The sequence below is a fragment of the Bacillus sp. NTK034 genome (genome assembly GCF_017303275.1).
Taxonomy (GTDB): Bacteria; Bacillota; Bacilli; order Bacillales; family Cytobacillaceae; genus Cytobacillus.
Window position 1 is genome coordinate 1 of sequence record NZ_JAFKOJ010000008.1, and the last position, 55,908, is coordinate 55,908.

The window sequence follows — 55,908 nt, forward strand, 5'->3', positions numbered from 1 at the left end:
TAGTAAGATCCCTGAAAGATGATCAGGTTGATAGGTCAGAGGTGGAAGCGTGGCGACATGTGGAGCTGACTGATACTAATCGATCGAGGACTTAACCAAAACGAAAAGCGGAGGCGACTGTTCAACTTCGAAAGACGTTGGAGAGCCGGCCATTCAAATCCTGGTTTTAGGATTTGGAGGGACGGATCGAAACGGCCGAGAAGTTAGGAGCCGAAGCTAGACAAGTCATTGGTGAATACTCGGCAATACTTCTTCATGCATTATCTAGTTTTGAGGGAACGAAGTTTCTTCAATCAAATAGTCCGGTGGCGATAGCGAGAAGGTCACACCCGTTCCCATACCGAACACGGAAGTTAAGCTTCTCAGCGCCGATGGTAGTTAGGGGCTGTCCCCTTGTGAGAGTAGGACGCTGCCGGGCATATGAAAGAGCACCTGATGGGTGCTCTTTTTTGTGTGCTTGGATGAGTTACGGTACCCAATAGCTTATTTGGACTCTTCTTTTTAATGGGAAAATAGATATATGCGTCACACCTGTGAACAAATGCCACTTTTTCATGTTATGCTTCACTTTGGCACATATATGCGTCACTTTCACACGTATATAAGCCTAAATCGAATTATTTGTGCCACTCCTTATTTCACCGTCTGTTTTAAGTGTTATAAGCTGTTCTCTACAAAAATAAATTGTGCCAAATGTGAGATAAACTTCAAAATATACTAGATAAAAAATAAAACCTGTTAGATAAGCTCCTAGACATGCTAGATAAACCCTAATAAGGTTTAGATAAATCCCCGAATTTGCCAGATTAACCAAATTAACTGCAACGCATACCATCATGCAAGCTCATATAGATATTTCAGCACATAATTATCTGTTTTTCTCCACCTGGTCCGAATGAATGGAATATGTATTAAAATAAAAGTTTATAAGCCTGCATTCCAAAATAAATCCCAAAGCCAATCAGTGATAAGCCAGATAATATGGAAATTAGAGCGAGAATCTTCCCGGTTAAAAATCTTCTGAAGCTGCTGGCAACAGCTGCCATCGTTATGTCCCAGACAAGAAGCCCTGTAAAAATTGCGCCGCTGTATAAAACAACATGTGCCTTGTCATACTCGGCTGCTGTTTTGGCCAGAATGGAACCATAGATGCCAAGCCAAAAAAGTATAGTTAAAGGATTTGACAATGACATGAGAAAGCCTGACATAAAAGATTTAACTTTAGATTCATTTTTGGTTCTATAGCTTGAAACTACTTTTCCCGCACTTATTAGGGTTTCAACACCTGTATAAACAAGGACGAAAAATCCAAAGCACCATAAGAAGGCTTTCATGAATGGAATCTCAAGAAAGTGTACAACGCCCAAATAAACGGCCGCCATATATATGGCATCTGCTGTCATAGCACCCAGCCCTACCAGCCAGGCATGGAAAAAGCCATTTTTTATTCCTTTATCCAACTGTGCAGCATTAATTGGACCGATTGGCGCTGCAAGCGACAGACCCAAGAAAACATAGCCTAGAAATATGCTCATAAATGTACAGCTCCTAACTGCCAAACCTGTTTGTACAAAGTCTATTCAGTGGATTGGAAGTATAGGACAACTTTTAATCCAGTGCAAGTTATGAACAGCCAATCAGCTGGCATAATCCATAAACCTTAAACCTCAAAAGTATTACATGGTTCACTTTTAAATAAAGTAAGCATAAATTTCTCATCCATGCAAAAAATAAAATGAAAAAAGCAGAGGAGAGTGTTTCTTATGGATGCAAAAAGAGTTAAGCAAATTCTTTCATCATCGGCAGATATCGAAGTAAAATATAATGGTGCTTCCGTGTGGATCGACAAGCTGAATGAGGACGGAAGGACAGCAACGGTACATTTGCGCGGTCCACTTGAAGAAAGATCCGAGGTAGAAATTGGAGAACTGACAGAATTGTAAATATGATCCTAAGCCGCCATTTTTGGCGGCTTTTACTCTATATTTCCTGATTGGATTCAATTTCTGTTCGTTCATTTAAATACTGATTCTCAGCAGAAGCAAAGTTTACTGACTGCAGGCTGATATCTTTATCGATCCCATATAGATCTTTGCCTGTGTCTTCCAGGTTTTCATGCTTTCTTTCCACATCAGCTGCCTCCTTTAATAAAGTGTTTCCGTTAGTATAAACAGAGATTTTCAATATCATGAAAGGGAAATTATACATAAAAATCCGTAATTTAATTCATCTTGAGTTCAGGGCTTTACATAGGGTACCGGGGTATAATATAATGGATATTAAGGAGGCTGATTAAATGGCGTTTGAATTGGAAGATGAGAATTTATCGTCTGAAAGCTGCTGTTCGATTGAATCGGAGCGAAAAAGTCATCATTCAGAAAAAGTTAAAAAGAATTTGACAACCCGCTTAAATCGGATTGAAGGTCAAATACGCGGAATAAAAGGACTTATTGATAGAGACGTGTATTGTGACGATATAATAACACAAATTTCTGCAACTCAGTCTGCTTTGAATAGCGTAGCAAAGCTTTTACTTGAAGGCCATTTGAAAAGCTGTGTGGTAGAAAGAATTCACGAAGGCGATGATGAGGTACTTGATGAATTTTTAGTAACTATTCAAAAGCTAATGAAAAAATAATAGGAGGTTTAATTATTATGGAAAGCGTTACTTTGAAAGTTAGCGGAATGTCATGCGGACATTGTGTAAAAGCGGTAGAAGGCAGTGTCGGCAAATTAAATGGTGTAGATAAAGTAGCAGTTGACCTTGATAATGGCCAGGTGCAGGTTCAATTTGACTCATCAGCAGTTACACTTGAACAAATCAAAGAAACAATTGACGATCAAGGATATGATGTAGAGTAATTATCGGGAAAGAACGTGTGAATAAAATGCACGTTCTCTTTTTTTAGTAAACGAGGAATTGAAAAATAAGTAAATTGTTTGGATTTATTTGATTGACATATAGGGTAGGGTGGTATAGTATATTAAGTATAAGAAACATTGTTTAATAAAGGAGTGGGAGCTATGGGTGATGTTGCCCTAAAGGAGGTTTACCTTCCAATATCAGGGATGACATGTGCAGCCTGTTCGTCTCGAATTGAGAAAGGGTTAAATAAGCTGGACGGCGTTCAGGAAGCGACTGTCAATCTTGCATTGGAAAAAGCAGTAATTAAATATAATCCTGAAGTCATTTCTGTTGTAGCTTTTGAGAAAAAAATTGAGGATCTAGGTTATACGGTAGTATCGGAGAGAGCTGAGTTCGAATTGCTGGGCATGACTTGCGCAGCTTGCTCTGGCAGGATTGAAAAGGGACTCAATAAGCTTCCAGGCGTCAAACAAGCTGTAGTCAATCTGGCACTTGAAACTGGTACTGTAGAATATAACCCTGAAGAAATCTCCATCCAGGACATGATAAAGAAAGTGGAGAATTTAGGGTATCAGGCAAAAATAAAAATGGATAGAGACGAAGATATCGAAGGATATCGGGAAAAGGAAATTGAAAAACAAAAAGGCAAGTTCATTTTCTCGTTGATTCTTTCTATACCTTTATTCTGGTCCATGGTTGGACATTTCGAGTTTACATCAATTGTTTATGTTCCAGATATGTTTATGAATCCTTGGGTGCAGCTGGCGCTTGCAGCTCCCGTTCAATTTTTCATAGGAAAGCAATTTTATGCCGGGGCATATAAGGCATTAAAAAATAAGAGCGCCAATATGGATGTGCTGGTTGCACTCGGTACTTCTGCTGCATTTTTCTATAGCTTGTACCAATCAATTTTATCAATTGGCACCAATGCACAAATGGTGGAACTCTATTACGAAACAAGTGCGATCCTTATAACATTAATAATCTTAGGCAAGCTGTTTGAAGCACGGGCTAAGGGACGTTCTTCTGAAGCGATTAAAAAGCTAATGGGTCTGCAGGCAAAAACAGCAACTGTCTTAAGAGAAGGGGAAGAAATTGAAATTCCTCTTGAAGAAGTTATTGCTGGGGACATCATATATGTAAAGCCAGGCGAAAAAATTCCAGTTGATGGTGAAATTATCGAAGGCCAGTCTGCTTTGGATGAATCCATGCTGACAGGGGAAAGTGTACCTGTTGATAAAGCAGCAGGCGACACAGTTATTGGATCGACCCTTAACAAAAATGGCTTTCTGAAAATTAAAGCCACAAAAGTTGGCAAAGATACAGCATTGTCACAGATTATAAAAGTGGTTGAAGAAGCGCAAGGTTCAAAAGCCCCCATACAGCGAATGGCAGACAGAATCTCCGGGATATTTGTTCCAATTGTTGTAACCATAGCTGCGGTTACATTCCTGGTGTGGTATATATGGGTAAGTCCTGGGGATTTTGCAGAAGCACTCGAAAAATTGATTGCCGTCCTGGTAATTGCCTGTCCATGTGCACTAGGTCTGGCGACGCCAACCTCTATAATGGCCGGCTCCGGCAGGGCTGCGGAATTTGGGGTTCTTTTTAAAGGCGGAGAGCACTTGGAACTCACACATGAAATCACTACAGTTGTTCTTGATAAAACTGGAACAGTTACACATGGCAAACCAGTTTTAACAGATGTGATTACGGAAGGCAACGTTGAAGAAACGACACTTCTCCGGCTGGTGGGTTCAGCAGAGAAACAGTCTGAGCATCCATTAGCTGAAGCGATCGTAAAGGGAATAAAGGATAAAGGGATCACGCTATTTAATCCAGTTGAATTTGAAGCTGTTCCCGGGTATGGAATTAAAGCGAAAGTAGATGGCATTGACCTTTTGATAGGCACAAGAAGATTAATGGACAAATACGGTGTTAATGTCCAATCAGCCAAACTTGAAATGGAAACACTTGAGGAAAACGGAAAAACGGCAATGCTTGTCGCAGTTGATGGCAAATATGCAGGTATCGTGGCAGTTGCGGATACAATAAAGGAAACTTCCAGAGATGCAATTAATCGCTTAAGGAAACTGGGCATTGAAGTCATTATGATTACGGGAGATAACAAACGTACGGCTGAGGCAATAGCTGAGGAAGTGGGCATAGATTCTGTAATTGCAGAGGTTTTACCTGAAGGCAAGGCAGAAGAAGTAAAAAAACTTCAGAAACAGGGGAAAAAAGTTGCCATGGTCGGCGATGGCATAAACGATGCACCTGCACTCGCTGTAGCTGATATTGGAATGGCGATCGGAACCGGTACAGACGTTGCGATGGAAGCAGCTGATATTACGCTGATGAGAGGGGATTTAAATAGTATTGCAGACGCCATCCTAATGAGTAAACAAACCATAAGGAATATAAAACAAAATCTTTTCTGGGCTTTTGCATACAATACACTTGGCATCCCGGTAGCTGCGTTAGGATTCCTTGCACCTTGGCTTGCCGGCGCTGCAATGGCGTTCAGCTCCGTATCTGTCGTTTTAAACGCGCTTAGATTACAAAGAGTAAAAATAAAGTGAAACAGTGTGGGCTTTTTCTCCACTGATTATTAGTTGATTCAATCGAGCCTATACGGACTCCTCTAGGCCTTGAAGTGGAATCTTACTGACCGCTAGACTAAGATAATTGAAAAAACGTTTAATTAAAAAGGAGCAGATAAAATGAAAAAATGGGCCGGTGCAGCGATTGCTTACCTCGTTCTTGTAATGGCAGGATATGCTGTATATGATTTTTTGGGGGCTACCCCAGAGCCGGTATCACATGATAATGAAATGGAAAATCATGAATGAGAAAAAGAACAGAGGAAATTCCCTCTGTTCTTTTTTGTGTACTAAGGATTAAAAGTTTGTAATCTATTTCTCTATATGATAGAATCATCTACAATATATAGTATATATTAAAAAGAATAAAAACTACATATAGATCGTGATTGGTGTCCTAAGAGGACTTAATAGGGAATTCGGTGTAAAACCGAAGCTGTCCCCGCAACTGTAAGTGCAGACGAAAAGAGCATGCCACTGTACAATACGCGTTAAGGCGATTGTATGGGAAGGGCTTTTAGTAGAGTGAAGCACAAGCCAGGAGACCTGCCAGGGCGATCGAAAGTTTCTTATCTTCGGGGATTGAGATGATGAAACGATCGCGTAATGGCCGTTTGTCATCTTCTTCCTGCTATTATTCTATCGTTTGATCCGCTCATTTTCCGGGCGGATTTTTATTTTGCCTTTAGGAGGAAGTAAGATGGTTCAAACCATACAACCGATCGAAATTTTAGAAGAACTTAAGACAGAATTTCCGCAGCTCGGCATTGGGCAGCTATTAAAAAGGTATGAAGAAATGAGCCAGCGGGGAGCAGAGGCGATGTATGACCAGCTTATTCTGGATTGTTTATCTTTTATCAGCATTGATGAGCCTGATTGGACTTTTGCCGCTTCACGTCTGCTTCTTAAGAAGCTCTATATTGAGTCAGGAAAAAATAGAAAATGCCAGCCGGATGATTGCTACAAACATTTTTATACGTTAATTGAACGGCTGACGGCTCTGGGAATTTATGAACAGGATTTATTAGATGAGTATTCAACAGATGAGATAAATGAACTTGCCCGCTTCATAAAGAAAGAAAATGATCGCTTATTTACATATTTGGGGCTGAAAATGCTGGCTGACCGATATCTTGCCAGGGACAAACAGAAAAATCTTTATGAACTTCCCCAGGAGCGGTTTATGATCATCAGCATGGTGCTGATGAAAAAGGAGCCGAAGGGTATGCGGCTTGAACTTGTTAAAGAGGCTTATTGGGCAATGAGCGGTTTGTATATGACTGTTGCCACTCCAACGCTCGCTAATGCAGGGAAGAACTGGGGACAGCTTTCAAGCTGTTTCATTGAGACCGTTGATGACAGTCTTGATTCTATTTATGACAGCAATACCGATATTGCATCACTGTCAAAAAATGGCGGCGGAATCGGAGTATATTTGGGGAAAATCCGCAGCAGAGGCAGTGATATTAAAGGATTTAAGGGTGCATCTTCAGGTGTGATTCCCTGGATGAAGCAGCTGAATAACACAGCCGTCAGTGTCGACCAGCTTGGACAAAGGCAGGGTGCTATAAGCGTCTATCTTGATGTCTGGCATAAAGATATATTTTCATTCCTTGATGCAAAGCTTAATAACGGAGATGAAAGGCAGCGAACACATGATTTATTCACTGGTGTCTGCATTCCGGATTTGTTTATGGAAAAAGTGGAAAGCCGGGGATATTGGTATTTATTTGATCCCCATGAAGTCCGCAAGGTTATGGGCTTTTCACTGGAGGATTTTTATGACGAAGGTGAAGGCGAAGGTTTATTCCGCCAGAAATATAAAGAGTGCATAGATAACCCGAATCTATCAAGGGAAAAAGTTCCTGCCATCGATATAATGAAATCCATCATGAGAAGCCAGCTTGAAACAGGGACACCATTTATGTTTTACCGGGATGAAGTAAATCGGAAAAATGCCAATTCACATTGCGGAATGATTTATTGTACAAATCTGTGCACGGAAATCGTACAAAACCAAAGTGTTACAAAGCGGGTTGAGGAATATACAAGGGATGGGAGAATTATTATCGAAAAACATCCAGGAGATTTCGTTGTCTGCAATCTTTCATCCATCAATCTTGCAAGAGCCGTTAATGAGGGAGTTCTTGAAAAGCTAGTGCCAATACAGGTGCGAATGCTTGATAATGTCATTGATATTAATAGTATTCCAGTGCCGCAGGGCCAGATCACAAACCAGAAATACCGTGCGATTGGACTGGGAACTTTTGGATGGCACCACCTTCTTGCACTGAAAAAAATCACATGGGAAAGCGAAGAAGCAGAAAAATTTGCTGACATTCTATATGAGCAAATTGCTTTTTTAGCGATAAAAAGTTCTATGAACCTGGCAAAAGAAAAAGGAAGCTATTCAGTCTTTAAAGGTTCTGATTGGGAAACGGGCGCTTACTTTGAAAAGCGGGGATATCTGGAGGCAGAGTCAGATATGGACTGGGCTGCATTAAGCAAAGAGGTAAGTGAAAACGGCGTTCGAAATGCCTATATGCTGGCGGTTGCCCCAAATGCATCAACTGCTTTAATTGCAGGAAGCACTCCAAGTATTGATCCTATTTTCAACAAGCAGTACTCGGAAGAGAAAAAGGATTATCGGATACCTGTAACAGCTCCTGATATTAACAGTGAGACCATTTGGTATTACAAATCTGGCTATCATATTAACCAGGAGTGGAGCATCAGGCAGAATGCAAACAGACAAAAACATATAGATCAAGCTATTTCATTTAATTTCTATATACCGAACCATATTAAAGCAATCGATCTTTTGAATCTGCATCTTTCAGCATGGCAGAAAAAATTAAAAACAACGTATTATATCCGATCAACTTCATCTGAGATTGAAGACTGTGAATCTTGCTCCAGCTAAGGAGGACCTTATGAATACTTTAAACAAACGGCCAATTATTAATCAATCGGCGCCTAACAAATCAACTTCAATCATTAACGGGGAATGCTCCAATATTCTTAATTGGGATGATGTCCGCTTCTCCTGGGCCTATCCAAAGTATAAAAAAATGCTCGCTAACTTTTGGACGCCTTTTGAAATAAACATGTCACAGGACATTAAGCAATTTCCGGAATTAACGAAAAGTGAACAGGATGCATTTTTGAAAATTATTGGGCTGCTTGCATTGCTCGACAGCATCCAGACGGATTATGCCGGAAAAGTTGCTGATTATATTACCGACTCAAGCATATCGGCACTCATGATTATACTCGCACAGCAGGAGGTGATTCATAATCACTCCTATTCATATGTTCTATCAAGCCTGGTTCCAAAACAAAAACAGGATGAGGTTTTTGAATTCTGGCGTACAGAACCTATATTAGCTGAAAGAAATGAATTTGTTGTGAACGGATATAAAGATTTTGCAGAGAATCCAAGCGCGGAGAACCTGCTGAAATCTATTGTGTATGATGTCGTTCTGGAAGGGCTTTTCTTTTATTCAGGCTTTGCATTCTTTTATCACCTGGCAAGAAATCAGAAAATGGTTGCCACCTCCACGATGATTAATTACATCAACCGGGATGAACAAATCCATGTTGACTTGTTTGTTAAAATTTTTAAAGAAATTCTGCAGGAAAATCCGGAACTTAATACTAATGAATTAAGTGAATTCGTCCAGGAGACTTTCAAAAGAGCAGCTGAACTGGAGATTGAATGGGCCCGCGAGGTGATCGGCAGCAAAACAGAAGGCATCCTGCTGTCCGATGTTGAAGCTTATATCAAATTTTATGCTAATGTCCGCTGCAATCAGCTAGGGTATGAACGGCCGTTTGAAGACTATCGGACTAATCCGCTCCGCTGGATTGTAGCTTATGAGCAGGTTGACCATGGGAAGTCTGATTTCTTTGAACAAAAATCGAGGCAATATACAAAAGTTCAAATTGATAATGGGTTTGATGAACTATAAAGGGTCATCAGGATATATATAATAAAAAAGATTCTGCTTTGGCGCAGAATCTTTTTTATTAGGAGCGTACAGGTTCTCCAGATACAAAATCAATCTTAAAACCAAGATCTTTCAGCATTTGGTGATCCGCGGTGCTTTCCTGCCCTGCAGTGGTTAAGTAATCTCCAACGAAAATAGAATTAGCCGGATAAAGTCCAAGCGGCTGAAGGCTCCGGAGATTCACTTCTCTGCCTCCGGATATTCTGATTTCCTTTGATGGGTTGATATATCGCATCAGGCAAAGCACCTTCAGACAATAGCGGGGATTCAATTCATCTGTCCCTTCTAATGGCGTCCCATCGATTGCATGCAGAAAGTTAACCGGTATTGAGTCGGCATCCAGGGCTTTTAGGCTTCTGGCCATTGTTATGACATCTTCCTGGGTTTCCTTCATACCAATAATTACCCCGGAACAAGGTGAAATGCCTGCTTCCTTTATTATTTGGACCGTATTGACTCTGTCCCGGTATGTATGGGAGGTAGTGATGCTCTCATGATGATTTTCCGAGGTGTTAATATTGTGATTATAGCGGTCCACTCCAGCTTCCTTGAGCTGCTCAGCCTGTTCAGGTTTTAGGAGCCCGAGACAGGCACAGACCTTCATTTTATAGGTATCCTTTATTTCTTTAACCGCTGAAACTACTTCATTTAGCTCCCTATTGCTCGGGCCTCTTCCGCTTGCAACGATGCAATAGGTTCCGACATTTAGCTGATGGGCCTGCTTAGCAGCTTGGATGATAGTTTCCTTATCCATCATCCGGTATTTTTCAATAGGTGCTGTTGAGATGCTCGATTGTGAGCAATAGCCGCAGTTTTCAGGACATAGGCCTGATTTCGTATTAATAATCATATTTAATTTAACATGATTCCCATAATGATGATGACGGATTTTATAGGCGCTGTACAATAAGCTCAGCAGTTCTTCATCTGGACAATTTAAAATACCCATTGCCTCCGAGTCTGTCAGTTCATGTCCTTTTAGTACGTCTAGGGCTAGCTCTTGGAAATTCATATGTATCCTCCTTAGTAAAATGGTTTATGCTGCTCGGTTCATTTTTCTGAACTGACTGCCGGCAAATACTCTTTGCTCCAGCCGATGGGCCATTAACCCGGCAAAAACAGAAAGAATAATGTCTTTTGGAAGGGGGACTGCCATCCACAGCCAAGCCATTTGATAGGTAAACCCCTCAGGTGCTGTAAACTAGAGTTTATAGGCCATATACATCCAATTCGTCCCAAAAACATAATTGATCACCATTCCGATTAAAGCTGCAGTAATATACACCGGAACAGACTTTTTCTTTTCAATCAATTTGCCGGTGACATAGGCTGTTAAAATAAACGATAGGATAAAACCGAAAGTGGGGCTTAATAAGGTAGCAAAACCGCCGCCGAATTTTGAAAATACAGGAGCGCCTGCAAGCCCGGCAAAAGCATAGACAGCCATAGTGATAGCCCCTAATCGGCTTCCTAAAATAGCACCTGCCAAAATGGCAAAAAAGGTCTGTAAAGTAATAGGGACTCCCCCAATAACCAAAAATGGGACAAATGAAGTGATATTTGCTCCAACAGCCATTAGGGCGACAAACATGCCAGCCAATGTTAAATCAATCGTTCTTAAACCTGTCTTCATAAAATGCCTCCTGAAAGAATTATATTTATACAATTTAGAATAATAGCAGAAAACGTTAATTGTCAACTTAATTTTATAATGGGTTAACATATAATATGTTTCTGTCCAGAAATGGAGGGTAAAGTGATACTGCACATTAATAGATGACGAAATAGAGGAGGTATAAACATGGCAAGTAGTAAAAACAATATTCACAGTGATAAACAGGAACAATATTTTAAGGACAGAGCAGGTACAGATGAAGCAAGATTCCATGTAGTACCGCATGATGAGGAAGGATGGGCAGTCAAGAAAGAGGGGCAAAACGAGCCTGAGTTTACGGCGGAATCACAGTCAGATGCAGTGGAGAAAGCGAAGAGCATGGCAGAGGAGGCTGGTACAATGGCAATCTTGCATAATGAAGATGGAAAAATAGATGATCTTGTTAATTATGAAGATAAATAAATAATTAATTAAGAAGAGCATTACCATTGAGTAGTGCTCTTTTTTTGTTTGGCTGGGATTGAACAAAAGAGACCTTATTTCTAAAACAAAAAAATTCCGCTTTCAAATAGAAAGCGGTTCAAAAAGAGACCTTGGAACGAGTGAATTCTAAAATTTGGAACAATATATAGTAGCATAATAGGTTTTAGAAACTATATATTGTTATTTCTGATTCTAGCATAATAAAACATAGAGAGCAAACTATTATTTTAATATATTTAAAATATTCTTTCATTTTACGAATCAGGGAGTAAACACTCTTGAAACAACCAAAAACAATCAAATTTTGATTGTTTTTGGTTTGTTTTGAATGAAAATGATTGATTTTTGCAATCGGTTTCAGTATGATGTAATCAAGAAGAACAACACACCCAGGGAGGTGATGTTTTGTTAACACCAGAGCGCCACAAATTGATTCTGCAGCTTTTAAAAGAAAAAGGTGTAGTGAAAATTCAGGATCTCGTTGACATGACAGAAACATCGGAATCAACAATAAGAAGGGACTTGACCCAGCTTGAAGAAGGGAAGTACTTAAAAAGAATACATGGAGGGGCAGCCAGGCTTCAGGGTAAGCTGCAGGAACCCAGCATGTCTGAGAAGTCATCCAGAAACCTTCAGCAAAAGCGTCAAATCGCCCAATACGCGGCAAGTCTAGTTGAGGAAGGTGATTCCATTTATCTGGATGCAGGCTCGACAGTAACTGAAATGATTCCCTTTTTGCCTGCGAAGGAAATTGTGGTTGTAACGAACGGACTAATGCATATCAACGCATTGCTCGAAAGGAATATAAAAACATTTTTAATCGGCGGTTTTGCCAAGGAACAGACAAAAGCCATCATCGGCAGGGGGGCATTGGCGAGCCTGGAAAATTACCGATTTGATAAATGCTTTATGGGGGTTAACGGTATCCATCCTCAATTCGGCTACACCACACCGGATCAGGATGAGGCAATGATTAAGCAAATGGCCATTTCGCTTTCAAGGGAGGCATTCGTACTTGCCGATGATACGAAGTTTTCAGAAATCGCATTTGCCAAGATTGCCGATTTGCATACAGCAGCAATTATTACAAATGAACTGAATGAGGATCAGCAAGAGCCTTATATCAGCAAAACTACAATAAAGGTCGTGACAGCATGATACACACATTGACGCTAAATCCGTCAGTGGACTACATCGTAGAATTGGATGAGATAATAGTCGGCGGTCTTAACCGCATGCAGCAGGATACAAAGTTCCCTGGAGGAAAAGGGATAAATGTTTCCAGAGTGCTGAACAGAATGGATGTGGAAAGCAAGGCCCTTGGCTTTGTAGGCGGATTTACTGGAGATTATATTGTTGATTACTTAAACAAAGAGAATATTCAAACTGACTTTGTCCAAGTTGCTGATGACACAAGAATCAATGTAAAGATCAAGACAGAGGCGGAAACGGAAATCAATGCCAAAGGGCCGGCCATTTCAGGAAGGCATTTCGAAGATCTTAAAAATAAAATCCGCAGCCTGTCAGAAGAAGATTTACTTGTCCTGGCTGGCAGCATTCCATCTGCATTGCCTGAATCAACTTATGAAGAGCTGGTTAGAATCTGTTCAGAAAACGGGACAGCTTTTGTGGTAGATGCAGAGGGAGAGTTACTGAAAAAGGTCCTTCCATACAAACCGTTTTTAATAAAGCCCAATCACCATGAATTAGGTGAAATATTCAATACAGAATTTACTTCCGCAAAAGAAGTGATCCCATATGGACAGAAACTTGTAGAAATGGGCGCACAGAATGTAATTGTTTCATTAGCAGGGGAGGGAGCAGTCCTGATTTCTGAAGATGCTGCGTATATTTCAAGCGTTCCAAAAGGGGAAGTGAAAAGTTCTGTAGGTGCAGGAGATTCCATGGTAGCCGGTTTTCTTGCAGCTTATGAAAAAAACAAAAATATAGAAAAGTCTTTTCAATACAGTGTTGCATCCGGAAGCGCAACGGCTTTTTCACTTGGTATTTGCACAAAGGAAAGAGCAGAGGAATTGCTTTCTCAGGTTTCGATTGAAAAGGTCAGCCTAAAAGGGGAGATTTAGGATGAGAATAACAGAATTACTTACAAGAGATACGATTCTGCTCTCGTTGAGCGGAACAGGCAAAATGGATGCCATAAATGGATTGGTAAACCAGCTTGATCAAGCAGGAAAGCTTCATGACAGTTCTGCCTTTAAAAATGCCATTTTAAAAAGGGAAGAACAAAGCACAACAGGCATCGGCGACGGAATAGCCATTCCTCATGCAAAAACTGGTGCGGTAAGGCAGCCTGCTATTGCATTCGGCAAATCAGAAGCAGGAGTGGATTATGAATCACTTGACGGTCAGCCAGCACATCTATTCTTTATGATTGCAGCACCGGAAGGAGCAAACAATACACATCTGGAAGCTCTTTCCAGGCTTTCATCGATACTAATGAACGAGGAAGCACGCATAAAACTCCAGAATGCTGCTTCTGCAGACGAAGTTATTGGAATTATAGACAGTTATGACGTGACAGAAGAAGAGGAAGTCCAAAATATTGCAGACAGTAAACGATTTGTTGTAGCAGTAACAGCCTGCCCAACAGGAATTGCCCATACTTATATGGCGGCTGATTCACTAAAAGCCAAGGCAGCTGAAATGGGCGTTGATATTAAAGTTGAAACAAATGGCTCAAGCGGCGCTAAAAATGTTCTGACACCGGAAGAAATTACAAATGCAGCAGCAGTTATAGTCGCAGCAGATACAAAGGTTGAAATGGAGCGATTCAGCGGCAAGCATGTTCTCCAAACCGCAGTTGCTGACGGCATCCGAAAACCTCAGGAGCTTATCGAAAAAGCGCTAAAGCAGGATGCACCGGTATACAAGGGCGGAAGCGCAGACAGCAGCAGAAATGCAGAGAATAATAAAGAACAAAAAGCAGGAATTTATAAGCATCTGATGAATGGCGTTTCCAACATGCTTCCATTTGTTGTTGGGGGCGGAATACTTATTGCCATTTCCTTTATGTTCGGATATAAAGCAGCAGATCCTAATGATCCGTCGTATCATCCTATCGCAGAAGCACTGATGACCATTGGCGGGGGAAATGCATTTGGATTAATCGTTCCAATCCTTGCAGCGTTCATTGCCATGAGTATTGCTGATCGCCCAGGATTTGCTGCAGGTGCAGTCGGGGGAATGATGGCAGCATCTGGAGGCGCAGGATTCCTTGGTGGCATCATCGCCGGCTTCCTTGCAGGTTATGTAGTAGTTGGTTTGAAAAAGGTCTTTGCTGGCCTGCCTTCATCACTTGAAGGAATTAAAACGATTTTGCTCTATCCGCTCTTTGGAATTGCTATCACAGGATTGCTGATGCTTTATGTTGTCAACAAACCAGTTGGCGCATTAAATACTGCTATCACCGAGTGGCTTTCAGGTCTTGGTACTGGAAATGCTGTCATGCTTGGAGTAGTGCTTGGGCTGATGATGGCATTTGATATGGGCGGCCCGGTTAATAAATCGGCATACGTATTTGGTACAGGGCTGCTTGCGAATGGAGTATATGAACCAATGGCAGCAATCATGGCAGCTGGTATGGTTCCGCCACTTGCCATCGCACTTGCCACCACTTTATTCAAAAATAGATTTACAAAACAGGAACAGGATGCAGGAAAAGCAAATTACATTATGGGATTTTCGTTTATTACAGAAGGTGCAATCCCATTCGCAGCTGCAGATCCACTGCGTGTCATCCCATCCATCATGGCAGGATCAGCCGTGGCAGGCGCCATTTCAATGATGGCTGGAATCGGATTAAGAGCGCCGCACGGAGGAGTCTTTGTCGTCCCTCTCGTCGATGGCCCATGGGGAATTTACCTTGCAGGAATAATAGCAGGAGCTCTTTTGTCTGCATTCCTTATAGGGTTCCTGAAAAAACCATTAAATAAATAGTGAATAAACTAAAGCCGATACTTAATGTATCGGCTTTAAATTTTAAAAAAAATACTTTTAGAAAAGATTGAAAAAACTGAAAATAAATGATTTAATTGAAATAAACTAACCGGTCTTTTTTTTATAAATAAATAAACTGCCAAGTCTATATAGTTGGAGGTGTGGAACCATGGCCATTATCATTGTTATTAAAAGAGGAAACAAGCATAAATAAATAACTATTAGATGCACCAAGTAAAATTTGAAGGAGAGCGTTTATGAAAATAAAAAAACTTTCTCAAGTTACCCTGGAGGAGGCGGTGACCGCCTGGAATAAAGGCTTTGAAGGTTATATAGTTCCAATAAAAATGGATATTCAGGCCTTTGTTAATCGTATGGCATCTGAGGGACTTTCGCCTGAAAAATCGATTGTCGCTTTTATGCACGGAGAACCCTGCGGAATCATAATGAATGGGTTCCGGGAGATTAACGGCAGAAAAATTGCCTGGAACGGAGGCACTGGGATTGCTCCACAATACAGGGGAAAAGGTCTTTCCGCAGCCATGATGTCGGAAGTGCTCAGCATATATAAAGCTGAAAATGCGCACACTGCTGTTCTTGAAGCAATTGAAGAAAATGAGAGAGCGATTAAGCTATACAAGAAAGCAGGCTATGCGATTACTGATCAATTGCTTTATCTAAACATGAAGCTAACACATAATGAAATAGGCTCATTGATGGAAAGACATTTATCATTAAAAAAGATATATCCCGAACAGCTGCAGTTACTCAGCTTTTATGACAGCGATGCTGCCTGGCAGTGCCAGTGGCAGAGTGCGAGACAAGGGGAAGCGGCTGTACTTATGAGTGAAGATGGGAAAGAGGAAGGCTACATTTTATACAAAAGAGTGCTGGATGCAGGAGGGCGTACAGACCGAATTATCATTTATCAGCTAAAATTCACGGTTGGCAGTGCATATGAGGCAATGACTGAAAGTATTCTGGGCCAGCTGTTCCTGGATCAGGATGAATCAATTGATTTCACTGCAGTTAATATTTCTGCTTCCAATCCCGCATCTCAAGCTTTGCTTAAAATGGGATTTGAAAAAAAGATTGGCCAGGTAATGATGAAAAAAGCGCTTTTGCCTGATGCCTAGTCAGGATTCCCCCTTTCTGCAAAAAACTAAGTGACCAATTAATTTTGAGATTCGTGCATATAGGCATAATTTCGGACGGTTCCTGATATGTTTTTATGAGTAAGGTTGAAAGGGGAGATATTTTGGCTGCTGGATTTGAAAGTGCTGCAAAATTTGAACACGGGTTTTGGCTTCAGATTTTGGGTGATCATGCACGCTTCATACATGATTCACTGTCACCAAAGGAAAAGGACAGCATTGAAAGGGCGAACTACTTTATACAAACCTTCGATCAGCTTTTAGGCAGGGTTGAAGTGGATAACCTGGAGCAATTGAGCCGGAGGGCAGAACAGGAAGCTAAAAAGCTAAGGGAATTTAAATTGAACCTACTCGAACGTCATCTGACAGGGAAAATTACCATTCATCTTGGTCCTGTTTTTATAAACCATATGGTCAATGAACTTGAAGAATATATGCTGGTCCTTCAATATTTAAAAAAGGGGGAAGTCCCGCCTGTACTTCATGAGCTCCATCACCATTTAATCTGGCTTCTGGATGCAGCTGGCCATGCTGGAGCCATATCAGATAATATGGAAAGTGTTGAGAAGAAAATAAAAAAAATCAGTGATGGCTATACCAAGGATTTTGAAGCATTTTATTTAAAGGCGGTTGAAATGTCCGGGTTCCTTCGGACAAATGTTGAGTCATTCCCGGCCCTTCAAAAGTTCAACAGCGATGTTGCACTTGAAATATCTTTGTTTATGAACTTTCTCAATGAAATTGAGGAGCTTGAATTGAGCAAAGAGGCATTGGGTACATTTGCAGCTTTAATGGCTGATCACATGTACCGTGAAGAATGCTACTACCTGTCAAAGCTTGCTGAGTCCACTCAGTCTGAAAAGCCGAAATGTGATCCGGCAAAGCCGAGACTTAAAGAATAAATTCAATGCTGCCTATTTGGCAGTTTTTTTGCATTAAGAACATGCGGCAGTGTTTTCTGGGTAAAAAGAGTATAAAAAGGCTGATATCATGAAACTGGTAAGATGGAGTTACATGCGGAGAAATCAGGTAAAAGGATTGTTTGATTGTTTTCCTGAAGCGGTCATCATTTTTAAACGAATAAAGAATTATTACTTTATCCACAGTGCTGAATGGACAGGCAGTCCACAGATAATTGCTAAGCAGCAGCTGGGGGAAATGGAGTATTTGCTTAATAAAGAAATGGGTTTTCTTCGCGGATATCTTCAAAGGAAATCTGCAGGCGATAAAGATAGTGAAACTTGAAAAAATAGGAAAGAAGAATCAATTTTCCTAAAACAGAACAGACGTTCGACTAAATGGACAAGGATGTGTTATAATAAAGAAGCAATGGGAGTTTCTCAAGGGTGGTCGGCTAGCCCCGTACGAAAGGGGGTGATGCCTTTTGACAGTTTTCGAATCGATCATGATGATGATTTCCTTCTCTAGTCTGATCATTGCTGTCATGACTTTTAACCATAAAAAATAGACCTCCCTTGATCTGATAATTGAGGGAGAGGTCTATGTCTTTGACAGGCCGATCCCCTAAGGGAACGACTATTGCGAATGACCGTGGGTGCGGCAACACCTGCGGTCGTTTTTTTTTCATATTCTTAATTCAAGAATATCATATACTGTTCAGAAAGTCACGGAAATAAGCATAATCACATGATTACATCTAGTATATGCAGATTCCAGCCGAAAATCCATAATGATTTGAAGACTAAGGTGTCATACTATGATGACGTACTGTAAAGGAGGATTAACATGACAAAACGCAATATTAAGACTAAATCAGGCTTGCAGAGCACAAACAAGAGCATTAACGATATGGAGTTCTCGAAAGAGCTTGATCAGAGAAGCAAAAAAGCTAAAAAGACAAGACCTAACTGATGTTGGTAATAAAGAATTGACCGAGATGGGGCAGACTAAAACTGTCCCATTTTTATATGGAACAGGAGGCTTTAGGGCCATCTATGTTTTGTGAATGGAAAGGACGATTTCTTGTGCCAGCATTTATTTATGAGGATACACAGATATTTTATGAAACGATGGGAAATGGTGTACCGATTATCTTTATACATCCGCCTGCCATGGGGAGAAAGGTATTTTATTATCAAGGCCTGCTGGCTGAGCATTTTCAGGTTATTTTTCCTGATTTAAGCGGGAATGGAGATACGATTGGTCCCGAGAAAACAGTAACCATCCAAGGGTATGCAGAAGAGATTAAAGCTGTATTAGACCACTTGGAAATTGAAAAAGCCGTTATCCTGGGTTATTCGTCCGGGGGCATAATTGCTCAGGAATTTGCTCTCTCTTTTCCTGAAAGGACGTTTGGTGTCATACTATCTGGCGGATTTCCAGAGGTTTTAACAGAAACTTTCAAATATGAGCATATAATGGGAATGTATTTCGTGAAACATTTTCCGGGTTTCCTGCGTTATGTCATAGCAGCAAGTCACACAAATGATCCAAAAGTCAGAAAAGATATTCTGGAACACATGAAAAAGGCGAATCATACCATGTGGTTTCAATTTTACGATAGGTCGCTCCACTATACATGCACGGATCGCCTGAGGAACTTAAGCGTCCCCCTTCTTCTGATATATGGATCAAGAGATTTTGTTAATCAGCATATTAGGAGCTATAGGAGATATGTCAGTTTTCAGGCGGCAATAATCAAAGGTGTTTCCCACCAGGCGCCAACCAAAAAGTGGCAGCTTTTCAATCAGGTTGTAACTGGTTTTGTACAGCAGCATTTTAAATAAAAAAATCCGTATCGTCATTGCACGATACGGATTTTTTTAGCCCTCATTTGCGTCAGGTTTGATTGCTATAATGGCTGCAAGGGCAGCAAGAATGGTTATTCCGCTTAATATATAAAAAAGCCCTTGATCAGAATGCTTCATCAGAATGGCAATGGCCGGCGGGCCGCCGGCAACGCCTATAAACCTCATTGAACTGTATAAAGAAGTAATGGTTCCACGTTCTTCTTTTGCAATTCCTTCCGTAATTAGTGCATCCAATGAAGGCAATGCAACTCCTATTCCAATTCCGGCAAACAGGAACATGCTGATCATAAACCACATATTGTTTGAAAAGCTTAAGATTGCAGTGGCAGCAGCCACTAGTACTGAGCCTAAAAAAATGATCCACTTCATCAGTATTTTATTTTCTTTTATTTTTTTTCCTGTCAGATAGGACGAAAGGCATAGTGCGCCAAGCGGTACAGCCAGGAGAAGCCCTTTTTTAACATCTTTAATATCATAAGTCTTTTCAAGCACATCAGATAAATAAAAAAGTATACCAAACAGCACAAACATGAGAATGGCACCTATTAAGAAAATAGCATAAAGCCATTTTCCGTTGTTTTTAAAGGTATCCTTGATATTGCTCCAAAATCTCTTTAGCGGAAGCGGCTCTTCTCTTTTATTTGGTGTTTTTACAAGGAAGAAAACCAGCAGGATTGAAATCGTACAAAAAACAGGAAAAGAAAAAAACGGTAAAAACCAAATAAACCCTGCCAGAAACGCTCCGAGAATAGGTGATAGAACTTTTCCAAAGGTATTGGAAGTTTCAATCAGGCCAAGGGAGCTGCTGACATCATCATCATTTTTAAACATATCTCCGACTAAAGGCATAACAATTGGTGCCGCACCTGCTGCCCCAACACCCTGCAATGCCCTCCCGGCTAATATGATCCAATAAGCATCAGCCATTTTCCATGCCGCCCATCCAGAGATCAGCCCCCCAATTCCTGCAATGAGAAGACTTGGTATAATGACTTTTTTACGGCCAATGTGATCTGATAAAAAGCCTGCGATTGGAATCAAAATAATAGCTACAATACTGTAAACGGTGATAATCATGCTGGATTGGAATGCAGAAATATTTAGTTTATTTTCCATCGCCGGCAGAACAGGAATCAGCATGGAATTCCCAAGAGTCATAACGAGAGGAATTGAAGAAAGTGAAAGAATGGCCCATTTTTGATTATGGACATCATCACCTGACTTCTTTTTAGCTTTTGAATTTACAGATTGTAAATTTTCAACATGCTCCATATTTCTGACCTTCCTTTTCGTTAATCAAACTAGTCTTAATATGGGCTAATTGCAGGAAAACTAACTAGAAAAACCTCTGTCTTTTTATGGGAAATTCAAATTCTGGAAAAATATGTTTCGATTTACTAAAAGGAAAGCGTTAAAATATAGAGAAAAGCGAATCTGGTGAGGGGATATTGTGAAAGAAATTATTGCGTTAAGCATAGGAAAGCCGAAAAAGCACAGCTGGAAAAACCGTGAGGAGATATCGGGAATCGGCAAAGAGAAAATTGAAAGTGCGTTCTTAACGAAGGATGGTTTCCAGGGGGATGGAGTGGCAAACACTGATTTTCATGGCGGACCCGACCGGGCAGTTTGCCTATACCCATTCGAACATTACGGGATGTGGGAAAAAGAATTTAAAAAGACATTCTGTCCACCGGCATTTGGTGAAAATATTTGTGCGGGTAATATGCTGGAAAAGGATGTTTTTATAGGTGATATCTTTTCGTTTGGTGAATCCGCTATCCAAATAACACAGGGCCGCATTCCATGTTCAACCATCTCAAATCATAACGAAGAAGATCGGCTTTTAAGCAGAATTGTTGAAACATGCTTTACAGGCTATTTTTTCAGGGTGCTGAAGGAAGGAACTGTAACAGCAGGCAGCGTACTTAAGCTCGAAGAAAGAAAGCAGGAAAAGGTATCGGTTCTGCAAGGAAATTTTATCATGTTCCATGACCGCAAAAATCGTAAAGCAATTCAAGAATTGCTGCAGATTGAAGCCCTTGCAGATGTCTGGCGAGAAAAGCTGGAAAAAGCTCTATAATAAAAAATTAATAAATACCCTTGACATTTTTCATTTATCGGAATAGTATAATAAACAATATATCGATCGGCAATGACAAAGAGTAGTAGCTGCAGTGGAAGCTAAAGAGAGCTGATGGTTGGTGCAAATCAGTGTGGAAACAGCAGTGAATGGACTTTCGAGCCTCCAAACCGAACCTTTTTAAGCAGTAGGCTTTGGCGAACAGTCTCATCGTTACAAGGGACAGATATTTTAACGTTTATTCGTTTTGATATCTGTTAAAGTGAGCTGATTTCTATCAGCTAATGAAGGTGGCACCACGGGTCTCTCGTCCTTTTTAGACGGGAGGCCCTTTTTTATTTTCAAATAGCTTTATTACTTTAAATCGCTGAGCAAGAGGAGTAGATTGATGGAGTCCGTTCAAGAGAGCCGGGGAAAGGTGAAAGCCCGGTACGGAAAATCATTCGAATGGACTTGCGAGAGGCTTCCTGAACGATAGTAGGGAAGCACGGGTTTCCACCGTTAAAAGGATAGGGTATCGATATGTTTCCGTACCCGAAAAAGGGAGCAGCATGTTGCTCTAAAAAGAGGTGGCACCACGTTCACAAGACACGTCCTCTATACCCGCAGATTCTGTCTGTGTGTATAGGGGACTTTTTTATTTAAAGTTAAGTATAAATTCTGAAGTTAGATAACTGTCTAGCACAAGTAGCCTACCCTCCTCGAGGTGTCGGGGGTGATCAAGGCGCTTACGCTTTTCTGAATCCAAAAGAACTGGAGGAGAAATATATTGAAAACGATATTGGAAGGTTCGTATATCATCGAAGAGCTTGAGGGGGACACATTAACACCTATTTTAATCTATCAGAGAATGAGCGGAAGAAAGAAATTTCTGTTTGAAAGCTCACTTAAGCATGAAAAGTCGGGAAGGTATTCCTTTATTGGTGCAGACCCTGTTATGGAACTAAAAGGGGATGGATCTCGAACGGCTGTTTCTGCAGACGGACAAATTGAAGTTTTCGATGAAAAGCCACTTGATGTAGTAAGAAGGCTGATGCCAGAGGAAATGCCTCACCCCTTAGAACAGTTCCCGTTTTGTGGAGGAGCTGTTGGATATGCAGGCTATGATGTGATCAGGCAATACGAAGATATTGGGGTGATTCCTCATGATGAGTTGAATGTTCCGGATGTTCATCTTATGTTTTTTGAGGAAGTGGCCGTTTTTGATCATCTCGAGCAAAAGGTATATCTGGTAGCCATGCCTATACTGTCAGCAACCGATGAATCCCAGCTTCGTGAAAGATTACAGAAAAGAAAGTCTGAAATACAAAAGGGGGCTGTGGCATCTGAATCGGAAGAAGCAACGCTGTCGGCATTCAAAGCATCCATATCTAAAGAAGACTTCGTTGAAAAAGTAAATAAAGCCAAGTCCTATATTGAAGAGGGAGACATTTTCCAGGTAGTGCTTTCTCAGCGGTTAAAAGCAGAATTGACTGGAGATCCTTTCGCATTTTACCGGAAGTTAAGAGTGCAAAATCCTTCCCCCTACATGTACTATCTTGATTTTGAAGAATATGCGGTTGCAGGGGCATCGCCTGAAAGTCTTATAAAAGCAACTGGAAATAAGGTAATTACTAACCCTATAGCAGGAACAAGGCCAAGAGGCAAGACAGAAGATGAAGATTTACAGGTTGAAAAGGAACTGATAGAAGATGAAAAGGAGCTTGCCGAACACAGGATGCTGCTCGACCTGGGCAGAAATGATCTCGGCCGTGTCTGCGAATTTGGATCTGTAACTATAGAAAAAAACATGGTAATTGAGAGATATAAGCATGTCATGCACCTTGTTTCCGAAGTTGGCGGGAGACTGAAAAATCCACACACAGCGATTGATGCCTTAATAGCGTGTCTGCCTGCCGGAACGGTTTCAGGTGCACCCAAAATTAGAGCAATGGAAATCATCAATGAACTTGAAACAGTGAAAAGAGGAATTTACTCAGGGGCAGTCGGCTATTTTTCCGGAAACGGCAATATGGATTTCGCCCTGGCAATCAGAACAATGGTGATAAAAGATGGATTCGCTTATATACAAGCTGGGGCAGGCATCGTGCATGATTCTATTCCTGAAAAAGAGTACGAAGAAACACTTCATAAATTAAAAGCATTTTTGGAGGACAAAAAATGATTCTGCTGATTGATAATTATGATTCATTCACATTTAACCTTTATCAGTATTTAGGTGAACTGGGACAAGAAATTAAAGTTGTAAGAAATGATCAGATCACAATCGAAGAAATTGAAAAATTAAATCCTGAAGCAATTATTCTTTCACCTGGACCCGGTCGGCCGGAACAAGCAGGGATCATTGTGGATGTTATTCAGGAGTTTTACAGGAAGCTTCCTATACTGGGCATTTGCCTTGGCCATCAGGCAATTGGCTATGCGTTTGGTGCAAAAATTGAAAAAGCAAAGAAAATTATGCATGGCAAGGTGTCTAATCTTAAGCATAACGGATCGCAGCTGTTTCAATACATGCCGCAGCCAATCAACATCATGCGTTACCACTCCTTAGTTATTCAGTCGGGAACGTTGCCTGGCAGCTTTAAGGTTATGGCCAGGTCAATGGATGACAATGAAATAATGGCAATCAAGCATGAGGACTATCCTTTATACGGTTTGCAATTCCATCCGGAGTCTGTAGGAACAGGCCTTGGAAAGAGAATTTTGGAAAACTTTTTACAAACTATCGGGAGGGAAAATAAGGGTGAAAACAATACTGCAAAGGTTATCTGATCGGGAGTCATTAACAGAGGCAGAAATGAAGGAAGCCGTGGAAAATTTATTTGCCAATGACGTGACAGACAGTGAGATTGCGGCATTTATGGTGAGTCTTAAAACGAAAGGGGAAACAGTTGAAGAAATTGCAGGGATTGTAAAAGCGATGAGGGATAAATCCCTTTCATTTAGAAAGAAAATTCCTAATGTTTTGGATAATTGCGGTACAGGAGGAGATGGCTCAAGCAGCTTTAATATCAGTTCCACATCGGCATTTGTGATTGCGGGAGCCGGAATTCCTGTTGCCAAGCATGGCAATAGAAGTGTATCCAGCAAAACAGGCAGTGCCGATGTATTGGAACATTTGGGGATAAATTTAAATCACTCCCCTGAGCGCACGGAGGAGATTCTGGAGGAAATTGGGATTGCCTTTCTTTTCGCTCCTCACGTTCATCCGAATATTAAAAGAATCATGAAAGTGCGCAAGGACCTGAGAATACCCACAACCTTCAATCTAATAGGACCATTAACCAATCCGGTTGAACTTGATCATCAGCTTCTCGGGATCTATCGGAGAGATTATATTGAAATGTTTGCAGAGGTGTTAAAAACTTTGGGAAGAAAACGGGCAGTTGTTTTAAATGGTGCAGGCTTTATGGATGAGGCATCCTTGCAGGGGGAAAATCACCTGGCCATTCTTAATAACGGCAAGGTAACGAAAAAGGTTCTTCACCCAGAGGAAGTTGGCCTATCCGTCAGCAGCAATGATGCGATCAGAGGCGGAGATTCAAGGGAAAATGCTGAAATACTCCTGAGTGTCCTTAAGGGGGAGACGGGAGCAAGAAGGGACACGGTCCTTCTTAACGCCGGGATTGGCATCTTTACAGGAGGCAAGGCCGAAACAATTCAAGGCGGGATAAATTTAGCCAGAGAAAGCATTGATTCAGGTGCTGCATTAGCAAAACTGCACAGGTTAATTGATGCAAGTAAAAGTGTCCATAAAGAGGTGATATAAGTGGGAACAATTCTAGATAAAATACTGGCTGAAAAAAGAAAAGAAGTCATCATGCTGCAGCAGGAAAAAGAATACTTTCAAGCTGGGGAAACAGTGATAAAACGTTCATTTATTAACAAGCTTGCATCAGGCAGTGAACTGGCTGTGATTGCCGAATTCAAAAGAGCTTCACCTTCAAAAGGTGATATAAATACCGGGCAGAATCCGAAAGATCAGGCATTATTTTATAGAAAGTATGGTGCGGATGCCATTTCCGTTTTAACAGACAATAGGTTTTTTAAAGGCAGTTTTGCGGATTTGTCAGCTGTCAGAGAGGCAGTCGGCCTGCCTATCCTTTGCAAAGACTTCATTATAGACGAGGTGCAAATTTTAAAAGCAAAAGCATCAGGGGCAAACCTAATTTTACTCATTGCTGCTGCCATGGAAGCTGAACGGCTTCAAGAGCTTTTCGATTTTGCAGAAAATGAAGGCCTTGAAGTATTGATGGAGGTTCATAATGAAGAAGAACTGGAAATAGCGCTGAAAACCGGTGCACAGCTGATTGGAGTCAACAACCGGAATTTAAAAACTTTCGAAGTAGACCTTGGTGTAACAGAAAAACTTGCGCCGCTAATTAAGAAGGCGGGAAGATTCCTGATCAGTGAAAGCGGGATTAAGTCAGAAGATGATGTACGGCGTGTAATTGCAGCAGGAGCCGACGCCATTCTTGTCGGGGAAGCATTTATGAAAGCAGAGAACCTGGAAGGGCTTTTGAAGGCCATGAAGCTTCCTTTGCAGGGGGCTGTCAGACAATGAAGGTGAAGATTTGCGGAATCAGGGATATCAGCACGGCACTTTCTGCGATTGAAAGCGGTGCGGATGCCCTGGGATTTGTTTTTGCTGAAAGCAAAAGAAAAATTAATCCTGAGTCAGCAGGGGAGATAATCAGAGAGCTGCCAAGAGAGGTTTTAAAAGTCGGAGTGTTTGTAAATGAAACGAAAGAGATCATTGAGGAAATTGTAAGTGTTTCAGGGATCAATGTCATTCAGCTTCATGGAGATGAAACACCGGAATTTTGCAGCTCATTTTCTTTACCAGTTATAAAGGCTCTGAGCATTGGTTCACCAGAAGATCTTTACCAACTGGATGAATATTCATGTGAATACGTTCTTCTTGATAGTCCGAAAGGAAAATATCGGGGGGGCAACGGGGTATCGTTTGATTGGTCTATTCTAAACAATAAACCAAAGCAGAACAAAAAAATGATCCTCGCTGGAGGACTCAATCCTGAAAATGTGGGGGATGGAATTAAAGCAGCCAATCCTTATATGGTTGATGTAAGCAGCGGGGTTGAGACTGAAGGGAAGAAAGACCCGGAGAAAATAAAAAGATTTATAGATAACGCTAAATGTGTGGAGAGGGAGGAAGTAAAATGAACGCAGCATACACCTTGCCTGATGAACGAGGTCATTTTGGAAAATTTGGAGGAAGGTATGTGCCTGAGACACTTATGCAGGCCATTCTTGAATTGGAAGAGGAGTATAAGAAAGCACAAGCTGATGAAGGTTTTCAGAAAGAGCTGCAGGGTTTGCTGAAAGACTATGTCGGGCGTGAAACTCCTCTTTATTTTGCGGAGAACCTCACAAAATACGCCGGCGGTGCGAAGGTCTATCTTAAAAGAGAAGATTTGAATCATACAGGTGCCCATAAAATAAACAACTCACTGGGCCAGGCTTTATTGGCGCTGCGAATGGGAAAAAGAAAAATAGTAGCTGAGACGGGTGCAGGGCAGCATGGAGTTGCAACAGCAACTGCATGTGCTCTCTTAAATCTTGAATGCATTATTTTTATGGGTGAAGAGGACATCAGAAGACAGCAGCTGAATGTATTCAGAATGGAACTGCTTGGAGCGAAGGTGGTTGGGGTGAAATCGGGAAGCGCCACATTAAAAGATGCAGTCAACGAAGCACTCCGCTACTGGGTGACAAATGTCGAGGATACACATTACATCCTTGGCTCTGTCATGGGACCTCATCCCTTTCCTATGATTGTACGCGATTTTCAAAGTGTTATCGGAAATGAGACCAAGGAGCAATACCTTGAAAAAGAAGGGAAGCTTCCTGATGCAGTTGTAGCCTGCATTGGCGGTGGAAGCAATTCAATGGGAATGTTCTATCCTTTCATAAAAGATGAAACTGTCCGCATGATTGGGGTGGAGGCTGCAGGATTGGGTACAGATACTGAGAAACATGCCGCATCTTTAACAAAAGGAACTCCAGGAGTTCTTCATGGGGCATTAATGTATTTGCTTCAGGACGAACACGGACAAATTCAGGAGGCCCATTCCATCTCAGCTGGGCTTGATTACCCCGGAGTTGGCCCGGAACACAGCTATTTGAAAGACAGCGGAAGGGCAGAGTATGAATCCATCACAGACGATGAGGCGCTGGATGCGTTAAAGCTTTTATGCAAATTGGAAGGCATTATCCCTGCGCTGGAAAGCTCCCATGCCGTTGCCTATGCATTAAAGCTTGCACCGCAAATGAAAAAAGACGAAGGCCTTGTCATCTGTTTATCTGGCAGAGGAGATAAAGATGTAGAAACTGTAAGAGCAAAATTAGGAGGGAAAGGACAATGAACCGGGTTGAAAAAGTTTTTCAGAGCCTAAAGCAAAACAATGAAAGAGCATTTGTGCCATATATAATGGCCGGGGATGGAGGCTTAGAGACACTGGCCGAGAAAATCACTTTTCTCGAAAAAGCGGGAGCAACTGCCATTGAAATTGGGATTCCATTTTCGGATCCGGTTGCCGATGGGCCAGTAATCCAGCAAGCTGGCATTCGAGCATTAGAAGCCGGAACAACACTTAGAGGCGTCTTAGCTAAAATTGCGGAAATCCGGCCTATTGTTCACATCCCGCTTATCTTTATGACATACATGAATCCAATCATGGCATATGGCATTGGCAACTTTATTTCTGATGCCTCAAGGTCTGGGGTAGACGGCTTAATATTGCCTGATCTTCCCGCAGAAGAAGAGGAGATAATTGCACCAATCGCAGAGAGAGCTGGAATTGAAATCATCCGGCTTGTGACCTTAACCAGTCCATTGGAGCGGATCCAGGCGATTGCTAACAAGGGGAAAGGCTTTTTATACGCTGTAACGGTTAATGGCATTACGGGTTCAAGAAAAGAATTTAAAGATGAGCTCGGAAAGCATTTGAAGAATGTTAAAGATGTAAGTCCGATACCGGTATTGGCAGGCTTCGGAATTTCTGAACCAGAGCACGTAAAAGATATGAATCAGCATTGTGACGGTGTAATCGTTGGAAGCAAGATCATAGAACTCTTTCAAAGCGGTGAGTTAGCAAAAGTTGAAGAACTGATCGCTTCATCTAAAATAGAAGAAATTAAATTGTGAAACAAAAGCTTTCTCCTTGAAGGGGGAGGCTTTTTATTTGATTAAGCCCATTTATAAAAATATTTATTGTAAAGGTTGACATGCAAAGTGAATACATTATAATTACAAGTAATCCGAGTAAATTAATGAGATTTATGGGAATAGGTGATTTTGAATGTTCATTGAGATAAACGATGTGAATAAACAATATAGCGATAAAGAAAATCGTCCTGTTGACGTCTTGAAAGATATTAATCTAACCATTGAAAAAGGCCAGTTTGTTTCAATTTTAGGCCCTTCAGGATGTGGAAAGTCAACACTTCTTTCAATCGTCGCGGGGCTGACTAAAACAACTTCGGGACAAATTCAAATTGATGGAAAAGCCATAACAAAACCTGGAAAAGACAGGGGGATGGTTTTCCAGCAGGCAGCCTTATTCCCTTGGCTGACAGTCATGGAGAATGTCACGTTTCCGCTAAAAAAGGAAATGAAGAAGAAGGATGCAGAGGAAACAGCACTTAAGTATCTGCAAATGGTTCAGCTGGGAAAATATATATCCCATTATCCTCATGAACTTTCTGGTGGAATGCAGCAAAGGGTGGCCATTGCGAGAGCGCTTGCGATGAACCCGGAAACACTCTTAATGGATGAACCATTTGGAGCTCTTGATGAACAGACCCGTTCGCGTCTGCACGGACAGCTGGAAAACATCTGGACTGAGACGAAGAAAACCATTCTTTTTGTTACTCATAGCATCTCAGAATCTATTAAACTTTCAGATCGGATCATTGTTATGGGGACAAAGCCGGGAATCATTTTACAGGATATAGCGGTTGACATACCCAGACCCCGTGAGGAACACAAAAACGAAATGCTTGAGATTGAAGAACACATTATGAAATACCTGAAGAAGGAAATTGATAAAGTTGTAAGTGAGGAACTCCAATATGCAAACAGCCATTAAAAGGATCATATTTTTTGCAGCCATCATTGCATTTTGGGAAATTGGATCACGTATAGAGCTTTGGCATCCTCTGATTTTTCCTTCCCTGTCCAGCGTATTCAGTGCTCTTGTTGAAGGGTTCCAGGATAAAACTCTCATCTATGATTTAATTGCAAGTTTTAAGCGGCTCGCAGTCGGTTTAACTATCAGCCTTATCATTGGGACTCTGATTGGAATTCTTTTAGGGAAATCCAAAACAGCTGATGAAACACTGGGTGCAGTCATCCTCGCCTTGCAAAGTGTTCCCAGCATCGTCTGGCTGCCGATCGCGATTATGTGGTTTGGCTTAAATGAAAAGGCTGTTATTTTTGTAACCATACTTGGCGGTACATTTGTAATGGCTCTGAACATGCGAACAGGGATTAAAAATGTTTCACCTTTATATATCAAAGCAGCTCAGACAATGGGTGCGAATGGAATTGACTTATTCACAAGAGTCATCTTTCCGGCATCCATTCCATACGTTGTCACTGGTTCACGTCTTGCCTGGGCATTTGCCTGGCGCGCACTGATGGCCGGTGAGCTTTTAAGCACAGGACCAGGATTGGGCTACACACTTCGTTATGCTTCAGACTTTGGAAGAATGGACATCGTGATTGGTGTCATGATTATTATTGGAGCGATTGGAATGATTGTTGACCAATTCATATTCCAGCGCATTGAAAAATCAGTCATAAAAAAATGGGGACTTGAGTCTTAATTTTGGAGGGGTATTAATGAAAAAGGCTATTTTATGGGTTGCTGTATTATTTACTTTCACCGGTCTGCTTGCCGGCTGCGGATCATCTGAGAAGAGCAGCGGTGAGGAAGACAAGATTGTCATCGGTTATTTCCCGAATATCAATCATGTGCCAGCAATGGTTGCGAAAGATCAAGGCTATTTTGAAGAACAGCTTGGCGATGGAACTAAAGTAGAATACAAGACATTTGCTGAAGGCGGTTCATTCATGACTGCCCTGAAAACAGGTGACATTGATGCAGGTCTTGTAGGACCAGGACCAGCAATGAACAACTTTTCAACCGGGGCTGATGTTAAAATTATCGCCGGTGCTTCAACTGGCGGAACAGTTGTCCTCGCCAGAGAAGGTGTAGAAATTAACTCACTTGAAGACTTCGAAGGGAAAACGTTCATTACACCTGGCGTGGGCTGCACGCACGACGTCCAGTATGAAACATATCTGGAAGAAGCCGGCATCACTTCAGCTCGCATCGGCGGTACAATGAAGCATTTAACAGGCAACCCGGCACAATATGCAAGTATGCTGAAAACAGGTAAAGTTGATATTGCAGTTGCTCCAGAACCATGGGCAGCAGTTATTGAACAGGAAACAAACGCTGAAGTCGTAATTGGCTGGGATGAAGTATCCTTCGGTGAAACACTTCCGGCATCAGTATTGGTTGCAACTGGCGATGCAGTAAAGAACAGCCCTGAAAAAGTACAAAAAATCGTTGATGCACATAAAGATGCAGTTAAATTTATCGAAGACAATCCTGAAGAGGCAAAAGCAATTACCATCAAAGACATTAAAGAAGTAACTGGCCAGGAATTGGAAAAAGAAGTCGTAGACCGCGCCTGGGAAAGAATTGGATTCACTTACGAAGTTGATGCAGACACAATCCAGGAATTTGCAGATTCATCCTACACTTTAAAATTCCTGAAAGATAAACCTGAATTCAGTGAACTGATTGCGAAAAATTTTATTAAATAATCATGCTTGGACCGGGGCCCTGATGGGTTCCGGTTTTTCTTGATGTTAGTGGAAAGGAAATTTGTTTGGCGCAATTGTGAAAGCTGACGGTGCGAAAAAGTGATGCGGCGGCGCGAATGACCTGCTGGATGGTGCGTTTATGGTGGAGTAAGGCGCAAATACGATTTGATAGAGCAAAAAACTTTAAAATCAGCGCATTAACCGGTCCTGTAGAAGCATTCATGAAGCCATAATGAAAAATATTGACATGATTTCTATTGATAATGAAAAAAGCCATAAGCTCGAAACTGCCAAGAGCCTACCCGCTCCTAACTCACTGGAATCCGCGCGCAAAAGTAATATCCCCGCGCAAACCCTAAGTCAGGCCGCGCATCAAAACGTACTACCCGCGCAGAAGAAGCCCACCCGCGCGTAACTCACCGGAATCCGCGCTCAAAAGTAAAATCCCCGCGCAAACTTAACAACATCAGTAAACCATCTCCTGGTTTAACTTTCACCCAAAAAAGGAAAAATACCATGCAAGTGACAAAACAACTTAGAAACAGGAGTGGCGCAAATGAAAAAAGGTATGGGTGTCTTAATTGCCGTTATTGCGGCAGTAGTCATAGCAGGCATGATGCTGATGTCCAGCTATAACGGGTTTGTAAGTGCTGAGGAAAATGTGGACCAGGCTTATTCTCAGATTGAGAACCAGCTGCAGAGAAGGCTGGATTTGATTCCTAATCTGGTAAATACAGTAAAGGGATATGCTGCTCATGAGAAGGAGACAATTCAGGCAATATCAGATGCGCGTGCAAGACTGGCGGGAGCAGGGTCACCTGAAGAGGAAGCTGCCGCAAACGCCGAGCTGTCAAGCGCTTTGAGCCGTCTGCTTGTAGTGGTGGAGAACTATCCCAATTTAAAGGCGGATAAGCAGTTTACCCAATTAATGGACGAGCTTGCGGGTACGGAAAATAGGATTTCGGTTGCCCGAAAGGATTATAACGATCAGGTTGCTGTATATAACAAAAAAGTAAAAAGGTTCCCGGGTGCAATTGTAGCAGGGATAACTGGCTTTGATGAAAAAGAGTATTTTAAGGCGGATCCGCTGGCGAATGAAGCACCTGAAGTTGACTTTGGAGGCAATGGAGAATGATCATTCGCAGGGTCTCTTTGACCCTTCTTTTAGTATATTTAATAATGGGGGCATTTCCAGTACATGCAGATGAACCCATACCGGAGCCTGCTGGAGATATTTATGTCCAGGATTTTGCAGATGTCCTAAATGACCAGGAAAAATCTGAATTGAATAACCTGGGGAGGCAATTGGAAGATAGGACATCTGCACAGGCTGCAGTTTTAACTGTTGATACTACTGGAGACAGACCGATTGAAGAATATGCAAATGAAGCTTTCCGGTCTTATGGCATAGGCAGTGCCAAAGAGAATAATGGTGTCCTATTGGTTGTGGCCATGCAGGATCGGAAGGTGCGCATTGAGGTTGGTTATGGGCTTGAAGGCCAGATTCCCGATGGAAAAGCAGGACGGATTCTGGATGAAGTGACCCTTCCATATCTTCAGGATGGCCAGCCAAATAGAGCGGTAATTGAAACCTATAAGGTGCTTGTACAGGAAGCTGCCGGGGAAGAAGTGATTTTAGGCGGCGATTATGCTGATGCCGGAACACAGGATAGAGGAATTGGCATCCCTTCCTGGCTGATTATTGTAATTGCTGTTGGATTATTGTTCCTAGACATTAAATTTTTTGGAGGAGCCTTTTCATATGCAATCCTTTCAATTCTCTCAAGAGGGGGAGGCGGAGGAGGCGGCGGTCCCCGGGGTGGGGGAGGCGGTTCATCTGGAGGAGGAGGAGCCAGCCGCGGCTGGTGATAATTGAAAAAATAGCGGGAGCAGCAATCTCCCGCTTTTCTCTATTTATTTGATTCCAGTTACACAAACGGTTAATACAGGGCGGGCTTCTTTATAAGAAATGGAAATAGAATGGAAACCAGCCGCTTCCATATCTGCTTTGATTACCTGACCGAGATTTTTGGCAATGGTGTCATCTGCCCCTTCTTCTCTTGGCTGAATTGTGATGGCAATTATTCCGTCTTCCTCAAGCATCCCATAGAGATGCTGCAGAGATTCTCTTGGCTTTGTCCATAATGGATAATTGTTGACTGAAAATATCTTATTATAAGTTTTATCGGGGAAGTAATCGTGAATATCTTTTACGAACAATCGGACCTTGCCCTGCCGAATATAGTCATCATTCAGTTTGGCTGCAGAAGTCTTCATATCTTCGGATACATCAACTCCATCCGTTTCTGCATGGCGGCAGTGATCCATTATATGCCTAATACTGAAGCCAGGACCAAAGCCCACTTCTAAAATAGAGTCCCTGCGATTAATCTTTAATTTTTTTATTGTCCATTTGTTAATCTTGCGGTTTTCAAGATACATGATTTTCCCGGCAAGCTTCCCCAGTAATCCTGCGGGTTTCTCAAATTGTTTTGCTAAAATATCGAACATGTCCCTCACCTCGTTGCTTAATACTTATATTTAGTCCCTTTAAAGAGGTTCTAAACCTATTCCGTAAAATGGATAAATAATTTTTAACTGGAAAAGGTACTAATATGAATTAAGATTGGAGGAAGTCCGGTGATTTATGGCGAAGATCAATACCGAAAAGATTTAAACCGGTATATTGACAATATCGACAATCAGATTCATTCTATTTCCAAAACGCTAGAGGACTTCAGCTGCTGTATTTTATCCGATTTTGAAAACCTGCAGAGGGCGGTAACAGAGGCTCACACAATTGCTTCGACTTATTATCTTCAGTCATATTTATCGCCGTATACCAAGGAATATTCAAGCTTATCATTGGCCGCCCAGCATTTATCGGAAAAAAGACATGGAGGGCTTATTGCTGTGGAGAGAAGACTTCCATTAGGCGACTACCTTCATAATGGGACGCCAATTGGAGCAAAAGTAAGCAGCACTTTGCTTGAAACCATTTTTTATCCCGGAAACCCATTGCATGACGGCGGTATTTTAATAAAAGAAGATACCATTATTTCTGCAGGCAACATCCTGCCTCTTGCCAATAAAACCATTGAGGGAAAAAAACTTGGGACAAGGCATAGAGCGGCAATTGGACTGACTGAAAAATCAGATGCTGTTGCCATTGTAGTTTCAGAGGAAACAGGCCGCATTTCTTTTGCAGTCGAAGGACAGCTGTATACAATCAGGACATGAAAATCCCCCTAAAATGGGGGATTTGTCATTATGACTTCTTATTAATTTGCTTTCCGCTTTTTTTCTGGCTTTGAGATTTATCATTTCCTGACTGAAACTCGCTTCCCAGTTCAACATCGTTTCGCTTATCCTGTTTTTCAATTTGGGCTCTCGTTTGATTTGCATTTTGTCTTCCTTGTTTTGTCATATCTTATTCCTCCCTTTAAATTAGCTGACAGTTTTAATATGCGCTATATCCGGGAATAGATGAACATTATATTGCTAAATTGAATTTATAGAGGTGATTTTATTGTGCGGCCGTTTTACATTAACAGAAACCATCGCTAAACTTCAGCTGCTGTTTGAATTTGAATACGCAGAAGGAGAGGTTATACCCAGATATAATATCGCGCCAAGCCAAAATATCTTAACCGTCATTGATAATGGCAAACAGCGGATCGGCAGGCAGATGAAGTGGGGGCTGGTCCCCTTCTGGGCTAAAGACGAAAAGATAGGTTACAAAATGATAAACGCAAGAGCGGAAGGCATTGATTCGAAACCAAGCTTCAAAGCGCCCTTTAAAAGCAGAAGGTGCTTAATTCTTGCAGATGGCTTTTATGAATGGATGAAAACAGATGAAGGTAAACAGCCGTACAGGTTCATTATGAAAGATGAAAAACCATTTGCCTTTGCAGGTATTTGGGATACATGGCATAAAGGAGATAATTCTTTAACGAGCTGTACAATCATTACCACGGGGCCAAATGAAGTAACCGGGGATGTTCATGACCGAATGCCGGTGATATTAATGGAAAGCGATTTTGAGGACTGGCTTAATCCCCGTTTTAATGACACTGAATATTTAAAGTCATTACTTGAACCTTATCCGGCTGAAAAAATGGATAAGTACCCTGTATCAAGTAAAGTGAATTCACCAAAAAATGAGCTGGCAGAATTAATTTCTCCCCTTAATACTTTATAAAACGGACGCGGTTGACGCGTCCGTTTTTTCATCATCTGCTCACAAACATCGGAAGCTCCGTATGACCCATTTCCCGTACATAAACAAACAAATTCCCTTTATGATTAATTTCATGATCCATTGCAAGCTGCAGCAGCTGGCTGCCTGTAAGTTCCATACCAAATATTCGCGTCAAATCAATGGTCCTATCCATTTCATCATTTGTTAATGATGAAATGATCTCAATGGTTTTTTCTGTATAGTTTTCAGCAGCTTCAGAAAGATTTGGCACTATATCATCGAATTTCTCGCCAAACACTGCCGGGCTGCCTTCTTTTACTGTTTTGGCAAACATATAAAAAGAAGTAAGCATATGAGTAACCAGTTTGCCGGCTGCCATGCTTGTTTCAGTTGGTTTGTAATCATAGTTATTTTCATCAATTTTCTTGATTAGTTCATTGGTCACCTTTCTATGCGATAAAAAATAGTTCAGATATTTTTGCGCTCTTTCCATATTAAATTCCTCCTAAAAAAATAATCAGATTAATAGTTCCACTTAATCTCCTTAAATTCCTTTATATTTCAAAATATGTTTTTTGGATTGGCAGGGATTTGACAAAAAACGTGGAATTATTTAACAGGGGAAGATTTAGAAGAATCTCTATAATACAGACATAGTGTTCGTAAGGGGGGAGATTCAAACATGGGGAAAAAGAAGAAAAAGAAAAGCCATGTGCCTTTTAGGGTCAATTTATTGTTTTTTGCTGTTTTTGTTTTATTTTCTGTACTAATTTTAAGACTTGGAGTCGTTCAGATTGTAAATGGTGAGACATACAAAAAAGAAGTGGACAGGACGGAAGATGTCATCGTATCTAACCCGGTTCCAAGGGGAAGGATGCTTGACAGGAACCATCAGGTTATCGTGGATAATATCCCAAAGAGTGCAATTACATACACCAACCGGAATGCCAAACAAAAAGAAATGCTACAGGTGGCAGAACGGCTGGCCGTTTTGATTGATAAAAAGGCGGATAAAGTGACAGAACGCGATAAAAAGGATCATTGGATTCTAAAAAAACCTGAAGCTGCCCGGGATAAAATAACTGATAAGGAATGGAAGCTGTTTAAAGAGAAAAAGCTGGATGATAAGCAAATTTATGAGATGCAGCTTGAAAGAATTACAGAAGAAGATCTAAAACAGCTGAGCAGGCAGGATCTGGAAGTACGGGCGATCTTTCGGGAATTTACAAGCGGATATGCAATGACGCCGCAAATAGTTAAAAATGAAGGTGTATCAAGCAAGGAGTATGCTGCAGTAAGCGAAAATCTTCAGTATCTTCCAGGTGTCAATACAACCACTGACTGGGATCGATCTTATGCTTTTGACAGTACGCTTCAGACAGTCCTGGGGAAGGTTACGGATACAAACGAAGGGCTGCCGCAGGAAAGGCTGGATTATTTTCTGGCAAGGGACTACAGCAGAAATGAACGTGTCGGAAAGAGCTATCTTGAAATGCAATATGAGGATGTTCTGCATGGTCAAAAATCAAAGGAAAAACTTATTACGAAAAAAGGAGATATTCTCGGAAGTGAACTGGTTTCTGAAGGACAGAGAGGTAAGGATCTTGTCCTGACAATTGATATGGATCTTCAGAAGGCTGTGGAAAAAATATTGGAAGAGGAAATTTGGGCTGCCAAGGGGACCCGGGGAACCTTTTTAATGGATCGTGCGTTTGTCGTTCTAATGAATCCGCATACTGGTGAAGTTCTGACGATGGCAGGAAAAATGATCGACAAAGATGATAATGGCAAAACGGTTATGCAGGATTATGCCCTGGGTACGATTGCCTCCTCTTATAATGTGGGATCCTCTGTGAAAGGGGCGACTGTGTTAACAGGCTATAAAACCGGTGCAATCTCACCCGGGGCGACCTTTTTAGATGCACCCATGAAAATAGCAGGTACACCACAGGTGAAAAAATCCTGGTTTAACTTTCAGGCAATTATGAACGAAACAAGGGCTTTGCGAATATCCTCAAACGTATATATGTTCAAAACAGCAATTGAAATTGCGGATGCGCGGTATGCTTATGATCAGCCTCTGGGATTTAAAAATCCTAATGCATTTGAAGATATGAGAGAGTCTTTCGGCCAATTTGGCCTGGGGGTCAGAACTGGCATCGATTTGCCGAATGAGGCAATAGGCTATGAAGGACCTCTACGCTTGCCGGGATTTCTATTAGACCTTGCAATCGGACAGTATGATACCTATACTCCGATGCAAATGGCGCAATATATATCAACAATTGCAAATGGCGGCTACCGTATCCAGCCGCGCCTTGTAAAAGAAATCCGTGAGCCAGCCAGGGCGCAGGAGGAACTTGGCCCGATCTGGAAGGATATTCAGCCAACTGTCTTAAATACGATAGATGTAAGTGATAGAGAACTAAACACTGTCAAAGAAGGGTTAAGACAGGTGATGCAGCATCCTGAAGGGACTGCATATAGAAGGTTTGCAGATGCACCATATTCTCCAGCAGGAAAAACAGGTACTGCAGAAGCATTTTATGACGGCCCTCTCAAAAAAAAGGGAGATAAATTAATAGATGTTATGAACTTGAGCCTTGTTGCCTATGCACCTCATAATAATCCTGAAATCGCCATGTCTGTCATTGTTCCATGGGCATACCAGGGGAGAAGCGGACATACAGCCAATTATGAAATTGGCAGAAAAGTATTAGATGCCTATTTTGAGCTGAAAAAGAAGCGGATATCAGGACCAGAACAGGAACAGGCGGAAGAAGAAGGTTCCGAAACAGAAGAATCCTAATTCAAGTATGAGTTTTAGCGGTAAAAACGGCTGGACAAAAAAGCCTTTCCTTATTGGGAATGGCTTTTTTTATACCTGAGTTTGCTTTTAAAGTGATTCAGTTTTTCTTTAATGAAGACCGGTTTGTCGCTTTTTCCGAAGACTTTACGATGAACCGCAAATTGAATCGTTTCCTCCAAAATAGCGAGGATAATAATAGGAATGAAGATCGCCAGAATCCATAACCACATGCCCCTGCTCCTTTCGTCTGATCTGCATACATTTTATTTATATTCAGTAATGAATAAAGAATGATTTTTAATGGAAAAATAACCCATATTATTTATCCGACTGAATGACAATGAACAAAATCCGGTTTTAGATGTTTTCTTTAATAGCCTATTATTACTGAACTAAACATCTCTTTCATTAAAAGTTATGTTTAGTTTAATGAAAGGACATTCGGGAAAATAGGTTAATAAGGAGGTCTTGACATGAAAACTTTAAATGTAGAGCTTCAGTATGATGATCAGGAAATGAATGATAATGAGACAAAAGTATTTGATCAATTGAAGAACCAGTTCGAAGGAACAGGGTTTAAGGTGGTAACGATCATGGAAAATGATCAATATCTAAAGGAGCATTCCGGCCTTCCTAATCAAAAGAAAAACAAAGTGCTGCCATCTCAGCCTGAAGGAGCAGAACCTGATATCAATTCCAGCGGTGCCGGCGGCATGGTCTCCCCTGATTCCAGTGAAAGCAAATACTCTGAGTAAGAAACGTGAGCCTTAGTCCCATTTCGGACTAAGGTTTTTTTATTTTTAGGCTTTGTTAAAGAATAAAGTTGTTATATCAAAGATAACTTTACGATAACCAAAATGGTTTTAGACAGTTGTTCTTTCTCAGTTAACACAACTTATTATAAACTAAGATTATCGGAATTTTCCGAATAATAGGAAGTTTATTGTTCCGTTAAAGGGCAGATTAATTCAATAATCGGAAGGAAAAAGGTATATAGAAAGGGAACTATTTGATATACCGGATTAAATAAAGGAGACAAGGTTATGAGTAAATCATTTATTGAACAAGTACATTATATTAGAATTCCTGTAAAAGATTTAGAACTGTCTGCACAATGGTATAGAGATGTATTAGGGCTCCAGTTACTAAACAATACTGAGGAACTTGCAATTTTAAAAGTAAATGAAGGACCTTTCTTACTTATCTTAATTCCTACCGAAGATGAAACATTTGCACATTTTACAATTGATAATGAACAAGAATTTAGCATTGGGTTTACAAGTCCAGAATTATCTAAATTTCATCAACACTTAATTGGTAATCAAGTTAAGGTAGAGGATATAAAAGAAGATAATGGCCATGCCTTTTTCCACTTTTATGACCCAAATGGTAATAAACTTCAAGTACACTGGTAAAATTATAATAAATAAATTACCTAATTTCATTATCGGGTGCTTTAACGGAATAAGAATGGGAACGTCCAAATCAGACGTTCCCATATTTTTTGCCTGAAAAACAACAATACTATTTATCAAAGCCTACTTTTAAAAGGAATTAATACATATAGAGAATTTGATTGGAGGAGGGTCATCTGTGAGTCAAAAGCTTTTAAGAGTGGGGACAGTCTACATACCTGCCAGAAATGTAATGGAATCCTTAAACTGGTACACAGTATGCTTGGAGCTGCAGAAAGCTATAGGGATGAAAAGGTATAAATGGCCATAATCAATATGGCAAGCCAAAGCTTTTTCCTTTTGGAAGCACCTTAAGAGGAAAGTGTTAATTTTAAGGATTCTGACGGAAGATTGCGATTTTGTTTAACCTTTGAAGTCGATGGAATAACAGAGCTCAAAAACTTGTATTAGGAACTTCTAGAGAAGGAAGTAAATACAGGAGCTATCGAAAATCGCAGGCATCCTGGCAGGAGTTTTGTGTTTCTTACCCGGAGGGCAACTTGTTTGATGTATGGAGTGAACTGGGCCCAAGTTTTAAGAAATAACATTTAGGCAAGAGAGCAGACAATGGACTCTGCTCTCTTTTTACATATGGACATCTCTTCAGCAAATCCTTAGCAATTATCTGATTTGTGAAGATGAAGCGGCGGAGGAATTAACCAGCCTTTTTCTTTATTCATTCGAAGAACCTTAACACCTAACGCAGCTTTCTGAGTATGAAATTGGCCAAACATGCCTGCGATATCTTCACGGATACATTGGCCCATGATTGTACTGCAGCCAACCAATCCTGCTGCCAGGTCTCCTGCTAATTTTGCAGCAACTTCAGGATCCATAAATCTGGCGCCAGCAGGAATATCGTTTACACAAGCTTCAGGTCTGTCAGGAGGTGAGGGAGGAAGGGCGATCCCGTTTTCCTTTAGCATCTCCTCAATTTGCTCCTGTTCCTGCTTGCAGAGGCGGATGGCTTCTTCAAGCATTTTTTTCAAGTCCCCATCCCCAGAGTGGCTAAGCATCGTTTGATAGGCAGAGGCCATTCCCTTTCCTGCAAGCAAGTAAGACCATGTGCTATAAACCTCGCCATAATGCAAAGGCTCGTCCTTTGGATTTCCGCTTAAAATACCCATTGTATACCTCCCGAAAAGATTCATTTTTTGTGCCGCCTTCCTTGTATTGCACAGCTATATCATGCCCAAAAAGTGTCTTAAAATGTCATTGAATATTAAATGGTTAAACTGCCTCAGATTGTGGTAAATACCGTATAAAAGATAGAGGAGATGAAAAACAATGGACCAGACAAAAAAAACATATTATATAGATATTGAAAATGCGCAGATCTACACAGAACCGGTTGAAGCAGCCGAATGGCAGTTTAGAATTTTTGCCACAGATGAAGAACTGGCTCAGTTAAATGAATACATTAATGAGAATTATGATGCAGATCTAAAAACATTTGCCCGTGCACATGTCCCTTTCCTGGAATACCACAAGGAGTCCAAAAATGATGAATATGATGCATCCATGGAAGGCATATATAAAATGATTTATGAACTCGGTGATGAAGAAGCCCGGAGACATATAGAAAGGATGGGAATTATATAATCGGAAAAATGCAGCCGGTCTTTAATCGGACTGGCTGCATTTTGAAAAGAGAATACATAAAAAAAGAACCGTCTGTTCTGTTTTCATCAGAATAACGGTTCTTATATTTGCTCCTGTATAATTGTTCTTTTTTGGTTTTTGTTTTCCTTGTGCGCATGTCCGCATACGCAAATGGGCTTCGATTGCACTCAGGGTTTCTTTTTCCCTCACGTACTGCTTTTTCCCTTAACTTCTTCGCAGCTGATTTAGCCATATGACCAACTCCTTTTCATGATTGTACCATAATGCTTAAATTGGAGGAATGACATTTGTTAACAGTAAGATAAAGAATACAAGACCAATAAGTAAAAAGATAACCGAGCCGAGAACAGCATAACTAGGCCTAAAGCTGAACTCCTCCCTTTTAGATAAGAATCCTGTCATGGCACTTGCGGTGCTGTCCATAAACCTCGTCACTATACCGCCGGTGCTTGAAAACCATACGGTCAAAGCTGTAAAAACCACACCTGAAAAAAACATGATTTCGATGAATCGGATTGAAAAGGCACTTGAAGCGATCAGGGTAATCAGAGCTTCTGCAGCTAATGTAATAAACAATATAAATATATTTTTTTTCATAATTCCGCCTCCTTATTAGAAATACGCCTGATTTTGGAAAAAGTTTCAATTTTTCTGCAAAGACCTTTGAGAAGGTCTTTTTTTAGTTGACACAACTCTGCAACAACATGCTCATTTAATATCCTTTCTTAAAGATAGGGGAATTTCCCCCCTCTAATGGGGAAGTTCCCTGATATTGAAAAACTCCTCCCGCTTTTACAATAAGGTTAAGGTAATTGTTTGTGAATGAGGAGGAGTTAATATGCAGGCAAAAGCTACAGTCAATCAAAAAACGGGAAACACATTAAACAATGCGTTTGCATCTCATTTTGCCAAGTCGATGTTTTTATCTGTTACAGCATTAGCCATTCTTTCTTTTATTGGCACTAGAATGTTTACACATGTTGATTTAAACCTTTACGGATATATGGTCGGAACGATTGTGTTCATTGGAGGGTTTTTCTACAGGTTCATTGCCTGGGGCGAAAGGCCGCCAACAAAGCTTATCCTGAAAAAAGGACTGAAGCTGCTATTTAGAAAGTCAACGCCAAAAACGTCTGTTGAGCATCTTGCAACTTACAATTTTATCTGGAATAGGGGAATTTACCGATGGACTCAGCACGTGCTGATCGGCTGGGGCTGCATCTTATCCTGCTTCGTTACATTCCCTCTCGTTTTCGGCTGGATGTATTTTACGATGGATGACAATGGCCATTACAACATTATTGCAATGGGCATGAAGGTAATGACTGTCCCGGCAGATGGCATCATTGCCAACCTTTCTTATAACGCGCTGAATATTACAGCAGTAATGGTAATCGCTGGAGTTTGCATGGCGCTGTACCGCCGTCTGAAAAATATGCAGGCAAGAGCAGAGCAGAAATTTCTATATGATTTCATGCCTCTTTATATGCTGCTTCTAGTCAGCATCACAGGGTTGGCTTTAACCTTTATGAATATCTTTTTACACGGTGCGGGACAGCCGGCGATGTCACTGATCCATCAGTGGTCAGTCATCATTACACTGATTTACCTGCCATTTGGAAAGCTTGCACATATTCCTTTCCGCCCAATGAGTGTTTTGGCAAGAAACTACAGAGAACATTATGCTGAACAAGGCATGCAGGAATGCAAAGTTTGCGGAGATCAATTTGTTTCATCAGAACAATCAAAAGATGTCGTCGATGTACTCGGCGTGAACGATATTGAATTTAAAGCAAAGGAAGGACATCATCTTGCAGAAATGTGCCTCCCTTGCAGAAGAAAATACCGGATTGCACAATTTTCCGGATTCCCTACCCATGAAGTGAAGGTCAAGGAGGCAAACCAGAATGCAAAGGGATAAGTTTTTTAAAGAAATTGAGAATCTGAACCATCCGAATGAAAAATTGATAAAAACACACTGCAGCTATTGCGGCATGCAATGCGGAATGAATTTAAGGGTTAATACACAAACAAATAAAATAATCGGGGTCGAGCCCCGTTATGACTGGCCGGTTACGGTAGGGAAAATGTGCCCGAAAGGGGTTACCGCCTATCAGCAGACCAACCACAAAGACCGCCTGCTGAAACCGCTGATTCGGGATGATGCTTCTTTGAAGGGGACGGCAGAAGGGTTCCGTGAAGCAAGCTGGGATGAAGCATACGATTTAATTGCGAAAAAATTCAAAGAGCTGCAAACGGAATACGGAAAAGATTCACTCTCCGTCTTCAGCGGGGTATCTATGACAAATGAAAAATGTTATCTGACAGGTAAATTTGCCCGTGTTGCTCTTGCAACAAGATATATTGACTATAACGGCCGTTTCTGTATGTCAAGTGCTGCCGGCGGATTCCTCCGTTCTTTCGGAGTGGATAGAGGCTCAACATTGCCATGGACAGATATTCATGAAACGGATTGCCTGTTTATCGCTGGTAGCAATACAGCTGAATGCCATCCAACTTCCATGTTCCGCATTTGGAACGTTCAGGAAAGAGGAGGCTATATCATTGTAGCTGATCCCCGGGAAACGCCAATTGCCAGAAGAGCTGACCTTCATCTTGACCTGCAGCCCGGAACAGACCTTGCACTTGCAAACGGGATTGTTAATCAATTGATTGAGATGGGCTATATAGATGAAGAATTCATTAATAAGCACACGAACGGTTTTGAAGAAACAAAGGAGCTTGTAAAGGATTTCACTCCTGAATATACAAGCATGCTGACTGGTGTGGCGCCGGAAAAAATCATTCGCGCTGCCGAAATATACGGAAAAGCTCCAAATGCAGTTGTCATGTTTGCACGAGGTGTTGAACAGCAGCATAAGGGTGTTGATAATGTTTCCGCCTACACCAATATGGCGCTTGTTACAGGTAAGATCGGCCGTCCAAATGCCGGAGTAGCCACTTTCACCGGGCAGGGCAATGGACAGGGAGGAAGAGAGCATGGACAAAAATCAGATTTGCTTCCAGGCTACCGGAAAATTACAAATCCAAAACATGTTGAAGAAGTATGCTGTGTTTGGGGAATCACACCTGAAGAAATGCCGCAGCCTGGTGTATCTGCTTATGAAATGATTGAGCTGATGGAGCAAAAAACGATTCGAGGTTTATACCTTCTATGTTCGAATCCTGCAGTATCTGCACCAAATCAAAATTTTGTCAGGAAAGCATTTAAGACCTTGGATTTCATGGTATGCTCCGATTTCTACCTTTCTGAATCGGCAGAATTTGCAGATGTTGTTCTTCCGGCTGTCACATGGTCAGAGGATGAAGGAACAGTAACGAATATTGAAGGCCGCATTATTAAAATCAATAAGGCACAGGAACCTGTCGGAGAATCGAAGCCGGACTGGCAAATCCAAGTGGAGCTGGCTGAACGCTTAGGAAAAGGAAAATACTTTTCACACCTAAAAACGGCACGAGATGTTGCAGATGAGTTCAGACTGGCTACCAAAGGCGGCTATGCTGATTACTATGGAGCTACATGGGATAAAATCGACAGGCAGGACGGGGTTTTTTGGCCGTGCAAAGATGAGAATGATGAAGGTACACCACATATGTTCCTAGATAAAAAATTCTACCATCCGGACGGCAAAGCAAAGATTTGCGCGCTGCCATACCGTCCGCCAGCTGAAGAACCATGTGAAAAATATCCGCTCCGTTTAACAACGGGAAGGGTGGTATACCACTATCTATCTGGCAATCAGACTAGAAGAATACCATTCCTTCATGATATGTGCCCTGAACCATTTGTGGAGATCCATCCGGAAACAGCATCAAAATATAATATGGAACATGAAGAAAGGGTCCGTTTATTTACAAGAAGAGGCGAGGCCATCTATAAAGTTAAAATTACGGAAGCCATCCGGATAGATACCGTCTTTGTTCCATACCATTTTGGACATGAAGATTCTATTAATCTATTGACGATTGCAGCATTAGATCCAATATCACGTATGCCTGAGTTCAAGGCATGTGCTGCACAGCTGGAAAAAGTCGAATTAAAGAAGGTGCAATAAATGAAAAAGAGGCTGTATTTAGAACTTGAAAACTGTATAGGATGCCGTTCTTGTCTGGCAGCATGTACACAATGCGGGGGGCATGAGGAGCGAAACAGAAACTATGTGTATGATGTAAATCCTCTTGTGAACCGGCAGACGATGCCTCTCATGTGCCTTCACTGTGAAAATCCGGCATGTGCCCGAAGCTGTCCGGCCCAGGCCATTCAAATTCATGAGACAGGCGCTGTGTTATCTGCACTGGTGGAAAAGTGTATTGGCTGCCAGAACTGTACAATTGCCTGCCCATACGGCATACCAAAATTTGATCAAGAGCAGAACTTAATGTACAAATGTGACCTATGTATTGACCGTACTAAAGATGGAATTCCTCCTATGTGTGCGAGTGTATGTCCATCCAATACACTGCAATGGCTGTCAGATGAAGAAATTGAAAACAAGAAGAAGCAATTTAACCTTGATAACGGCAAATGGGTGACAAGCATGCCATATCTAGAAGGCGAAACAAATGTAAAGGTAAATCTGCCGGGAATCCTGCAGGGGATTACAAAGCTGTTTTAGGAGGGATTAGGGATGTCTGAAAAGAATAACAAGATTCCCTTTAATGAAGATAATTATACGCATAATATCGAACGGAATAACGAAAGAAAACTGGATAGACGCGGGTTCATGAAAACTTTGGTTGGTGCCGCAGGTGTATTTGCAGTTTCCTCCCTTCCCTGGGGGGCAGTAGCTGCCAAAGAATTAATGGGGCTTGGCGAAAAGGAATATCCTCATAAGAAAATAACCGAATTAAGCAAGCTGCCAATCGGCGATGCAGTGGAGTTCAAGTTTCCCGGAGATCATGATGACGCAATATTAATCCGCTTATCAGAGAACAAGTATGTTGCCTATCAGAATGCGTGTACACATTTGCGCTGCCCGGTATTTTGGGTGAAGGAGCAAGGTGAAATGATCTGCCCTTGCCACCATGGAAAGTTCGATGTGGAGACTGGTTCGCCAACTGCGGGGCCGCCAAGAAGGCCGCTTCCGGAAATCCAGGTTAAGGTGGAGGATGGAGCAATCTTTGCTGTGAGGGTGAAACGTTATGAAGCGTAGCTATCTGGGTGTCATCATTTTGGCCGCGATATTATTGATGAATATTGTCTTTACCCAATATATGGTCCACCAATACTATTATGAAAACTATATAAATGTACTCATTTTCGGCGGACTGAATATTGTTCTTTTTCCCCTGGCTGTATTCGCTTATAAAAAGACGATTAACATGAGGGTGTGATTTCTATGAACAGTGAAACATATCTTGATTTTTGTTTTGTAAGAGAAAAATCAGGAGATTTTGCTCCAGAAGTTGATCGGCTCCTTACCAAACTCTTTAAGGGAGTACGCCTCAACTGGTATTTGGATGAGAAATCTCATGATGGAATGGATATTGTTGTAGCGGAGATAAAAGGCATGAGCAAATGGCAATCAGAGGAGGAAACCATTGAATTTATAGAAGAAAATGCAAGTGAATCATTCTGGAAATATCTGCAGGGTTATCAAATGTATATTTACCCTGATAAAAGAGGGTGCGGCAGCTGTGGAACTCATTAAAAAAGAAGATTTGGACCGCTTTGTCCGGCAAAATGTGCAGGTGGCAATTTTAGATGAAGAGGGAAATAACAAAGCCCCTTTTGTTCACAAAGAAATTATAAAAACCGGGTTTTGCCCAGATGGTACACATTTGCGTATTTATTTTGACCATATGAACTTTTTTGCGGTCCCGCTGACTTCCTCTGTGGAAGCATCTGAGAGCAGGTGGGCTGCTCTTGATCAGGAAGCCGGATTAAAATATGTGATAAAGAAGAGAGCGTGAACACAATGATAAGAAAAATACAGCTGCCTTTGCAGACGTTAAACTTAGTAGCCGGGTTTATGGTTTGGGTGCTGATATCCTCCCTTATGCCGTTTATTAAGGAAGATATCCATATTCCAGCCGACAAGCTTGCCCTAGTAACAGCAGTTCCGGTGATCCTCGGGTCTCTGCTTCGTATTCCTCTGGGGTATTATGCCAATCAGTTTGGAGCAAGAATAATCTTTATGCTGAGCTTTATTCTTCTATTATTTCCAGTCTATTATATCAGTATAGCTGATTCCATTACTGATTTACTGATCGGGGGATTATTCCTCGGTCTTGGAGGAGCCGTGTTCTCTGTTGGTGTTACCTCTCTTCCAAAGTATTATCCAAAGGAGCGCCATGGGTTTGTAAATGGAATATACGGTGCAGGTAATCTTGGAACAGCTATAACCGCATTTGCGGCTCCAGTCGTTGCCACAAAGTTTGGCTGGTCCCTAACCGTACAAATTTATCTTGTCCTGCTCGGAATCTTCATTGCAGCAAACTTCCTTCTTGGTGATAAAAAAGAAGTTAAGGTGCAGACACCGCTTCTGGAACAGATTAAAGGCGTCTATAAAAATGAAAAGCTGTGGCTCTTGAGCTTATTCTATTTCATTACTTTTGGATCATTTGTTGCGTTTACCATTTATCTGCCGAATTTCCTTGTGGCTCATTTTGAACTTGATAAAGTGGATGCGGGATTAAGGACAGCCGGATTCATCGTCCTTGCAACTGCCATGAGACCAATTGGCGGCTGGCTTGCAGACCGATTCCATTCTTTAATTCTTCTCATGTTTGTCTTTGGAGTTTATACCATCTCTGCAGTAATTCTGTCATTATCTCCGTCCATTACATGGTATACATTTGGGTGTTTAAGTATTGCTCTATCAGCTGGAATTGGGAATGGTGTGATTTTTAAGCTGGTGCCTATGTACTTCCAGAAGCAGGCGGGTATCGTAAACGGAATTGTTTCCGCAATGGGCGGCCTGGGAGGATTTTTCCCGCCGCTGATATTGACCCTGTTATTTAATATCACCGGCCATTATGCGATTGGCTTTATGGCATTGTCAGAAGTGGCGCTTGCCAGCCTGATTCTGGTTGTTTGGATGTATTTCCAAGGGAAAATGGAAATTGCAAGCCAGGTGATTGATCATACAATTGAAGGAATTCTGGTAACGGATAAGGGCGGCAAAATAATCTCTGTAAACCCTGCTTTCACAGAAATAACCGGATACAAGGAAGAAGAAGCAGTCGGCAAAAATCCGAATATCCTTAAATCAGGAAAGCAGGCTAAGGGCTTTTACCAGGACTTATGGACTTCAATCGAAAAAAATGGATTCTGGCAAGGGGAAATATGGAATTGCCGCAAAGACGGAGAAGAATATCTCCAATGGCTTACCATAAGTGCAATTAAAAATGATGCTGGAGATGTGGTCCAATACGCTGGCATGTTCAGTGACATTTCCAGCCATCGGGTCAAAAAAGCAAAATAGAAGCAAAAACAAAGTCATAAGGAGGAGGGATGAAATGGAAACACAGCCAGCAAAGAAAAATATCAGTTCCTATATTATTCAGTCACAGGAAGATGAGATCAAGCGCATTGCCCTGGAGCTTCACGAAGGGGTCGGACAGACGCTTTACAGCTTATATACAGGCATGCAGTTCATTCAAACCGCTGTTGATCAGCCCGAGATGAAAGGCTATGTTGGAGATATGGCGCAATTGATGGAAAAAACAATTCAGGAAATCAGGCTTCTGGCTGTGGAATTGCATCCCCCTGCTCTGGGAACCCTCGGCCTGCTGCCGGCGCTGAAAACTTATCTGAAATTATACACCTCCACATATGGAATTACAGTGGATCTTAAAAATGAGGGGATGGAAGTCCAAATCAGTGAAAGGGAAAGCATAACTTTGTTCCGAGTTTGCCAGGAAGCTTTGGCAAACATAGCCAGGTATGCTGACACAATGAGTGCAGTTATCTTCCTGCAATGGAAACCGGGACAGCTTTCTATTAGCATTGAAGACAAGGGCAAGGGCTTTGATGTTAATGCCGGGATGCAAAAATCGACTGGCCTGGCTGCCATGATTGAAAGAATGTGTTTAATCAGCGGCAAGTGTGTCATCAGCTCCAAAATCGGCGATGGGACTACAATAGATATCAGCCTTCCGTTATACTAAGATTATACTTAACAAGGGACCTGCGCAAAGCGGCTCCCTTGTTGCCTATTAAAGATAATTTTTTCACGGAAATTGCTACTTTGTATTTCGAGGACTGGCTGGCGTATGCAGCCTTCCCCCTCGGATAGGCAAGGCTTGCACTTTCTCGTGTGGATAAATGGTAAAGGGGGAGCAAGGTTGATCAATATTTTACTTTGCGACGACCACGCGGTAGTCAGAATGGGGTTGAAAATGCTTTTAAATAACCATGAAGACATGCAGGTGGTTGGTGAAGCTTCGGAAGGCAACGAAGGGATTCAGCAGGCACTTGAATTAAAGCCTGATGTGGTAGTAATGGATTTGAGCATGCCCCATGGAAAAGATGGCATGTCAGCAACGTCAGAATTGAAAAAATTAATGCCGGAAATAGCGATCCTGATTTTGACCATGCACGATGATGAAGAGTACTTATTCAGGGCGATCCAAGCGGGTGCTTCGGGATGTATTTTAAAAAGTGCCCCTCATGATGAACTGCTGGCGGCAATCCGGTCTGTTGCAAGCGGGAATGCCTATTTGCATCCTTCAGCAACTAAAAGGCTGATGGAAGAATATATCGGAAGTGTAAAGCAGGGTAACACCGATACATTCAATCTGTTGTCTGACAGGGAAAAAGAGGTTCTTACCTTAATAGCCAAAGGATTTTCCAATAAGGAAATTGCTGAACAGCTTGTGATTAGTGTAAAGACAGTTGAAACCCATAAAGGTAATTTAATGGAAAAACTTCAGATGAAAACCAGACCGGAACTTGTTGCCTATGCCTTAAAGAAAGGGCTGCTTGGTTATGGAATATAAGGGGTGCAGCCAGGGAGAAAGCGCGCTTATTGCTCAGGCTTGTGAAAAGGTGCTGGCAGAGCTGGACTGTGATTTTGTGGGATTGGCACTGCAAAATACAGATAGCCCGGATGTAAGGTGGCATTTTGCCGCTGGAAATATCAACGAAAAATATAAGCGGATTACAGTAAGGTACGGCAAAGGCATTGCAGGAAAGGTGATTTCAACCGGCAGGCCGATGTGCGTAGAAAACTTCCCTGAAAATGTCGCTGGAAAAGCTTTGGAATACCCGATTATGCTTGCTGAAGCCCTGAAGTATGCTTATGCTGTTCCCATTCATTTTAAAGGAATCCCCAAAGGAGTCCTTTTGATCGGGAACCGGTCCGGTCAGCCTATAAATGAAAACAAGCAAAGCACTGCAAGGGATGCAGCGAGGACACTTGAACTAAAGCTGAATGGTTAAAAAATGCAACTGGAGGAACGTAAATGGACAGGAATAATCAGTTGCCGAAAAAGAGAGAGATTGCTCCTGATTCCAGTGATGCAACGATTCTTGTTAATAAATTTGGGATCATCTCCTATGCGAACGAGCAGGCACAAGAGCAATTTGGATATAGGGTAAATGAGCTGCAGGGGAAGAGCCTAAAGGAACTGCTTCCTGAGATCACTCTGCATGAAACTGAAGAGGGCAAAGTGGTTCACCAATATGGCCAGCATCGTAATGGTCAGGTATTTTCAATCTTTTATAGAATCAATTCTTTCAAGCAGGGAGAAGAAACCTATTATTTAATCGTCTTTCATTCAGTCAAAGACCGTTCCCGATTAAAAAAGCAGCAATCATATCCATTAAAGGAATTGGTTGACCTGCAATTTGCCCTGGATGAATCAACAATTGTGGCCTTTACAGACAAAAAAGGAAAAATTACGTATGTGAATGAAAAGTTCTGTGAGGTGTCGAAATATTCTGCGGATGAGCTGGTTGGTAAAGACCATAGAATTATCAACTCATCCTACCATTCCAAAAATTTTATGGAGAACCTTTGGGAAACCATTTCGAGCGGGGAAGTCTGGCACGGTGAAATTAAAAACAAAGCTAAAGACGGAACTTATTATTGGGTGGATACCACGATCGTTCCCTTCATTGATGACAAAGGAAAGCCATATAAATACCTGGCGATCCGGAAGGAAATTACTGAATATAAGCGTGTTGTGGAGGAACTGAAAAATTCCGTAAACGAGCTGATTGATTTAAAGTTTGCCCTGGATGCTTCATCCATTGTGGCGATTACAGATCAGAAAGGTACCATTACGTATGTGAATGATCAATTCTGCAGCATCTCAAAATATTCACGGGAAGAATTGCTTGGACAGGATCATAGAATTATCAACTCAGGTTTCCACACCAAAGAATTTTTTAGAGATTTATGGAAGACGATTTCTTCCGGGAAGGTATGGAAAGGAGAGATCAAGAACAGAGCTAAGGATGGCACACATTATTGGGTGGATACCACAATCGTCCCTTTCCTTAATGAAAAAGGGAAGCCCTATCAGCATCTTGCTATTCGCCATGAAGTCACGCAAAGAAAAAATGCAGAAGAAGAGCTGCAAAAAATGATGACCAGGATCATTGATGTTCAAGAAGATGAACGGAAAAGACTGTCCCGGGAGCTTCATGACGGAATAGGGCAGAATTTGTACAGCCATCTGATTACCATTAATAGGCTTCAGGCTGAAATAAGCCACCCGCTGCTTGATCAAATGCAGGATGAGGCTGCTGAAATCATTGAGGAACTGAGAGACCTTTCATGGGAGCTGCGTCCTTCTGTGCTTGATGATCTTGGTCTGATTCCAGCGATTCGATCCTACCTGGTCCGGTTCTCAGAACATCACAATATCAACGTCCATTTTGATTGCTACTTGGCTTCCCGTCTTAGTTCAAATAAAGAAATCACCATTTACAGGATCATTCAGGAAGCTCTGACAAACATAAGGAAATATGCTGAAACAGATGAAGCAGCAGTCACTATCAGGCAGATGGAAGATGAAATCCGTATAGTCATTGAAGATAAAGGAATAGGGTTCAATGTTAATGAAGTCTCCAGAGGAGTCGGTCTTTTCAGTATGGAGGAACGCGCAAAAGCTGCGGGAGGTTCCCTAAATGTTTATTCAGCAGAAACTAAAGGGACAAGAATTGTACTCGAAATTCCGCTATAAAAAAAAGCTGCCTAATCCAGGCAGCTTTTCTAAAAAATGCGATTTTAAAATATTGATCCTAATATCGTTCCGCCGATGGCACCTGTTACAACTATAATCCAGGGCGGCAGCTTCCAATAAACAAGCATGCTGAATAGGACTGCTGCAAAGGCAAAATCAGCCGGCTCCAGGATGCTGCTGGTCCAAATTGGATGATAAAAGGCAGCGATTAAAATGCCGACAACTGCAGCATTTACACCCATTAATGCACCCTTTATGTTAGGGTTGCGGCGAAGTGTTTCCCAAAATGGGAGGGTGCCTAGTATCAGCAAAAACGCGGGCAGGAAGATTGCTGCCGTTGCAAGCAAGCCGCCTTGCCAGCCATTCATCACTGCACCTAGATAGGCAGCAAAAGTAAACAATGGCCCTGGCACTGCCTGAGCTGCACCATAGCCAGCCAGAAAAGCTTCCTCACTAAGCCAGCCTGTTGGGACAAATTCACGTTCCAGTAAAGGAAGGACAACATGGCCGCCCCCGAAAACCAGAGATCCTGAGCGATAAAAGCTGTCAAAAAGGGCAACCCAATCCAATGCAGTCAGCTCCCTTAAAATGGGAAGCACTATTAAAAGGGCGAAAAACATCACTAAACAGCCAATGGCAAAACCTTTTGAAATGGGAAAATCCATCCTTGCTTCTTCGTTATCTGCATGCTTCTTATAGATTAAAAATCCAATAAAACCAGAGATAAGGATGACCGCAACCTGTGTAATGGCTGTCTGCCATAATAGTGTGGCGATGATCGCGAACAGTGCCAGCGTTTTTCGCGGCAGGTCAGGTACAAGCTTTTGGGCCATTCCCAATACCGCGTGAGCCACTACAGCGACTGCGACAATTTTGAGTCCATGGATCCAGCCGGCTTCCGCCGGATTAATGCCTTGAAGAAGAATGGCAAAAATAATCAGGGCAATAACAGATGGCAATGTGAAACCAAGGAAAGCCATAATGCCGCCGGCTACTCCAGCCCTCATGACACCAATGCCAATGCCAACCTGGCTGCTCGCAGGTCCGGGCAGGAACTGACAAAGTGCAACTAAATCTGCGTAGCTTTTCTCATCCATCCATTTTCTTCTGCGGACATACTCATCGTGAAAATAGCCTAGATGAGCTACAGGTCCCCCGAATGAGGTTAGTCCAAGCCTTGTTGAAACCATTAATATCTCCAGTAACGATTTTAAGCCAGTTCTGTTTTTGTTCATATGCATCTCCTTTAATCTTTAATCTCTTTAAAAAGCTCATAAGCTTTTTTTCTGGCTTCCTCCAGGACCGTAATTCCTTTTTCTGTTGCAGTGTAATATTTTCGGATTCGGCCATCTACATTTTTCTTCTCCTGATGGAGCAGCCCGTCTGACTCCATTGAATGCAGGATAGGATACAATGTTCCGGAACTGATGCTATATCCATGCTCTTTCAGCTCTTCCACCATCCAAGCGCCGAATACAGGGTGCTCCTTTGCATGGTGAAGAATATGGATTTGAATAAACCCCAGGAACAGCTTGCGCAATATTTTATCTTCCAAGCAAATGCCTCCCTTATTAATTTCGAAAATCGATATCGGAATTCGATAATTGGATGATACCAAAATAAACATGATAAGAAAAGGGGGAATTATTAATTTACAAAACTTTAACATTGACATAAAAAAGAACGCTCTTCCAAGCGTTCCATATTAACTATTCTGTTCATTTCTTAAAATTTCATAAGCATGATCACCGGCTGCTGCCGTTAAACTTTCCCACAGCTGATCGCGCAGTAAATCGAGTTCAATAATTCTTCTTGCCAAATCTATTGTATTTTTTGTTTCCATAAAGGCCCCCTGGTTAATAACGGCTTCGATTGCTGTGTTTTTTAAATATAACCTCAAGTTCTGTTAGGGTCAGCTTTTGCAGAGCCGGTTCAGAATGCTGATATTCGCTTCCTGATTTGACCAGCAGATCGATTAGATATTGCCGTTTTTTTTCAATGGCTTTCCGTAAATATTGCATTTTCTATCTCCTCTTTTCTTTAATGTTTTTGTTTATTCTAAAAGAAATTCAGCTCTTATTCAGTTATTATGTTAAGTTTTCTTACATTGTTTTTGCTGCTTTGTAAGATTTTCTGACAGGAATAATGAAAAAATTTGAAAGATTAGTATAATGAAAGAAATTGGTTAGATTGAGGTGACATGATTGGAAAGAGAAACATCCTATAAAACCAGAAAAGTCATTTCGATTGGGACGGTCAGCGAACTGACAGGACTTAGCGAACGCCAGATTCGATACTACGAAGAGAGGAAATTGATTTTCCCTGAAAGATCAGAACGCGGGAGCAGGAAATATTCTTTTCTCGATGTAGAGACTCTCATCGACATAGCCAACAAAAGGGAGGAGGGAGTCCGAACGGAGGAAATCCGCTCGGAATTAAAAAGGAAAAAGAAAAAAGACGATCAGGCATCACGTTCAAAAATGATTCAGGGTCAGCTAAATGCTCAGTTTGGAATACGGAAGAAATAATGGGAAAGTGATTATTCTGTAAGGGATAATCGCTTTTTTTATTCAATTTCTATACTGCCTTATAAAATAATGCAGACTAGGTTTACGAAACATTTTTATATAAATTTTAGACAAAAGGTCTTTCATTCGTTTATCATTTCCGTTAAGATGTAACCCTATATAAGAGGGTTTTTAAATTTTTGATTAATAAAGCAGGTGAAAGAATGGGGAAAGAATTCCCTCCAACAATAGAAGTAATTGAGATATGTTTGCTTGCGGGGAAAATCATGCTTCAGGGCGGTGCAGAAACGTATCGGGTAGAGGACACAATGACCAGGATTGCAGCCTCCCTGGGTATTCCGCATTCACATAGCTATGTGACGCCAACTGGAATTATATTTTCAACGGATGGAACTGAACCGGCAAAGCTGATTCGGATTTCAGAACGGTCAACGGATTTGTACAAAGTGACATTAGTGAACGGAGTTTCACGCAAGATCAGCAGCGGTGAACTGGATGGACAGGAAGCCCTGGCAAGGCTGAAGGAAATTGAAAGTGCCGACTATACTTTCCCTGTTTATCAGCAGATTCTTGCAGCCTCCATTGCAAGCGGCTGCTTTTTAATTATGTTCCTTGGAAGCTGGACAGATTTTATTCCAGCCATGATTGCAGGCGGGCTGGGGTTTGTTTCTTTTATATACGTACATAGGGTGGTCCACATAAAATTTTTCTCTGAATTTATTGCTTCATTATTAATTG

67 protein-coding genes, 2 rRNA genes, 1 pseudogene, 1 riboswitch and 2 other annotated features (1 of these 73 only partly in view) are annotated in these 55,908 nt (G+C 41.5%); of the genes and pseudogenes, 53 read left to right on the plus strand and 17 right to left on the minus strand.

Annotated features, from left to right (window positions below; genetic code table 11):
* A 23S ribosomal RNA gene (locus tag JI665_RS20215) occupies positions 1–99 on the plus strand; the annotation flags it as partial.
* A 202-nt stretch (positions 100–301) separates the two neighbouring features.
* Positions 302–418 (plus strand): 5S ribosomal RNA (rrf, locus tag JI665_RS20220).
* 493 nt (positions 419–911) lie between these two features.
* On the opposite strand, the gene JI665_RS20225 is transcribed toward rrf, so the two are convergent.
* A complete protein-coding gene (locus JI665_RS20225; RefSeq protein WP_206843150.1) occupies positions 912–1,535 on the minus strand; it encodes a LysE family transporter in 624 nt (207 codons plus the stop codon).
* Positions 1,536–1,763: 228 nt separating this feature from the next.
* Between JI665_RS20225 and JI665_RS20230 the strand changes: the two genes are divergently transcribed.
* Entirely contained in the window at positions 1,764–1,943 is a 180-nt protein-coding gene (locus JI665_RS20230) for an H-type small acid-soluble spore protein (RefSeq protein WP_009336786.1), read from the plus strand.
* Positions 1,944–1,980: 37 nt separating this feature from the next.
* Here the strand turns inward: JI665_RS20230 and JI665_RS20235 are convergent, their stop codons facing one another.
* The gene (locus JI665_RS20235) at positions 1,981–2,130 is read right to left on the minus strand and encodes a hypothetical protein (RefSeq protein WP_206843152.1); all 150 of its coding nucleotides are present in this window, start codon (positions 2,128–2,130) and stop codon (positions 1,981–1,983) included.
* Positions 2,131–2,296: 166 nt separating this feature from the next.
* Between JI665_RS20235 and JI665_RS20240 the strand changes: the two genes are divergently transcribed.
* From JI665_RS20240 to JI665_RS20260, 6 genes are all read left to right on the plus strand, one after another.
* Complete coding sequence (locus JI665_RS20240) at positions 2,297–2,638, plus strand: metal-sensitive transcriptional regulator (RefSeq protein ID WP_244671266.1); 342 nt, start codon at positions 2,297–2,299, stop codon at positions 2,636–2,638.
* A 17-nt stretch (positions 2,639–2,655) separates the two neighbouring features.
* Positions 2,656–2,862, plus strand: coding sequence for a copper chaperone CopZ (copZ, locus tag JI665_RS20245; RefSeq protein WP_206843163.1), 207 nt, complete (start codon positions 2,656–2,658; stop codon positions 2,860–2,862).
* A gap of 162 nt (positions 2,863–3,024) precedes the next feature.
* The gene (locus JI665_RS20250; protein WP_206843165.1) at positions 3,025–5,448 is read left to right on the plus strand and encodes a heavy metal translocating P-type ATPase; all 2,424 of its coding nucleotides are present in this window, start codon (positions 3,025–3,027) and stop codon (positions 5,446–5,448) included.
* A gap of 141 nt (positions 5,449–5,589) precedes the next feature.
* The gene (locus JI665_RS29020; protein WP_280516113.1) at positions 5,590–5,718 is read left to right on the plus strand and encodes a hypothetical protein; all 129 of its coding nucleotides are present in this window, start codon (positions 5,590–5,592) and stop codon (positions 5,716–5,718) included.
* Between the two features lie 124 nt (positions 5,719–5,842).
* Positions 5,843–6,036: riboswitch (cobalamin riboswitch) on the plus strand.
* Positions 6,037–6,169: 133 nt separating this feature from the next.
* Positions 6,170–8,392, plus strand: coding sequence for a ribonucleoside-diphosphate reductase subunit alpha (locus JI665_RS20255; protein ID WP_206843167.1), 2,223 nt, complete (start codon positions 6,170–6,172; stop codon positions 8,390–8,392).
* Between the two features lie 10 nt (positions 8,393–8,402).
* Positions 8,403–9,440 carry a ribonucleotide-diphosphate reductase subunit beta gene (locus JI665_RS20260; protein WP_206843176.1) on the plus strand — a complete coding sequence of 346 codons (1,038 nt, stop codon included), beginning with the start codon at positions 8,403–8,405 and terminating at the stop codon, positions 9,438–9,440.
* 58 nt (positions 9,441–9,498) lie between these two features.
* Here JI665_RS20260 and bioB read toward each other — a convergent pair whose 3' ends face one another.
* Both bioB and JI665_RS20270 read right to left on the minus strand, forming a co-directional pair.
* A complete protein-coding gene (gene bioB / locus JI665_RS20265; protein WP_206843179.1) occupies positions 9,499–10,491 on the minus strand; it encodes a biotin synthase BioB in 993 nt (330 codons plus the stop codon).
* 24 nt (positions 10,492–10,515) lie between these two features.
* Positions 10,516–11,112, minus strand: a pseudogene (locus JI665_RS20270) (biotin transporter BioY).
* Between the two features lie 168 nt (positions 11,113–11,280).
* Here JI665_RS20270 and JI665_RS20275 point away from each other — a divergent pair.
* The 10 genes from JI665_RS20275 (at position 11,281) to JI665_RS20310 (ending at position 19,435) form a co-directional block, all read left to right on the plus strand.
* Positions 11,281–11,556 (plus strand): DUF2188 domain-containing protein, encoded by a 276-nt coding sequence (locus JI665_RS20275; RefSeq protein WP_206843181.1) that lies wholly within the window; start codon positions 11,281–11,283, stop codon positions 11,554–11,556.
* Between the two features lie 426 nt (positions 11,557–11,982).
* Positions 11,983–12,735 (plus strand): DeoR/GlpR family DNA-binding transcription regulator, encoded by a 753-nt coding sequence (locus JI665_RS20280; protein WP_206843183.1) that lies wholly within the window; start codon positions 11,983–11,985, stop codon positions 12,733–12,735.
* Complete coding sequence (gene pfkB / locus JI665_RS20285) at positions 12,732–13,661, plus strand: 1-phosphofructokinase (protein ID WP_206843185.1); 930 nt, start codon at positions 12,732–12,734, stop codon at positions 13,659–13,661. Before JI665_RS20280 ends, pfkB begins: the two co-directional genes overlap by 4 nt.
* A gap of 1 nt (position 13,662) precedes the next feature.
* Entirely contained in the window at positions 13,663–15,534 is a 1,872-nt protein-coding gene (locus JI665_RS20290; RefSeq protein WP_206843187.1) for a PTS fructose transporter subunit IIABC, read from the plus strand.
* Between the two features lie 257 nt (positions 15,535–15,791).
* Positions 15,792–16,670: a GNAT family N-acetyltransferase gene (locus JI665_RS20295; protein ID WP_206843196.1), complete on the plus strand. Its 879-nt coding sequence runs from the start codon at positions 15,792–15,794 to the stop codon at positions 16,668–16,670.
* A 95-nt stretch (positions 16,671–16,765) separates the two neighbouring features.
* Positions 16,766–17,590, plus strand: a complete 825-nt coding sequence (locus tag JI665_RS20300) for a DUF2935 domain-containing protein (RefSeq protein ID WP_206843197.1) — start codon at positions 16,766–16,768, stop codon at positions 17,588–17,590.
* Positions 17,591–17,702: 112 nt separating this feature from the next.
* On the plus strand, positions 17,703–17,933 hold the full coding sequence (locus JI665_RS20305; protein WP_244671268.1) for a hypothetical protein: 231 nt from the start codon (positions 17,703–17,705) through the stop codon (positions 17,931–17,933).
* Between the two features lie 166 nt (positions 17,934–18,099).
* Entirely contained in the window at positions 18,100–18,156 is a 57-nt protein-coding gene (locus JI665_RS29270; protein ID WP_369425971.1) for a hypothetical protein, read from the plus strand.
* 278 nt (positions 18,157–18,434) lie between these two features.
* Positions 18,435–18,560, plus strand: coding sequence for a hypothetical protein (locus tag JI665_RS29025; RefSeq protein WP_280516114.1), 126 nt, complete (start codon positions 18,435–18,437; stop codon positions 18,558–18,560).
* Positions 18,561–18,643: 83 nt separating this feature from the next.
* On the plus strand, positions 18,644–19,435 hold the full coding sequence (locus tag JI665_RS20310) for an alpha/beta fold hydrolase (protein ID WP_206843201.1): 792 nt from the start codon (positions 18,644–18,646) through the stop codon (positions 19,433–19,435).
* Positions 19,436–19,471: 36 nt separating this feature from the next.
* Here JI665_RS20310 and JI665_RS20315 read toward each other — a convergent pair whose 3' ends face one another.
* Positions 19,472–20,731 carry an MFS transporter gene (locus JI665_RS20315; RefSeq protein ID WP_206843203.1) on the minus strand — a complete coding sequence of 420 codons (1,260 nt, stop codon included), beginning with the start codon at positions 20,729–20,731 and terminating at the stop codon, positions 19,472–19,474.
* 178 nt (positions 20,732–20,909) lie between these two features.
* Between JI665_RS20315 and JI665_RS20320 the strand changes: the two genes are divergently transcribed.
* From JI665_RS20320 to JI665_RS20370, 11 genes are all read left to right on the plus strand, one after another.
* Positions 20,910–21,539 carry an MOSC domain-containing protein gene (locus JI665_RS20320; RefSeq protein ID WP_414635277.1) on the plus strand — a complete coding sequence of 210 codons (630 nt, stop codon included), beginning with the start codon at positions 20,910–20,912 and terminating at the stop codon, positions 21,537–21,539.
* A gap of 63 nt (positions 21,540–21,602) precedes the next feature.
* Positions 21,603–21,857 (plus strand) — a binding site (T-box leader).
* 40 nt (positions 21,858–21,897) lie between these two features.
* Positions 21,898–22,140, plus strand: a binding site (T-box leader).
* Between the two features lie 168 nt (positions 22,141–22,308).
* Positions 22,309–23,703, plus strand: coding sequence for an anthranilate synthase component I (gene trpE, locus JI665_RS20325; protein WP_206843205.1), 1,395 nt, complete (start codon positions 22,309–22,311; stop codon positions 23,701–23,703).
* The gene (locus tag JI665_RS20330; protein ID WP_206843206.1) at positions 23,700–24,311 is read left to right on the plus strand and encodes an anthranilate synthase component II; all 612 of its coding nucleotides are present in this window, start codon (positions 23,700–23,702) and stop codon (positions 24,309–24,311) included. The genes trpE and JI665_RS20330 overlap by 4 nt, the downstream gene beginning before the upstream one ends.
* Positions 24,283–25,308 carry an anthranilate phosphoribosyltransferase gene (gene trpD, locus JI665_RS20335; RefSeq protein WP_206843208.1) on the plus strand — a complete coding sequence of 342 codons (1,026 nt, stop codon included), beginning with the start codon at positions 24,283–24,285 and terminating at the stop codon, positions 25,306–25,308. The genes JI665_RS20330 and trpD overlap by 29 nt, the downstream gene beginning before the upstream one ends.
* Positions 25,309–26,103: an indole-3-glycerol phosphate synthase TrpC gene (gene trpC / locus JI665_RS20340; RefSeq protein ID WP_206843210.1), complete on the plus strand. Its 795-nt coding sequence runs from the start codon at positions 25,309–25,311 to the stop codon at positions 26,101–26,103.
* Entirely contained in the window at positions 26,100–26,723 is a 624-nt protein-coding gene (locus JI665_RS20345) for a phosphoribosylanthranilate isomerase (RefSeq protein WP_206843221.1), read from the plus strand. Before trpC ends, JI665_RS20345 begins: the two co-directional genes overlap by 4 nt.
* Entirely contained in the window at positions 26,720–27,925 is a 1,206-nt protein-coding gene (gene trpB, locus JI665_RS20350) for a tryptophan synthase subunit beta (RefSeq protein WP_206843228.1), read from the plus strand. The genes JI665_RS20345 and trpB overlap by 4 nt, the downstream gene beginning before the upstream one ends.
* The gene (gene trpA / locus JI665_RS20355; protein WP_206843231.1) at positions 27,922–28,707 is read left to right on the plus strand and encodes a tryptophan synthase subunit alpha; all 786 of its coding nucleotides are present in this window, start codon (positions 27,922–27,924) and stop codon (positions 28,705–28,707) included. The genes trpB and trpA overlap by 4 nt, the downstream gene beginning before the upstream one ends.
* Before the next feature lie 154 nt (positions 28,708–28,861).
* Positions 28,862–29,650, plus strand: a complete 789-nt coding sequence (locus JI665_RS20360; protein ID WP_206843233.1) for an ABC transporter ATP-binding protein — start codon at positions 28,862–28,864, stop codon at positions 29,648–29,650.
* Positions 29,634–30,389: an ABC transporter permease gene (locus JI665_RS20365; protein WP_206843235.1), complete on the plus strand. Its 756-nt coding sequence runs from the start codon at positions 29,634–29,636 to the stop codon at positions 30,387–30,389. Before JI665_RS20360 ends, JI665_RS20365 begins: the two co-directional genes overlap by 17 nt.
* Positions 30,390–30,405: 16 nt before the next feature.
* Positions 30,406–31,398 carry an ABC transporter substrate-binding protein gene (locus tag JI665_RS20370; RefSeq protein ID WP_206843246.1) on the plus strand — a complete coding sequence of 331 codons (993 nt, stop codon included), beginning with the start codon at positions 30,406–30,408 and terminating at the stop codon, positions 31,396–31,398.
* Here the strand turns inward: JI665_RS20370 and JI665_RS20375 are convergent.
* Positions 31,391–31,675, minus strand: a complete 285-nt coding sequence (locus JI665_RS20375; RefSeq protein ID WP_206843248.1) for a hypothetical protein — start codon at positions 31,673–31,675, stop codon at positions 31,391–31,393. The genes JI665_RS20370 and JI665_RS20375 overlap by 8 nt on opposite strands.
* A gap of 279 nt (positions 31,676–31,954) precedes the next feature.
* Here JI665_RS20375 and JI665_RS20380 point away from each other — a divergent pair, with 279 nt between their 5' ends.
* On the plus strand, positions 31,955–32,533 hold the full coding sequence (locus JI665_RS20380; protein ID WP_206843250.1) for a LemA family protein: 579 nt from the start codon (positions 31,955–31,957) through the stop codon (positions 32,531–32,533).
* Positions 32,530–33,267, plus strand: a complete 738-nt coding sequence (locus JI665_RS20385; protein ID WP_206843252.1) for a TPM domain-containing protein — start codon at positions 32,530–32,532, stop codon at positions 33,265–33,267. The genes JI665_RS20380 and JI665_RS20385 overlap by 4 nt, the downstream gene beginning before the upstream one ends.
* Before the next feature lie 45 nt (positions 33,268–33,312).
* On the opposite strand, the gene JI665_RS20390 is transcribed toward JI665_RS20385, so the two are convergent.
* Complete coding sequence (locus tag JI665_RS20390) at positions 33,313–33,909, minus strand: class I SAM-dependent methyltransferase (RefSeq protein WP_206843254.1); 597 nt, start codon at positions 33,907–33,909, stop codon at positions 33,313–33,315.
* Positions 33,910–34,038: 129 nt separating this feature from the next.
* On the opposite strand from JI665_RS20390, the gene cdaS reads away from it, so the two are divergent.
* On the plus strand, positions 34,039–34,638 hold the full coding sequence (gene cdaS, locus JI665_RS20395; RefSeq protein WP_206843263.1) for a sporulation-specific diadenylate cyclase CdaS: 600 nt from the start codon (positions 34,039–34,041) through the stop codon (positions 34,636–34,638).
* Positions 34,639–34,666: 28 nt separating this feature from the next.
* On the opposite strand, the gene JI665_RS20400 is transcribed toward cdaS, so the two are convergent.
* Positions 34,667–34,825 carry a hypothetical protein gene (locus JI665_RS20400; protein ID WP_206843264.1) on the minus strand — a complete coding sequence of 53 codons (159 nt, stop codon included), beginning with the start codon at positions 34,823–34,825 and terminating at the stop codon, positions 34,667–34,669.
* A 102-nt stretch (positions 34,826–34,927) separates the two neighbouring features.
* Between JI665_RS20400 and JI665_RS20405 the strand changes: the two genes are divergently transcribed.
* The gene (locus JI665_RS20405) at positions 34,928–35,599 is read left to right on the plus strand and encodes an SOS response-associated peptidase (protein ID WP_206843266.1); all 672 of its coding nucleotides are present in this window, start codon (positions 34,928–34,930) and stop codon (positions 35,597–35,599) included.
* 31 nt (positions 35,600–35,630) lie between these two features.
* Here JI665_RS20405 and JI665_RS20410 read toward each other — a convergent pair whose 3' ends face one another.
* Positions 35,631–36,092 (minus strand): DinB family protein, encoded by a 462-nt coding sequence (locus tag JI665_RS20410; protein WP_206843270.1) that lies wholly within the window; start codon positions 36,090–36,092, stop codon positions 35,631–35,633.
* A gap of 189 nt (positions 36,093–36,281) precedes the next feature.
* Here JI665_RS20410 and JI665_RS20415 point away from each other — a divergent pair, with 189 nt between their 5' ends.
* A complete protein-coding gene (locus JI665_RS20415; RefSeq protein WP_206843271.1) occupies positions 36,282–38,408 on the plus strand; it encodes a peptidoglycan D,D-transpeptidase FtsI family protein in 2,127 nt (708 codons plus the stop codon).
* Positions 38,409–38,458: 50 nt separating this feature from the next.
* Here JI665_RS20415 and JI665_RS20420 read toward each other — a convergent pair whose 3' ends face one another.
* Complete coding sequence (locus JI665_RS20420; protein WP_206843272.1) at positions 38,459–38,638, minus strand: hypothetical protein; 180 nt, start codon at positions 38,636–38,638, stop codon at positions 38,459–38,461.
* A 243-nt stretch (positions 38,639–38,881) separates the two neighbouring features.
* Between JI665_RS20420 and JI665_RS20425 the strand changes: the two genes are divergently transcribed.
* From JI665_RS20425 to JI665_RS29030, 3 genes are all read left to right on the plus strand, one after another.
* Entirely contained in the window at positions 38,882–39,163 is a 282-nt protein-coding gene (locus tag JI665_RS20425; RefSeq protein ID WP_206843274.1) for a hypothetical protein, read from the plus strand.
* 288 nt (positions 39,164–39,451) lie between these two features.
* Positions 39,452–39,823 (plus strand): VOC family protein, encoded by a 372-nt coding sequence (locus JI665_RS20430; RefSeq protein ID WP_206843276.1) that lies wholly within the window; start codon positions 39,452–39,454, stop codon positions 39,821–39,823.
* 178 nt (positions 39,824–40,001) lie between these two features.
* Positions 40,002–40,133, plus strand: coding sequence for a hypothetical protein (locus JI665_RS29030; RefSeq protein ID WP_280516115.1), 132 nt, complete (start codon positions 40,002–40,004; stop codon positions 40,131–40,133).
* Positions 40,134–40,476: 343 nt separating this feature from the next.
* Here JI665_RS29030 and JI665_RS20435 read toward each other — a convergent pair whose 3' ends face one another.
* Entirely contained in the window at positions 40,477–40,989 is a 513-nt protein-coding gene (locus tag JI665_RS20435) for a DUF3231 family protein (protein ID WP_206843278.1), read from the minus strand.
* 160 nt (positions 40,990–41,149) lie between these two features.
* Here JI665_RS20435 and JI665_RS20440 point away from each other — a divergent pair, with 160 nt between their 5' ends.
* Positions 41,150–41,464: a hydrolase gene (locus JI665_RS20440; RefSeq protein WP_206843279.1), complete on the plus strand. Its 315-nt coding sequence runs from the start codon at positions 41,150–41,152 to the stop codon at positions 41,462–41,464.
* On the opposite strand, the gene JI665_RS20445 is transcribed toward JI665_RS20440, so the two are convergent.
* Positions 41,457–41,717 (minus strand): hypothetical protein, encoded by a 261-nt coding sequence (locus JI665_RS20445; RefSeq protein ID WP_206843281.1) that lies wholly within the window; start codon positions 41,715–41,717, stop codon positions 41,457–41,459. The genes JI665_RS20440 and JI665_RS20445 overlap by 8 nt on opposite strands.
* Positions 41,718–41,752: 35 nt before the next feature.
* On the minus strand, positions 41,753–42,082 hold the full coding sequence (locus JI665_RS20450; RefSeq protein ID WP_206843282.1) for a hypothetical protein: 330 nt from the start codon (positions 42,080–42,082) through the stop codon (positions 41,753–41,755).
* Positions 42,083–42,323: 241 nt separating this feature from the next.
* Here JI665_RS20450 and JI665_RS20455 point away from each other — a divergent pair, with 241 nt between their 5' ends.
* The 12 genes from JI665_RS20455 (at position 42,324) to JI665_RS20510 (ending at position 52,642) form a co-directional block, all read left to right on the plus strand.
* Positions 42,324–43,406 carry a hypothetical protein gene (locus JI665_RS20455; protein ID WP_206843291.1) on the plus strand — a complete coding sequence of 361 codons (1,083 nt, stop codon included), beginning with the start codon at positions 42,324–42,326 and terminating at the stop codon, positions 43,404–43,406.
* Positions 43,393–45,561, plus strand: a complete 2,169-nt coding sequence (locus JI665_RS20460) for a molybdopterin oxidoreductase family protein (RefSeq protein WP_206843299.1) — start codon at positions 43,393–43,395, stop codon at positions 45,559–45,561. Before JI665_RS20455 ends, JI665_RS20460 begins: the two co-directional genes overlap by 14 nt.
* Positions 45,562–46,122: a 4Fe-4S dicluster domain-containing protein gene (locus tag JI665_RS20465; RefSeq protein ID WP_206843301.1), complete on the plus strand. Its 561-nt coding sequence runs from the start codon at positions 45,562–45,564 to the stop codon at positions 46,120–46,122.
* Positions 46,123–46,134: 12 nt separating this feature from the next.
* A complete protein-coding gene (locus JI665_RS20470; protein ID WP_206843303.1) occupies positions 46,135–46,659 on the plus strand; it encodes a Rieske (2Fe-2S) protein in 525 nt (174 codons plus the stop codon).
* Positions 46,649–46,840 carry a hypothetical protein gene (locus JI665_RS20475; protein ID WP_206843306.1) on the plus strand — a complete coding sequence of 64 codons (192 nt, stop codon included), beginning with the start codon at positions 46,649–46,651 and terminating at the stop codon, positions 46,838–46,840. Before JI665_RS20470 ends, JI665_RS20475 begins: the two co-directional genes overlap by 11 nt.
* A 5-nt stretch (positions 46,841–46,845) precedes the next feature.
* Positions 46,846–47,157 (plus strand): hypothetical protein, encoded by a 312-nt coding sequence (locus JI665_RS20480; protein ID WP_206843308.1) that lies wholly within the window; start codon positions 46,846–46,848, stop codon positions 47,155–47,157.
* Complete coding sequence (locus tag JI665_RS20485; protein WP_206843309.1) at positions 47,144–47,419, plus strand: hypothetical protein; 276 nt, start codon at positions 47,144–47,146, stop codon at positions 47,417–47,419. Before JI665_RS20480 ends, JI665_RS20485 begins: the two co-directional genes overlap by 14 nt.
* A gap of 5 nt (positions 47,420–47,424) precedes the next feature.
* Positions 47,425–48,933: a nitrate/nitrite transporter gene (locus JI665_RS20490; RefSeq protein ID WP_206843311.1), complete on the plus strand. Its 1,509-nt coding sequence runs from the start codon at positions 47,425–47,427 to the stop codon at positions 48,931–48,933.
* Positions 48,934–48,967: 34 nt separating this feature from the next.
* The gene (locus JI665_RS20495; RefSeq protein ID WP_206843314.1) at positions 48,968–49,618 is read left to right on the plus strand and encodes a sensor histidine kinase; all 651 of its coding nucleotides are present in this window, start codon (positions 48,968–48,970) and stop codon (positions 49,616–49,618) included.
* Positions 49,619–49,795: 177 nt separating this feature from the next.
* Entirely contained in the window at positions 49,796–50,449 is a 654-nt protein-coding gene (locus tag JI665_RS20500; RefSeq protein ID WP_211202650.1) for a response regulator, read from the plus strand.
* Positions 50,439–50,891, plus strand: coding sequence for a GAF domain-containing protein (locus JI665_RS20505; RefSeq protein WP_206843316.1), 453 nt, complete (start codon positions 50,439–50,441; stop codon positions 50,889–50,891). The genes JI665_RS20500 and JI665_RS20505 overlap by 11 nt, the downstream gene beginning before the upstream one ends.
* Positions 50,892–50,914: 23 nt before the next feature.
* Positions 50,915–52,642, plus strand: coding sequence for a PAS domain-containing sensor histidine kinase (locus tag JI665_RS20510; protein WP_206843318.1), 1,728 nt, complete (start codon positions 50,915–50,917; stop codon positions 52,640–52,642).
* A gap of 44 nt (positions 52,643–52,686) precedes the next feature.
* On the opposite strand, the gene JI665_RS20515 is transcribed toward JI665_RS20510, so the two are convergent.
* From JI665_RS20515 to fbpA, 4 genes are all read right to left on the minus strand, one after another.
* A complete protein-coding gene (locus tag JI665_RS20515; protein ID WP_206843321.1) occupies positions 52,687–53,877 on the minus strand; it encodes a chromate transporter in 1,191 nt (396 codons plus the stop codon).
* Between the two features lie 11 nt (positions 53,878–53,888).
* Positions 53,889–54,197 carry a PadR family transcriptional regulator gene (locus JI665_RS20520; protein WP_206843332.1) on the minus strand — a complete coding sequence of 103 codons (309 nt, stop codon included), beginning with the start codon at positions 54,195–54,197 and terminating at the stop codon, positions 53,889–53,891.
* A 150-nt stretch (positions 54,198–54,347) separates the two neighbouring features.
* The gene (locus tag JI665_RS20525; protein ID WP_166672445.1) at positions 54,348–54,485 is read right to left on the minus strand and encodes a hypothetical protein; all 138 of its coding nucleotides are present in this window, start codon (positions 54,483–54,485) and stop codon (positions 54,348–54,350) included.
* Between the two features lie 13 nt (positions 54,486–54,498).
* Positions 54,499–54,663, minus strand: a complete 165-nt coding sequence (gene fbpA, locus JI665_RS20530; RefSeq protein ID WP_206843343.1) for a Fur-regulated basic protein FbpA — start codon at positions 54,661–54,663, stop codon at positions 54,499–54,501.
* Positions 54,664–54,846: 183 nt separating this feature from the next.
* Here fbpA and JI665_RS20535 point away from each other — a divergent pair, with 183 nt between their 5' ends.
* Positions 54,847–55,170 (plus strand): MerR family transcriptional regulator, encoded by a 324-nt coding sequence (locus tag JI665_RS20535; protein ID WP_206843345.1) that lies wholly within the window; start codon positions 54,847–54,849, stop codon positions 55,168–55,170.
* A 203-nt stretch (positions 55,171–55,373) separates the two neighbouring features.
* Positions 55,374–55,908, plus strand: the 5' portion of a protein-coding gene (locus JI665_RS20540) for a threonine/serine exporter family protein (protein ID WP_206843347.1). 218 nt of this gene lie beyond the right edge of the window; 535 of the gene's 753 nt are visible here — the first part of the coding sequence; the start codon lies at positions 55,374–55,376; its stop codon lies off the right edge, out of view.

Coding starts and splice junctions, on each gene's coding strand:
- JI665_RS20225 (WP_206843150.1), bottom strand. CDS start 1,535: ATGAGCATATTTCTAGGCTATGTTTTCTTGGGTCTGTCGCTTGCAGCG.
- JI665_RS20230 (WP_009336786.1), top strand. CDS start 1,764: ATGGATGCAAAAAGAGTTAAGCAAATTCTTTCATCATCGGCAGATATC.
- JI665_RS20240 (WP_244671266.1), top strand. CDS start 2,297: ATGGCGTTTGAATTGGAAGATGAGAATTTATCGTCTGAAAGCTGCTGT.
- copZ (WP_206843163.1), top strand. CDS start 2,656: ATGGAAAGCGTTACTTTGAAAGTTAGCGGAATGTCATGCGGACATTGT.
- JI665_RS20250 (WP_206843165.1), top strand. CDS start 3,025: ATGGGTGATGTTGCCCTAAAGGAGGTTTACCTTCCAATATCAGGGATG.
- JI665_RS29020 (WP_280516113.1), top strand. CDS start 5,590: ATGAAAAAATGGGCCGGTGCAGCGATTGCTTACCTCGTTCTTGTAATG.
- JI665_RS20255 (WP_206843167.1), top strand. CDS start 6,170: ATGGTTCAAACCATACAACCGATCGAAATTTTAGAAGAACTTAAGACA.
- JI665_RS20260 (WP_206843176.1), top strand. CDS start 8,403: ATGAATACTTTAAACAAACGGCCAATTATTAATCAATCGGCGCCTAAC.
- bioB (WP_206843179.1), bottom strand. CDS start 10,491: ATGAATTTCCAAGAGCTAGCCCTAGACGTACTAAAAGGACATGAACTG.
- JI665_RS20275 (WP_206843181.1), top strand. CDS start 11,281: ATGGCAAGTAGTAAAAACAATATTCACAGTGATAAACAGGAACAATAT.
- pfkB (WP_206843185.1), top strand. CDS start 12,732: ATGATACACACATTGACGCTAAATCCGTCAGTGGACTACATCGTAGAA.
- JI665_RS20290 (WP_206843187.1), top strand. CDS start 13,663: ATGAGAATAACAGAATTACTTACAAGAGATACGATTCTGCTCTCGTTG.
- JI665_RS20295 (WP_206843196.1), top strand. CDS start 15,792: ATGAAAATAAAAAAACTTTCTCAAGTTACCCTGGAGGAGGCGGTGACC.
- JI665_RS20300 (WP_206843197.1), top strand. CDS start 16,766: ATGAGTAAGGTTGAAAGGGGAGATATTTTGGCTGCTGGATTTGAAAGT.
- JI665_RS20305 (WP_244671268.1), top strand. CDS start 17,703: ATGCGGAGAAATCAGGTAAAAGGATTGTTTGATTGTTTTCCTGAAGCG.
- JI665_RS29025 (WP_280516114.1), top strand. CDS start 18,435: ATGACAAAACGCAATATTAAGACTAAATCAGGCTTGCAGAGCACAAAC.
- JI665_RS20310 (WP_206843201.1), top strand. CDS start 18,644: ATGTTTTGTGAATGGAAAGGACGATTTCTTGTGCCAGCATTTATTTAT.
- JI665_RS20315 (WP_206843203.1), bottom strand. CDS start 20,731: ATGGAGCATGTTGAAAATTTACAATCTGTAAATTCAAAAGCTAAAAAG.
- JI665_RS20330 (WP_206843206.1), top strand. CDS start 23,700: ATGATTCTGCTGATTGATAATTATGATTCATTCACATTTAACCTTTAT.
- JI665_RS20345 (WP_206843221.1), top strand. CDS start 26,100: ATGAAGGTGAAGATTTGCGGAATCAGGGATATCAGCACGGCACTTTCT.
- trpB (WP_206843228.1), top strand. CDS start 26,720: ATGAACGCAGCATACACCTTGCCTGATGAACGAGGTCATTTTGGAAAA.
- trpA (WP_206843231.1), top strand. CDS start 27,922: ATGAACCGGGTTGAAAAAGTTTTTCAGAGCCTAAAGCAAAACAATGAA.
- JI665_RS20360 (WP_206843233.1), top strand. CDS start 28,862: ATGTTCATTGAGATAAACGATGTGAATAAACAATATAGCGATAAAGAA.
- JI665_RS20365 (WP_206843235.1), top strand. CDS start 29,634: ATGCAAACAGCCATTAAAAGGATCATATTTTTTGCAGCCATCATTGCA.
- JI665_RS20370 (WP_206843246.1), top strand. CDS start 30,406: ATGAAAAAGGCTATTTTATGGGTTGCTGTATTATTTACTTTCACCGGT.
- JI665_RS20375 (WP_206843248.1), bottom strand. CDS start 31,675: ATGGCTTTTTTCATTATCAATAGAAATCATGTCAATATTTTTCATTAT.
- JI665_RS20380 (WP_206843250.1), top strand. CDS start 31,955: ATGAAAAAAGGTATGGGTGTCTTAATTGCCGTTATTGCGGCAGTAGTC.
- JI665_RS20385 (WP_206843252.1), top strand. CDS start 32,530: ATGATCATTCGCAGGGTCTCTTTGACCCTTCTTTTAGTATATTTAATA.
- JI665_RS20390 (WP_206843254.1), bottom strand. CDS start 33,909: ATGTTCGATATTTTAGCAAAACAATTTGAGAAACCCGCAGGATTACTG.
- JI665_RS20400 (WP_206843264.1), bottom strand. CDS start 34,825: ATGACAAAACAAGGAAGACAAAATGCAAATCAAACGAGAGCCCAAATT.
- JI665_RS20410 (WP_206843270.1), bottom strand. CDS start 36,092: ATGGAAAGAGCGCAAAAATATCTGAACTATTTTTTATCGCATAGAAAG.
- JI665_RS20415 (WP_206843271.1), top strand. CDS start 36,282: ATGGGGAAAAAGAAGAAAAAGAAAAGCCATGTGCCTTTTAGGGTCAAT.
- JI665_RS20420 (WP_206843272.1), bottom strand. CDS start 38,638: ATGTGGTTATGGATTCTGGCGATCTTCATTCCTATTATTATCCTCGCT.
- JI665_RS20425 (WP_206843274.1), top strand. CDS start 38,882: ATGAAAACTTTAAATGTAGAGCTTCAGTATGATGATCAGGAAATGAAT.
- JI665_RS20430 (WP_206843276.1), top strand. CDS start 39,452: ATGAGTAAATCATTTATTGAACAAGTACATTATATTAGAATTCCTGTA.
- JI665_RS20435 (WP_206843278.1), bottom strand. CDS start 40,989: ATGGGTATTTTAAGCGGAAATCCAAAGGACGAGCCTTTGCATTATGGC.
- JI665_RS20440 (WP_206843279.1), top strand. CDS start 41,150: ATGGACCAGACAAAAAAAACATATTATATAGATATTGAAAATGCGCAG.
- JI665_RS20445 (WP_206843281.1), bottom strand. CDS start 41,717: ATGGCTAAATCAGCTGCGAAGAAGTTAAGGGAAAAAGCAGTACGTGAG.
- JI665_RS20450 (WP_206843282.1), bottom strand. CDS start 42,082: ATGAAAAAAAATATATTTATATTGTTTATTACATTAGCTGCAGAAGCT.
- JI665_RS20455 (WP_206843291.1), top strand. CDS start 42,324: ATGCAGGCAAAAGCTACAGTCAATCAAAAAACGGGAAACACATTAAAC.
- JI665_RS20460 (WP_206843299.1), top strand. CDS start 43,393: ATGCAAAGGGATAAGTTTTTTAAAGAAATTGAGAATCTGAACCATCCG.
- JI665_RS20465 (WP_206843301.1), top strand. CDS start 45,562: ATGAAAAAGAGGCTGTATTTAGAACTTGAAAACTGTATAGGATGCCGT.
- JI665_RS20470 (WP_206843303.1), top strand. CDS start 46,135: ATGTCTGAAAAGAATAACAAGATTCCCTTTAATGAAGATAATTATACG.
- JI665_RS20475 (WP_206843306.1), top strand. CDS start 46,649: ATGAAGCGTAGCTATCTGGGTGTCATCATTTTGGCCGCGATATTATTG.
- JI665_RS20480 (WP_206843308.1), top strand. CDS start 46,846: ATGAACAGTGAAACATATCTTGATTTTTGTTTTGTAAGAGAAAAATCA.
- JI665_RS20490 (WP_206843311.1), top strand. CDS start 47,425: ATGATAAGAAAAATACAGCTGCCTTTGCAGACGTTAAACTTAGTAGCC.
- JI665_RS20495 (WP_206843314.1), top strand. CDS start 48,968: ATGGAAACACAGCCAGCAAAGAAAAATATCAGTTCCTATATTATTCAG.
- JI665_RS20505 (WP_206843316.1), top strand. CDS start 50,439: ATGGAATATAAGGGGTGCAGCCAGGGAGAAAGCGCGCTTATTGCTCAG.
- JI665_RS20510 (WP_206843318.1), top strand. CDS start 50,915: ATGGACAGGAATAATCAGTTGCCGAAAAAGAGAGAGATTGCTCCTGAT.
- JI665_RS20515 (WP_206843321.1), bottom strand. CDS start 53,877: ATGAACAAAAACAGAACTGGCTTAAAATCGTTACTGGAGATATTAATG.
- JI665_RS20525 (WP_166672445.1), bottom strand. CDS start 54,485: ATGGAAACAAAAAATACAATAGATTTGGCAAGAAGAATTATTGAACTC.
- fbpA (WP_206843343.1), bottom strand. CDS start 54,663: ATGCAATATTTACGGAAAGCCATTGAAAAAAAACGGCAATATCTAATC.